Genomic DNA, 57,671 nt, shown 5'->3' with positions numbered 1-57,671 from the left:
CCGAAAATACGCATCCCTTCGATCGTATTTAATCCAGCGGTCGCATATCGCAAAAGCTCATCCTCATAAGCAGCTATATTCTCTATACCGATCCGGTCTACATACCGCAAGGCTTCCGCCAACGCCGTGCTACCAATATAATCCGGAGTTCCCGCCTCAAACTTAAAGGGAAGCTCATTAAAAGTTGTCTTCTCGAACGAGACCGTAGCGATCATCTCGCCTCCTCCCTGATACGGAGGAAGTTTATCCAACCACTCCTCTTTACCATACAAGACCCCGATACCCGTCGGTCCGTAAATCTTATGACCAGAGAAAACATAGAACTCCGCATCCAAGTCCTGCACATCCACCTTCATATGCGGAACGGCTTGAGCCCCGTCTACCAACACCGGTACGCCTTGTTCATGAGCGATCTCGATCATCGCCTTTACCGGATTCACCGTACCCAAGACATTAGACACATGAGTCACGGAAACCAAACGAGTCTTATCCGAGAATAATTTACGATACTCATCCAGATTCAACTCCCCTTTCTCATTCATCGGGATCACCTTCAACGTAATACCTTTCCGGGCCGCTTGTATCTGCCAAGGAACGATATTGGAATGATGCTCCATCACGGACACGATCACCTCATCCCCTGCCGACATACATTCATCCGTAAAGCTGGAAGCGATCAAATTAATGGATTCCGTAGTTCCCCGGGTAAAAATAATCTCATTCGAGGAACGGGCATTCAAGAAATGCTGTACCGTTTTGCGAGCCTCCTCATGCGCCTCTGTCGCCGCTTGGCTCAAGAAATGTACGCCTCGGTGGATATTGGCGTTTACGTTATAATATCCATTCTCTATCTTTTCTACCACTTGACGAGGTTTCTGGGTAGTAGCGCCATTATCGAAATATATCAGCGGTTTATCGTATATCTTATGATCCAAGATCGGAAAGTCTTTTCGGATCGCTTGAACGTCTAACATAGTCTTACTTCTTTTTGTCTTAAAATTACGAGAGCCAAAGATACAAAAAAAAGGCTTTCTCGCTGAAAGAAAGCCTTTTTTATCATTACCTAACAGATATTACGCCTACACTTTATTCTCTTCTCGCACGTTTACTTTTCTCTTCCAAAGTTAAAGTACGGAGACTCTGTGCGGGCGTTGTCCATTAAGGATACTAGTTCTTTTACCTTATCGGGATACTTCTCCGCTAGATTCGTATCCTCATGTATATCATTACTTAAATCATACAGTTCCAATATAGTTTCACCCACGATCGGTTGCCGGATTAGTTTCCATTTACCGGAGCGCAATGCTTCCCGGCCATTCAACTCGTGAAATTCCCAATATAAATAATCATGGGCCTGTTGATTTTTCTTTGATAACAAGGTTGGTAAGAAAGAGATTCCATCCGTCTGCTCGGGCAAGACCGTACCTGTAAGTTCTGCCAATGTCGGCATGACATCCCAGAATGCGCTTATATGATCCGATTGAGCTCCGGCCTTGATCGTACCCGGGCACCATGCCACCATAGGTATACGGATACCTCCTTCATATACATCCCGTTTGATCCCCCTGAAAGGTCCGTAGCTCTTGAAAAAATCGGGATCAGCTCCACCTTCATGATGTGGGCCGTTATCGCTGGTAAAAATCACGATCGTATTCTTATCCAAACCCAACTCTTTCAATTCAGCCATTACATCCCCCACGTATTTATCCAACCGGGAGACCATGGCGGCAAAGGAGGCCAAGGGCTTCTCCGAGGTGTTATAACCGCCATACACTTTATCAAACTTACCAATATAAGGAGTCTCCTCGAATGAGTTCTCGTACATCTTATAAATAGAATCATGCGGAAGATTCAATTCCGCATGAGGCAGCGTATAAGTAAGCATCGCAAAGAACGGTTGCTCCTTATGATCCCGGATGAACTTCAATGCTTGCTCATGAATCAAATCTTGTGAATATGTCTTGCAAGCATTGTTCTCGTTTTCAGGAAAAAGAACCTTCTCCTCATTATGCCATAAATGATCCGGATAGAAGGAATGCGACTGCCGTTGGCAATTATATCCATAAAACTCATCGAAACCCATCTTATTAGGAATGGAGACAGAGCCCGGATTTCCCAACCCCCATTTACCAAAGATGCCGGTCGTATAACCGGCCGATTTCATTAATTTACCCAACGTATAGGTATCCTCCCGCATCGGCTGTTGGCCTTCGGGCGTGATCTCCCGGTTTCCCCGGACTTGCGTATGTCCCGTATGCAATCCGGTCATCAAGGAACAACGGGAAGGGGCACTCACCGTACATCCGGCATAATGCTGCGTAAACAACATTCCCTCCTTCGCCATCCGGTCTATATTGGGAGTCTTGATAATCTGTTGGCCATAACAGCCAACATCTCCATATCCTAAATCATCCGCTAAGATATACACAACATTCATAGGACGCTCCGGAGTTTTTTCGCAACCGGACATTCCGATAAGCGTCAATGTCCCGGATATACATAAAGTCAATTGTGTTTTCATATACCTTTAAAATAAATAGAAGTGTTAGAAACCAATTACAATCTTCTGATCTTGATTCGTAGACAAGCGGTTCATCCGTACCTTAACCCTTCCCATACGGTCCGAGGCATCGAAGTACCAGCCTTCTTGTCCGGCATTGAACGCTTCGGGGGAGATGGCAGATAGCGGCTTCCCGGCTACGGTTACGTTTGACGGGCTGGACTCCGAGCGGACATCCAATAGGTAAGTACGCTCTTGGTAACGTCCTTTATAATCTCCTTTCGCTTTCGCAATATCCACGGTGATCGTGCCTTTCTCTCCTTTTGGGGAGGAAACAGAGATCAAGGTACAGGCAAACTCGCCTTTCTTATAATCACGGGTGAGACCGTCGTCTTCATATAAATTGAAAGAGGTGTTTCCGTAGGGATATAAGTCCAAGGTCAAGACATCCGCAGGTTTCTCGCCGACATAATTCATATCCGGGTACATCGGGATAATGGCGCCTTGACGGATAAATACCGGGCAAATATCCAATTTAGCCTCATATTTATCCAACCACTTGCCACCCTCGTATGTCTTTCCGGTCCAATAGTCGTACCATTCTCCGGCAGGGAAGTAGATACTGTCGCGTACATTCTTACGGGTATATACAGGGGCAACCATCATCCACTCGCCACTCATAAATTGATATTGGGTGGTCGTATCACGGGTAACCACGTCATCCGGGAATTCCAGTACCATCGCACGAGCCATCGGTACACCGGTCGTATGCGCCTCATGGCAATAGGTATAGGCGTACGGGTTCAGACGCATCTTCAGCTTTAAGAATTTACGGTTGATATCCGTGTACGGATGCCCATATACCCAAGGCTGACGGTCGGCATCCGCCCAGCCGCTCATGGTCATAAAGATCGGGGTGAAAACCTTCCATTGCAAGTCGCGGGTATAGGTTTTCGGGGAACCGCCGAAGATACCGTCCACATCGCTAGTAGCGGCGTTCATGGCGGAAAGGCCGGCACCCGTGATCGTCGGGATATGGTAACGGATATAATCCCAATTGCTCACTTGGTCACCGCTCCATACCGTAGAATACCGTTGGGTTCCGGCCCAACCGCAAACAGCCCATACGAAACCCCGTTCATTCGTATTGTTCTCGATCCCCTCGAATGCGGATTTACAGCCGTTCAAGGCAAACTCATAGCCTTCTCCAACCCAAGCCACATCCAATTTACACAGGCGGGTACCACATTTACCAACCTCGTAGGCGATCTTATCCACACCATTCTCTGTCCACAAGCCCGTATGGAAGCCTCGTTTACCTAATTCCGTCACAACAGAATCCAATTTCACATAGCCGCAACCATAGCCATCGTTCGGCAAGATCCAGCCACGGGGCATATCATATTCCACATATTTATCGGCAACTTGGCTGATTACGTCCGGGGTGGATTGAGGCCATCCGGTGCGCTGTTCCCCTTTGTTATAGCAGTCGGCGTCTCCCATCGTAAGCATCCACATCGCCGGCATAAAAGGTTTTCCGGTGATATCCGTATAGTCGTTCAATAGGTCTTTCAAGGAAGGGCCGTAGAAGTAGAATGCGTCAAAGCGATTCTCGTTATGCGTCAACTGACTGGTGAAGCCCATCAGCTTAAAGCCATCATCATAGTTCTTGTCCAGCATTTCCGTGCCGTTGAAGGCATAATGTCCCGGGGCAAACGTATTGCGGAATACGCCATATCCTTTCGTGGACATATAGAAGGGAGCCGGGTTAGAGGATTGATCTTCATCCCAACCGGTCACCTCGATATCCGCTTCCTTCCCAGCGTATGAGAAATTACCTTGTTGCATACCGCAACCGTAGAAATCCTCATCACCGCTACGGCGCATCGTTTGGGTCGTTTTTAGTCCGAAGGCAAGTGGTTCGGCCTCCTCGTAGATCACGGCACGGTTATTCTTGTCATACATGGCGAAACGAATAGGGTTCTTATAGACACGTACGACACATTGGGGAGTCGTGAACTTATAATAGCTGCCGTTGTCGGCCATGGAGACTCTCGGGTTCTTTACCCCATAATCCACAACGATCGAGTTTGCCGCCGGATTGGTATATTCCCCATCCGGTGCCAACCAGATACGGAAGATATCATCCCGGTAAAACATCAACTTAACCTTAGCGTACCCGGAGACGAACTCATATTCCGTGTTGCTGATCTTATTGAACTTCATCAACTTACCCAAGTTCATACGGGCGGCGAACAGGTTCGCTTTTAATACGTTGTTTGACGAACGCTCATCCTTCGGGTATTGGATAGCGAACTCTATTTTATAGGAGCCCATCTGGGTTAGGTCGGTAGCGGGGAAAGCTACCTCATATTCCTCTTGTTTAGCGATCGGATGCCCGGAGGCGGTTACCGTGGCGGTTAGTTTCTGACCGTTGTTCAAGGAGGCGGTTACCGTGAAATCCTCGTCTACGGGCTGGGAGCCAACGTTCTTCAGCTTCACTTTCAACACGTCTTCCTTCGTGAACGTATTCCCGGTTTCTTGGTGTGAGGTCACTTTCTCCAAAGCCAAATCATGTGCGAAAGGCTCTGTCAGCTCAATATCATCGACCATCCAGTACCAAGAGAAGATATCCCGCCAGAAGAAACGCAAGTAGACAGTTTTCTGGTTCGCGGCTACCTCGCTGATGTTAATCTCCTCATTCACCGGGGCATGAAGCTGGGTAGCGGCGGGGATCTTATCCATCACGTTATACTCTTTCCAATTCAACCCGTCGTTGCTGACGCCAACCCAAAGGCCGGCACGTTTTCCGGTGAACCAATTATTCCAACGAAACAAGTGCTGGAATTTCAATACCACATCGTTCTTTCCCGCACAATCGATAGCGCTGGTCTGGAAATAGCCGTTCGGGTATTCCTCCCGTTGATTCCACTTCGTGATCTCCTCCCCGGTGACTACGCCCGGCCGGAATTGCATATGATAGCCACGACTCGTAGAGGCGATGGGAGGCGCTTGTTGCTCAAACTGGAAAGAACCGGGATAAGGCTGATCGGTAACAATCCATTCACACTTTGCCGATTTCGTCGAATCGACAATCATCCAGCCGTCGGGTAATTTCCCGGCGGAGAAATCTTCTTTCCAAAAACTTTGTTGTGCGGACAGGGAGGAAACGCAACCTGTCAGAAGCATGGATACAATTAGACTTTTTATCATTTGAATTAGTTGATTAGATTTAGGCAGTAAAGATAGTCTTAATTTACGAGGGTTCGCAAACGTTCGCGTGATTTTTATTCTCTTTTCGCTGGGCGGAAACGTGTTATTATCAATGGAATCCTTCTATCTTCGCGTATGTACAACCTTGTCATATAAATCAATAAACATATATCATGAACAGACATTTATTCTTGAGCCTTTTACTGGCCCTTTTCGCTTCCAGTACGCTTTCAGCCGATAACCTTAAAATCGAGCCGGCCTTCTGGTGGAGCGGTATGAAGAACCCGGAACTCCAGCTGATGGTGTATGGTAAGGATATCGCTGGATATCTCCCTAGCGTGAAATATCCCGGCGTACAGTTGAAAAGCTCGGTAGCGTTGGAAAGCCCGAATTACCTATTGATCTATCTGGACGTGGAAAAGGCCAAGCCCGGCAGGTTTGATATCACGTTCACGAAGGACAAAAAGAGTTTCAATTACTCGTATGAGTTGAAGGCCCGTAAACCGAACGCTGATCGGATCAAGGGGTTTGACTCTTCCGACGTGCTTTATCTCATCATGCCGGATCGTTTCGCAAACGGAGATCCCTCGAATGATCAAATCCCGATGCGTACCGCTTATAAGGTAGACCGTAACAGCCCGAACGCCCGTCACGGAGGCGACTTGGCCGGTATCGAACAGCATTTGGATTATATCGAGGATCTGGGCGTTACCGCTATCTGGCTGAACCCGGTATTGGAGAATGACATGGAGGGAGGCTCTTATCACGGATATGCCACGACGGATTATTATCGGGTAGACCCACGCTTCGGCACGAACGAGGATTACGTCCGCTTGATCGAGAAGACACACGAGCGGGGCATGCGTGTCGTAATGGATATGATCTTCAACCATTGTGGAAGCGATCATCCTTGGATGAAAGATATCCCTAACCACGACTGGTTTAATAATCTCGATAACTACGTGCAGACCAACCACGATAAAGAGGCTTATTTCGATCCTTACGTCTCGGATTATGATAAGGAGACGATGCTGAACGGCTGGTTTGTCCCGAGCATGCCGGACTTGAACCAAAAGAACCCACATGTAGCCAAATACCTTATCCAGAACTCGATCTGGTGGATCGAGTATTGCGGCGTGGATGGTATCCGTCAAGATACGTATCCGTATGCCGACGTGGACATGATGCGGAATTGGTGTACGGAGGTCATGAACGAGTATCCGGAGTATAACATCGTAGGCGAGGCGTGGATGAACTACACGATCGGTTCCGCTTATTGGCAGAAAGGCAGCCGGTTGAACTTCGGGCAGGATACCGAGCTGAAATCGGTAATGGATTTCCGCTTGATGGGTATCGCAAGTAAGGCGTTCCATGAGGAGACTGGGTATTCCGGAGGCTTGCATACGATCTTCGAGCATATGTGTTATGATTATGTATATCCCGATATCTATAATGTATTGCGTTTCTTGGAGAACCATGATACGGATCGTTTTCTTCCCTCCATGCCTAAGTCTGTCGATGATTTGTACGCGTTCAAGCAAGGGGTGACATTCTTGTTGACGATCCCCGGTATTCCCCAGCTCTATTACGGGCAGGAGTTGCTGATGAATGGCACCAAGGAGAAGGGAGACGGATATATCCGCTTGGATGTTCCCGGTGGCTGGCCCGGCGACAAGGTGAATCAATTCGAGGCATCCGGTCGCAGCGAGGTGCAAAATGACGCATGGAATTTCCTCCGTACTTTATTGAAATGGCGCAAGGGCAACGATATCATCGCTAAGGGTAAGATGAAACATTTCATGGTGAACCAAGGTGTCTACGTGTACGAGCGCAGTCTGGATGGCCGGAGCGTATTGGTCTTGATGAATGGCAGCGATAAGGAGGTGAACCTCCCGTTGGCCCGCTATGCGGAAGTATTGCGAGGTAAAACCTCCGGAAAAGAGATATTAACCGGAAAGGAGATTCCATTGGGAGACGAATTATCCTTGGCACCAAAAGGGATCTTCGTGCTGGAAATGTGATACCATTAGCCCCGATGATTTTTCATTCGGGGACCTATTTATAGATTACTAATAATTAAATCGGGAGGCCTCTTAAACCTCCCGATTTTCTTTTCATATATACTATTTTAATCTCTTTTCAAGAATCAATTGATGCCTGCATTGAATGCCGTTCTCCCAGATAGGTTCGGCATAGTTCCGCACGAAATAATCGCGATCTACGGCAACCAAGTCGAAGCCTTCCTGTTGATAAAGCATCATCGGGCCGGCGGCTGAGGTTCCGGTGCAAATACGCAAAAGCTCGACATCTTGAGCCGGAGCCCATTTATTAGATACATGCCGTAATAGTTTCCGGGCGATTCCTCGCCGACGGAAGATATCCGCCACGGCAAGGTTCATAATCTCCGCCTTGCCACCCTCCTCCTTGCGAACCACGATCACGCCGGCAACGGAATTTCGTACCGTAGCGATAAAGCAATCCGAATCCTTTAGGTAAGCCTCTACTTTCTCCCGATCCGGATCGGCTTCCAGCAGTAACTCATAAGGAGGGAATAAAGCTACTTGTATCTCCGGCTCCCCGTTAGCGACGATCTCTATTATATTTCCGTCAGGATCTCGGATTACACCCTCATAGTAACCATCCCCGGAAGTGCGGGTCTCACCGGCGATCGTGTATCCATCCATCCGGAAACGTTCGATCATTTGATCCACTTGCTCCTTCTTATCCGCATGAAAGGCCAGATGAGCCAAGCCGATATGATCCTTGTCGTAAGCCTCAGTAATATCTTGCCGTTGCATGATCTCCAAAGCGGGGCCACTCTCGAAAGAGACGAAATAAGAGGCGAACCCTTTCTTTGGATTCACATATTTCTCATTACTCTTACCGTTGAAATACTTTACATAGAAATCCCGTAAACGTTCCAGATGATTCGTCCATAGGGCGATGTGTGTTAACTGCATAAGTTGGAGGTTTTAATTTGTCACTGCCAAAGATACGAAAAATCAGACATGGTTCCCTACATTATCGTCGGGATAATCCATGCCTGATTATAGTTTTCCTCTTATTCGCAATTATTTACAAATCCGGCAACCGGCGCATTTAGCCAGTTCACCGCGGAAACGTTTCTCTACCAGTTTATGCAAACGGTCTTTCAACGCCTCCAAGCGTACATGGTCGATCACGTCGGAAGTGAAAGCCACGCTCAATAACATACGGGCCTCGTCACGCGGGATACCGCGACTTTGCATATAGAACAAAGCGTTCTCATCTAACTGACCGGTCGTCATACCGTGCGAGCATTTTACGTCGTCTGCGTAAATCTCCAGTTGCGGCTTGCTGTACATACGGGCCTCACGGGTAGCGCACAGATTACGGTTCGTCTGGTAAGCGGCAGTCTTCTGGGCATCCTCTTTCACCAAGATACGTCCACTGAAGACACCTACGGCATGATCATTCAGTACGTTCTTGAACAACTCGTTGCTGGTACAATTCGGGACCGCATGGGTGATATGGCTATAGGTATCCATCTGTTGCTCCTTGTCCAGAACGGACATACCGCATAAGGTAGACTCGGCATACTCGCCATTCAGTTCCACATAATAATTGTTGCGAGTCAAGCCATTCGTCAACGTAATACCGTTTACCAAGACATTGGTCGAAGCCGCCTGCTTTACGTGTACGGAAGAGAAACGGGTCGTAGACTCGCTGCTTTCTTCCAAATCATAATAATCAAAGCGAGCACCTTCCTCCGCAAAAATCTCAACCACTTGAGTCGCCAAGAATTTCACGTCATCGATACTATGATCGCAAACCAATAGCTTCGCTTCCGAATGAGGTTCCATAATCACCAGAACACGACGGTTCGCCATCGTATCCACATCGCTACGGAAAATATTCACCAATTGGATAGGACGCTCAACCACGACATTTTTCGGTACATACACCACGAAACCATCTTGGGCTAACATCGTATTCAACGCAATAATACCATCCTTGCTACTCGGCGCCGCCTTTCCGTAATACTTGGAAGCGATCTCCGGATATTGCTCCGTAAAAGCCTTCAACCCTCCAGCATACACGCCTTCCGGCAAATGCGTTTTTGGCAATTCCTTATCGTAAAACGTATCGTTCACGACAAAGTATAACGATGTGCTCAGGTTCGGCACGTCACAACGGAACACGTCATAAGGATTCACTGGGATAGCGACCCGGTTGATATTCAAACCGTAATCCGGAGCGAACGCTTGGGCTACATCCGTATATTTATAATCCTCGCTTCTCGTGGAGGGGAATCCGAGTCGCTCAAAGTTCGCCAAGGCATCAGCCCTAAGGGCATTCATCACCGGCGTACTATGACGACATACCAGATCCTCACATTGGGCGAAAAGATCGATATATTGTTGCTCGGCCTTCATATTACTCATCTCCCATCTCTTTCTTGATCCAGTCGTAACCTTTCTCTTCCAGTTCCAAGGCCAATTCCGGACCGGCGGTCTTCACGATACGGCCTTTGTAAAGCACATGAACCACATCCGGCTTGATGTAATCCAGCAGACGCTGATAGTGCGTGATTACGATAGCGGCATTCTCCGGAGTCCTCAACTGGTTCACGCCATGCGCTACGATACGCAAGGCATCGATATCCAAACCACTATCCGTCTCATCCAAGATCGCCAATTTCGGCTCCAGCATCGCCATCTGGAAGATCTCGTTCCGCTTTTTCTCTCCACCGGAGAAACCTTCGTTCACGCTACGGCTGGCTAGTTTATTATCCAGCTCGACGATCGCACGCTTCTCACGCATCAATTTCAAGAAGTCCGTAGCCGAAACCGGTTCCAGACCGTTATATTTACGGTGCTCGTTCAACGCCGCACGCATAAAGTTCACCATACTAACTCCCGGGATCTCGACCGGATATTGGAAGCTCAAGAAAATACCCTCACGGCTACGGTCCTCAGGAGAAAGATCCAACAGATTCTTACCGTTGAAGATAACCTCTCCTTCCGTTACCTCAAAAGCGGGATTACCTACCAATACACTACTTAACGTACTTTTTCCGGAACCGTTCGGTCCCATGATAGCATGTACCTCACCCGCTTTCACCGACAGGTTGATACCTTTCAATATCTCTTTGCCATTTACGTTGGCATGTAAATTCTTAACCTCTAACATCTTTTCTAATTGAAAATTGAAAGTTGAAAATTGAAAATTATTCTATCCTACGCTGCCTTCCAGCGAGATCGTTAGTAATTTCTGAGCCTCGACGGCGAACTCCATCGGTAACTTATTCATTACCTCACGGGCATATCCATTCACGATCAAACCGACAGCCTCTTCTACCGAGATACCCCGTTGCTGGCAGTAGAACAATTGCTCCTCGCTGATCTTACTCGTCGTAGCCTCATGCTCCACGATCGCCGTCTCATTCTGAATATCAGCGTAAGGGAACGTATGAGCTCCACAAGTAGAGCTTAGTAACAAACTATCGCATTGGCTATGGTTACGGGCGCCTTCCGCACGGGCGGACACCTTTACCAATCCCCGATAGCTATTCTGGCTATGACCGGCAGAGATACCCTTGGATACGATCGTACTTTTCGTATTCTTACCCAGATGGATCATCTTCGTACCCGTATCGGCCTGTTGGTAATTATTGGTCACGGCAACCGAGTAAAACTCACCTACCGAGTTATCACCCGCCAAGATACAGCTCGGATATTTCCAAGTGATCGCCGAACCGGTCTCTACTTGCGTCCAAGAGATCTTGCTACCCTCACCTTTGCACAAACCTCGTTTCGTCACGAAGTTATAGATACCGCCTTTACCTTCCTTATCACCCGGATACCAGTTCTGTACGGTAGAATACTTCACCTCAGCACGCTCGTTCGCCACGATCTCCACGATAGCGGCATGCAATTGGTTCTCGTCACGCATCGGCGCCGTACATCCTTCCAGATAACTTACATACGCCTCATCGTCAGCGACAATCAAGGTACGCTCGAACTGTCCGGTATTAGCGGCATTGATACGGAAATACGTACTCAGCTCCATCGGGCAACGTACGCCCTTCGGTATATAAACAAACGAACCGTCCGAGAACACGGCCGAATTCAAGGCGGCGAAGAAATTATCACGATAACCAACCACGCTGCCCAAATACTTCTGCACCAAGTCAGGATGATGTTGTACAGCCTCGCTGAACGAACAGAAAATAATCCCCTTCTCCGCAAGATTCTCCTTGAAAGTAGTCTTCACTGAAACACTATCCATCACGGCGTCTACCGCCATTCCGCTTAAATGCTTCTGTTCTTCCAAAGGAATACCCAGTTTATCGAATGTTTTCAACAACTCAGGATCTACCTCATCCAAGCTCTTTGGTCCCTCTTTTTTCTTAGGGGCGGCATAATAGATAATGTCCTGATAATCGATCGGCGGGATATTCAAGTGAGGCCATGTAGGCATCTCCAACGTCTGCCAATGGCGAAAAGCCTTCAAACGGAACTCGAGTAACCATTCCGGCTCGTTCTTCTTGGCAGAGATAATACGGACCGTCTCCTCGTCTAATCCACGATGGATCACCTCCGTATCAATATCGGTAACGAAGCCATATTTATAATCTCCGCTCGTTACCTCATTAATTATATGATTTGAATCCTGCATAATTAAAAATTAACCATTGATAAAAGCCCTTCATTCTCCTAATGAAAACAAATTATGTGGGAAAATTGTTGGTACTATTTGCTTCACGCTATAATAAAAACGAGATTCTATCTTTGATTGGCGATGAATCAAGACCGATCCACGATCCACGAACTCCAGCGCGTTCAACAGCAAACTGGTAAAGACCAAAACGACCAGCAACCCGAAAAAACCACCAAACAAATGGTTGATAACGCTCAACGGTGTCGCCCCTACCACCTTGGTAACCAGTTCACCCGCTAGGATAAATACCCCCATAATCAAGATAAAACCCGCTATATAACTCAAGATCGTAACCCCTTCTTCCGGAAACCAACCCAACGCCAAGATATATCCTTTCAGCCAAGCCGCCGCTTTTCCGCAGAAAAAGATCGCAATCACTAGGGCTATAAGCGAAACAACCTGTTTGATGATTCCATCAAACAGGCCTTTCACAAATCCTATCCCTGCCAGACATAGCAATGTAATGTCCAACCAGTTCATCGTTATAACGTCTTCTTAATTTCTGTCTCTTCGTAAGCCTCGATCATATCGCCCACTTGGATATCGTTGAAGTTCGTAATATTCAAACCGCAATCCAAGCCAGCCACGACCTCTTTCGCATCGTCCTTGAAACGTTTCAAAGAGCCTAGCTCGCCGGCATAGATAACGATACCGTCACGTATCAAGCGGATCTTGTTCGTACGTTTGATCTTGCCTTCCTTAACCATACATCCGGCAACCGTACCGACCTTGGTGATCTTGAATACCTGCTGAACTTCCACATAAGCGGTAATCTCCTCCTTGATCTCCGGAGAAAGCATGCCTTCCATAGCGCTCTTCACCTCCTCGATCGCATCATAGATGATAGAGTACAAACGGATCTCTACACCTTCCTTCTCGGCGTTTCTACGTGCTTGCAAAGACGGACGAACTTGGAATCCGATAATGATAGCGTTCGAAGCCGCTGCCAAAACCACATCCGACTCGGAAATCTGGCCAACCGCCTTATGAATTACATTCACCTGAATCTCCTCGGTAGACAAACGGATCAAGGAGTCGGACAAAGCCTCTACGGAGCCATCCACATCACCCTTCACGATCACGTTCAACTCTTGGAAGTTACCCACGGCGATACGACGTCCGATATCATCCAAGGTAAGCATCTTCTGCGTACGAAGACCTAACTCACGCTGCAATTGCTCACGACGGTTAGCGATCTCACGCGCCTCTTGCTCAGTCTCCAATACATTAAATGTATCACCGGCCTGAGGAGCACCGTTCAGACCGAGGATCAATACCGGCTCGGAAGGACCAGCCTTCTCCACCCGTTGATTACGCTCGTTGAACATCGCTTTGATACGTCCTTGATGAGTTCCCGCCAAAACGATATCTCCCATCTTCAACGTACCGTTCTCCACCAATATGGTAGATACATAGCCACGTCCCTTGTCCAAAGAAGACTCGATGATAGAACCAACCGCACGTTTTTTCGGATTCGCTTTCAAATCCAACAGGTCGGCCTCCAACAGTACCTTCTCCAACAACTCCTCGACACCGATACCTTTCTTAGCGGAGATCTCTTGACTCTGGTACTTACCCCCCCAGTCTTCCACCAAGTAATTCATATTCGCCAACTCCTCCTTGATCTTCTCAGGATTAGCATGTGGCTTATCGATTTTATTAATAGCGAAAACAATAGGAACACCGGCAGCCGAAGCGTGATTAATCGCCTCGATCGTCTGAGGCATCACGTTATCATCAGCGGCCACGATAATAATAGCGATATCCGTCACCTTCGCGCCACGGGCACGCATAGCGGTAAACGCCTCGTGACCCGGAGTATCCAAGAACGTGATACGGCGGCCATTCTGCAACTTCACGTTGTAGGCTCCGATATGCTGCGTGATACCACCAGCCTCACCGGCGATTACGTTCGCGCTACGGATATTATCCAATAAAGAAGTCTTACCATGGTCAACGTGTCCCATCACCGTTACGATAGGCGGACGGGCTACCCAATCCTCCTCGTTATCATCTTCCTCATCAGCGTTGATCGCCTCGACAACATCCGCGCTTACATATTCAGTCTTATAACCGAACTCCTCAGCCACGATATTGATCGTCTCCGCATCCAGGCGCTGATTGATCGAAACCATAAGGCCGATGCTCATGCAAGTACCGATAACCTCCGTTACAGATACGTCCATCATGTTCGCCAAGTCGTTGGCCGTAACGAACTCGGTCAGCTTCAATACCTTGCTTTCCAGTTCTTCCTGTTCCATCAACTCGTGCTCACGTTTCACAGCGGCGTCACGTTTATCACGACGGTATTTAGCCCCCTTATTATTCTTATTATTCTTGTTGGTCAAGCGAGCCAAAGTCTCCTTGATCTGCTTTTGAACATCCTCTTCGCTAACTTCCGCTTTCACCGGCTTCTTCAAGCGAGGCTTACGGTCGTTATTCGGACGATCGTCACGATTCGGGCGCGGATAATTCGTACCCGGCGTATTATTCACGTCTACTCGATCTTTCTTGATACGTTTACGCTTCTTCTTAGCGTCACCTTCCTCACCCGGTTTGGTGGGAGCGTTCGGTTTAATCAAAGTAGGCGAATTCGGACTCTTATGAGGAGCGCCCGGACCGTTGCTATTATTACCCGGCCGATTGTTATTAAACTTTTGCTTCTCATCACGCTCTTTCCGCTTCTCCTCCTTCGTTTTCTTCTTCGGACGAGTCGATTGGTTAAGCGCATCCAAGTCAATCTTACCGGTTACCTTGATCTTTGATTCCAATTTAACCGAGTTCAAACGGAAAAGATTATCGTCTTTTTCCTCGGTCTTCTCTACTTCCTGTTCCGGTTTCACACTTTCCACCTTAGGTTCCGCAACAACCGGTTGCTTCTCTACGGTTTTTTCTTTTTCCACTTCCACTACTATAACTTTTTCTTCTTTTTTCTCCGTGGGAGCCTGCGCAGGCTGCGCGGGTTTAACAGGAGCTTGAGCAGCGGGAGCGGCAGGCGCTTCCTTCACTTTCGGCTCTTCCTTTACCTTAGGCTCTTCTTTCACCTTCGGCTCCTCTTTAGCCTTCGGCTCTTCCTGCTGTTTTTTATGTTGTCCACCATCCAAATCGATATGACCCTTCATTACGATCTTAGGCCTGAATTCTTCCGGTATCACTGTCTTTATTTCCGCAGTCTTCTCTTCTTTCACAGAAGGAGCCTCTTTCTGCGCACGATCCGCCGCAAAATTACGATCTTTCTCAGGCAGATCCTTTCCAAACTCTTTTACGAGCAAAGCATACTGTTCATCACTGATCCTCGTGTTGGGATTATCCTCAACCGAGAACCCATTCCGGTGCAGGAACTCAACCACCGTGTTGATTCCCACGTTCAATTTTCTCTGTACTTGAATTAATTTTATAGGCATATCTAACTTTGTCGTAATACTTATTCGTTACCTTCATCTTCAAATTCCGCGGATAAGATAGCTAAAAGATCGTCCACGGTCTGCTCTTCCAGATCGGCACGTTCAATAATCTCATTGCGGTTCATAGCAAGGACGCTCTTCGCCGTATAGCATCCTATATTCTTCAGTGCGTCGATCACCCAGCTGTCGATCTCGTCGGAGAACTCATCCAAGTAGATATCCTCCTCGTCCGCTCCTTCGATATCACGGAATACGTCAATCGTATACTCAGTCAACATACAAGCCAACTTAATATTCAGACCACCCTTACCGATCGCTAAAGAAACCTCCTCCGGACGTAGATAAACCTCAGCTTTCTTTTCTTCCTCATTTACACGGATAGAAGAGATCTTAGCCGGGCTTAAAGCACGCTGGATAAACAAAGAGAGATTTGAGGTGTAATTAATCACATCAATGTTCTCGTTTCTCAACTCGCGAACGATTCCGTGAATACGAGAGCCTTTCATACCTACGCAAGCACCCACCGGGTCAATACGGTCATCGTATGACTCGACAGCCACTTTGGCACGCTCTCCCGGGATACGGGCGATCGCCTTGATCGTAATCAAGCCGTCATTAATCTCCGGAACCTCCAACTCGAACAACCGCTGCAAGAAGACCTTATCCGTACGGGAAAGAAGGATCTTCGGGTTGTTATTATAGTTATCCACACGTTGAACGATCGCACGTACGGTCTCTCCCTTACGATAGAAATCGGTCGGGATTTGCTCGGATTTCGGCAGTAGCAACTCATTACCATCGTCATCCAGCAACAGGATTTCTTTCTTCCACACCTGATAAACCTCAGCGGCGATGATGTGGCCGATTTTATCCTTATACTTAGCGTACAAGCTGTCTTTCTGCAATTCAAGTATCTTTGAAGCCAAAGTCTGGCGCAAGTTTAAGATCGCACGACGTCCGAAGTCCGCGAAATGCACCTCGTCGGTCACTTCCTCGCCCACCTCACAGTCGGCGTCGATTTTACGGGCCTCCGTCAACGTAAGCTGCAAGTTCTCATCCTCCAATTCATCATCAGCCACAACCGTACGGTTTCTCCAGATCTCGAAATCACCTTTCTCAGGATTGATAATCACGTCATAGTTCTCATCCGTGCCAAACATCTTGGCGATCACGTTGCGGAACGAATCTTCCAAAACGCTAATCATCGTATCTTTATCGATATTCTTCAACTCCTTGAACTCCGCAAGGGTGTCAATCATACTGATTGTTTCCTCTTTCTTGGCCATAATCTTACTTGAATCTTATTAAGTATTTTGTATATTTTATTTCATCAAATGTATACGACTCATCCTCTATCACGGTTACCTTCCGCTTAGCGCCCTCCGGTTTCACCTTCTTCTCGACAGAGACAACCACACCGTTCTCGTCGGCAGATTTCAACACACCTGTCAGCTTCGAGCCGTTTTTCAACAGCATCTCCACCTCGTTTCCGATGTTCTTGACGTATTGGCGAAGTACCTTAAAAGGAGAAGTAATGCCGGCGGAGCCAACCTCCAGCTCATAGTCCTCGACGTCACGATCCAGATGCTCCTCCAAATACCGGCTCAACTCAGCGCAATCATCAATGCTTACCGCTTCATCGTTATCAATTTCAACGACTATCAGGTTCCCCGGTTTAATCACTACGTCTACTAAATAATTGCTTGAAGAGGCTAGTTTTTCCTCTACTAATTGGCTTACCACTTTCTTTTCTATCATACACATATCTGTTAAGAACAAAAGAAGGGGACTACCCGCCCCCTCCTCAACTTCACTTAATCGCCCGCAAATATACAAAAAATCAATGAGTTCTCAAAATATCCTCATCTTTTTGCAGAAAAAATTAATACGACACAAACCGGATTACGATCGATAGTAATCAGAATTAATATCTATAGAAATCCGATTTACTATTGATAGTAATATTTATTAACACTTTTATGCCTATCTTTGCTGCCGAATACGAAGGGGTGCTCGCGGAATCCTTCACGAAAGGAGCGGGCTGAGATCATACCCATAGAACCTGTACAGGTAATGCTGTCGTAGGGATTCATGCTTCTCCCATCCTTTCTATTCATCTATTTAGTTTTAAAGCAAAAAGATGAAAAGATGAAAAATGTATTGGTTATCTTGGCCGGCTCCTTACTGGCTACAACCGCCAAGGCACAAATGCCCAGTCCGGTCGACTCCTTGAAAATCTCAAAAGACGTATCTTTAGATGAAGTGGTTATTACCGCTACCAAAGTCGGGAAAGAGACCCCGGTAGCTTATAGCGACATCTCCAAACAAGAACTAAGCAGCCGGAACAACGGGCAAGGTATCCCATTCCTTATCTCCCAATCCCCGTCTGTTATCATGACCTCGGATGCCGGAACGGGTATCGGTTACTCCGGTTTTCGTATCCGGGGTACAGATGCGAACCGTATCAATATCACGATCAATGGCGTACCGGTTAATGACTCCGAGTCTCATACCGTATTCTGGGCTAATATGGCCGATATAGCTTCCTCGGTAGAATCGATCCAGATCCAACGAGGCGCCGGAACCTCTACGAACGGAGCTGCGGCTTTTGGCGCTACGGTCGCCATGCAGACCGAGAAACCGTCCTTAAAGCCTTACGGCGAATATTCCGTATCAGCAGGTTCTTTCGGTACGCTGAAACATACGGTAAAAGGCGGCACCGGATTACTTTACGATCATTTCGCTTTCGACGCCCGCTACTCCAATATCCGTAGCGACGGCTTTATCGATCGTGCCTCCGCCCGTATGAGTTCTTACTATGCCTCCGCCGCTTTCTATGCCGATAATACATTGATTAAATTCCAAGCCTTCGGGAACAGCGAGAAGACCTATCAAGCATGGAACGGTGTTCCGTCTTATTTACTTGACACAGATCGTAGCTATAATCCATGCGGAGAATATGAGGAAGATGGAGTGAAGAAGTTTTATAACAATCAGACGGATAATTATTGGCAACACAACTACCATTTAATGGCCAGCCAGCGTATCGGAGATTTCTGGAATATGAACCTGACCCTTCATTACACCGATGGTAACGGATATTACGAGGATTATAAATCGAAAGCCAAATTCAGCAGTTATAAACTACCGGAATATATCGATCCGGAGGGTAATACCGTAAAAAAGACGGACCTTGTGCGCCGTAAATGGCTCGACAATTATTTCTATGGAGCCGTTTATAGCGCAAACTATCAACGTGACAATACCCGCCTTACGCTGGGAACCGCCGTCAACAACTATGTAGGCGATCATTTTGGCCGGGTAATGTGGACCAAAAGCGCAAACGTCTTGCCACAACCGGATTACGAATATTATCGCAATACCGGTAAGAAATTAGACTACAACGCATACGCTAAATTGACTCAACGTCTTTCCCCTCTTTTCACCGGCTATCTGGACTTACAATACCGTGGGATCCATTACACCATTAAGGGAAACGATGACAAAGCCGGGGAAGGACTGGACATTCGTAAGAACTGGAACTTCTTCAACCCGAAAGCCGGAATAAACTTCCATAACAATGGCCATAACGCCTTCGTCTCTTTCTCCGTCGCTAACCGGGAACCGAACCGTGACAATTTCACGGAGGCAGGCCCCGAGGAACGTCCTACCCACGAGACCTTATATGATTACGAGGCCGGTTATAGTTTTGGTAACGACCGTTTCCGGTTTGGAGCCAATCTCTATTTCATGGATTACAACAACCAATTGATCCTAACCGGCAAGATCAGCGAGATCGGCGAGGCCCTCACTTCCAATATAAAGGATAGTTACCGAATGGGTATCGAGCTTACCGGAGGTGTACAAATCACCTCTTGGCTGAATTGGAGCGCGAACGTAACCCTCAGCCAAAATAAAATCAAGCATTTCGTGGAATACGTGGATAATTGGGATACCGGAGGACAAGAGATCAATGATCTAGGCACAACGAATATAGCTTTCTCACCCAATCTAATAGCGAACAGCATGTTCGATTTCGTTTACAAAGGGTTTATCGCGAGTTTCAACTCACAAATAGTAGGCCGCCAATACATAGACAATTCAAGCAGCAAGGATCGTTCCATCGATCCCTACTTTATCAATAGCCTACGTATCGGTTACGCCTTCCAGCCTAAGTTCATGAAAGAAATAACCCTAGACGTGACTATCAACAACCTCTTCAACGAGAAGTACGAGACCAACGCATGGGTATACTCGTATATCGAAAACGGCACACGTAAAAAGGATGACGGTTATTTCACCCAAGCCGGCACGAACGCCATGGCCAGGATCACCTTCAAATTCTAACTTAATTTTCAATTATCAATTATCAATTACTAAAATGGTTTGGCTAGAATACTTCGGAGTAATAACCGGTCTGCTCTATCTCTTTCTAGAGATTAAACAACATAAGGGCATGTGGGTGGTGGGATTCCTCACCTCCCTCGTGTATGTCTTTGTCTTCCTGTCCGCTAAGATTTATGCGGACATGGGATTGCAAACCTATTACGTAGGAATCAGCATATACGGTTTCTATCAATGGACCCGGAAGAAACATGAGATACACACGGAAAACGACAGTCTTCCCTCCGACCGTATCCTATACACCCATCTGAGCCTTCCGCTTTTCGTGGGGATTATCGGAACATTGGCCGTTGTATTCGCCATCTTATGGTATCTCCTTCATCAATTCACGGACTCTCCCATCCCCGTAGGCGATGCGTTCACCACGTCGGTAGGCATTGTCGCTACTTGGATGCTGGCAAGGCGAATTATCGAGCATTGGATTTTTTGGGTAATCGTAAACCTCGTTTCCGTATATCTTTATTACCTTCGGGGCTTGTATCCGACGATGCTACTCTATTTTTGCTATGCGACACTAGCCATTGTGGGCTATTACAATTGGCGGAAGAAAGGGGAAGAGTTTTAATTTATAATTTATGAATTATGGGAGATAATACGGAAGTGAAGGAAAGAGGATGTGTGATCGTAGCGAATGGGAGATTTCCTTCCGCTGAGTTACCCTTGAGATTATTAAAGGAAGCGAAAACGATTATCGCTTGTGATGGAGCCGTAAAGACACTTTATGAAAAGGGTATTCATCCGGACGCTATCGTAGGAGACTTGGACAGTATACCCGCCGACCTGCGCAAACGCTACGCAGACCAAATCCACCATGTAGAGGACCAAGAGATCAACGACCTCTCCAAATCCATCCGCTTCGCCCATGCCCAAGGCTATCGAGAAGTTCTCATATTAGGAGCTACCGGATTGCGTGAGGATCATACATTGGGAAATATATCCCTTCTTATGGAGTATGCCCCCTTATTCAAGCGGGTGGAGATGTTATCCGACTATGGTCTTTTCACACCTATCTTAGAAACAACGACTTTCGCTTCTTATCCGGGGCAACAAATCTCCATTTTCGTTCTTTATCCCGAAGGGGAGATTAGTACAGAAGGACTCCGCTGGCCCATTTGCCAACGAAAGCTCACCTCATGGTGGCAAGGAACTCTCAACGAGGCTTTAGGAAATCAATTTACCGTCACCCTCTCCCCAGATTGCCGGGTGATCATTTACAGGGAAGCTCCCCATACAAAAAAATAGTCCTGAAAAGTATCACTACTTTTCAGGACCGTTACACCCCTCAACTTTACATGCTTAAATAAGAAGCGTTCGCTTCCTTATCAAGCAGATAATTTTTTTAACTCATTCTCTTTCCATTCGGAAAAACCTTCTACCCTATCCCTTATCTGGAACTGTAGCTTATCGTCGGCAACCAACTTCAGCACAGCCGTAGGAGAAAGGGGCAAATACATATCATTCACGGCGAAAAAAGCTTTCAGTAAAACCACGTCATAGTCATCGTGGATTACTTCTTTCTTTAATACAACCGAAACCTCCATCTGAGTCAGATAGTAGGCTGAACGTTCGTATGCGCACCAAGCATCTCCTTCCAGATACAGATAGACATTGTTTGGATTATCTACCTCATGAGGCAGAACCAACTCTACTACATCTGATGCTTGTTCCATATAAAAGAAATTATTATTAATATTTGTCTTCATGACATTTACAAATTAAGTGCCTTCTACCCTATACATAGGGAGGAATAGCTATCATTTTACAGCGTTGAAACTATCAAATACCGCATTATCCTCTATTTTCTTGCGCAATTCCTCTAAATTTATCGCCGCGGCCTTTACTCCCATATCCTGAGCCTGCTTCAATAGAGATTCCGCTTCCGTCAAATCACCGGTCAACATACTTAACACTCCTTTCGCATGAACCGCCTCCGGGGCGTTCCCCGCTTTCGCCAAATAGTTCTTAGCGGAAGCATAATCACCCTTGCCCATAGCGATATTCGCGGCGTTAAGATTCGCTACCGGATCATTCGGAAACATACGGACAGCGATATCAAATACATTATTATATTCGTCACTACCGATCTCATAGCTGTTAGCCACCGCGAACATCTCCCCTAAACTTAGCTGTTGCGGACGAGTCTTGATAATCTCACGCCCCTCATCCACCGTAAACTCACGTACCGTATAATCAATCTTATATTCCGAGCGACGTAACGAAGGGAAAATATCTTTCAGCACATAACGGAAAGCGGCGCCACCACCCAAGGCACGTAACTTAGCCTCCTTGCGATCCGGATCATCCGAGCTATCGATAATCGCCAATACCTCGCTACGATTCGGCACATTCGGATCGGCCTCTACCTTTTCCTTAAAACCGACCCAATCTTCCGGTTCCGAGCTCATCGTGAAGAAATCAGCCTTGAAGTCATTCTTCTGGCGGATATAGTCACGTAACGCTTTGACACGATTATCCGCCAATTTCTTATTACTAGCGTAAGAGCCTTCCGGTGAGGCATATCCTTTCAGTACGATACCTGTCGGTTTCACGTTCTTATCCTCTGTAACGGTACGGATCGTATTATTGATCTTCGCCAACTCCACCGCATTATTACGGAAATCAGGAAGAATCTGATATTTACCCACTTGGAAGTCCAAGAAAGCCGTACCGACTTCCGCACGATGCTTCTCCGTCTCTGCCATCGGCGTGATATAAGAGAATGTAGGCTGAACCTCATAGCGCTTATCCGGACGACGACGAATCTTGTCCGCGATCAATAACGGACTACCGGCCTCTTCCTTACCGCAACCGCATAGATTCGGGTCTAACACGACACGTGCGTCTTTCATCCAATCCTCAAAAGGCACGGCGGTTTTATAACTTACCACTTGATCTTCCTTCCCGGCTTTCAAGATAGTATAATGAGGTACGTCGTTCAAATTATCCAAGGCGACCTCACGGTTATATACTTTCTGGCGGATACGTCCGTTCACCAAAATAGAAGGAAGCCCCTCTTTTTGCGAAGCCGATTCCAAGACGGGGGTCAGTTCCAAATAGCTACGGGATTTCACCGCATCGCTACTTACCGTCACCACGGCATCGATATATACCGAGTCACCCTTCTGTACCACGTCGTTACAAATCACTTTAACCCCATCCGAGGCAGTCTGTCCCATGATTGCCGGAGACACGACGGCCATCATAGCCGCCATCATATATGCATTTATCTTCTTGTTCATCGCTTGGGTCATTTAATAAAGTAAATAATAGAAATAGCGGCTTTCGTAACCCCGAAATAATCTTTCGTATCGCTTTTCAATACGGTTCCGCAAGTGGCACAAGGATATTTATCATAATCCAGATGCGCCCAACCAATACCCAACACGGCTTCCATGCTCCACCGATCGCTTAACAACCAGTGATAACCATAAGAGAGTCCGGCGCCATACAAATTACCTTGATAACGGTGATTCTCCATATTCTTGCTCAAGAACTTTAGGCCTCCAACATTGTAATCCGCATAATGCGCATGCAAGCCGAAGAAATGTCCATTAAACTTCTCACACAACCAATAACGAGCTTCTGGTTGTACCAGCCAATGTTTCATACGAGCCTCATCACCAAACTTCCATCCATTATAGTTGCCGGATAGATCCAGCGACCACTTTTTCGCCAAGCCAACCTCTACACCCAAGTTGATCGTAGCAGTCGCATCATAGAGTAAGTTCGACTTCACCGCGAACTTCTGGCCGTAAACGCCTGTCGTAGCTACCAAGAGCAGGACTAGGAAAAGAATTCTCTTCATATCGAATATTTTTTCGTTTTTATTATACATACGTGAATGCCTTCACTTCGACGAGCTCGCATTCAACTGTTTAAGTAATAATTTACCGGGCTTAAACTTCACGCTTTTACGAGCTCTTATCATATAAGCCACCCCATTCTTAGGATTTCTGCCGATCCGTTCGGTTTGTTCCCAAGCGGAGAGCGTTCCAAAGCCCAATAGCATCAAAGAACCATCACTTTCCAAAGCCTCTGTCGTAGTCTCTTCCCAAGCTTGAACAAAGCGCATCGCCTCCGCTTGCGTAACCGACAATTTATCAGCCAATGTTTTCACGAGTTCTCTCCTATTCATCCCTTTCACTTTTAATTTGCATCACAAAAATAGATTATAACATTTCTTAGCACGATAGGTGTGAGTTTCAACTTTAAAGGGTAAACCTACCAACTATCCTTGATTGATAAGAACACCTATTCATTTCAAAGAAGGAGATAGGAACACCGACACTTTATAAAGACAGCAAGGGGCAGACTTGTGTAAGCCTGCCCCTTATCAGTCATACCATATCATCCACATCTAACACTTAATCTCTTCCTTGCGAATGAGGTTTTCCAGATCGTTTATCTCCTCCAAGGAAAGCCCCGTACATTGAGCGATCACAGAAGGCTCCAAGCCGATCCTCTTTAAGTTCCAAGCGGTACGTAAAGCGGTCAATCGGCTACCTCTCGCCTCACCCCTTGCCTCACCTCTCGCCTCAGCATTCTCCACCGCATACTCCATCGTAGCCTTCCAATCCCGGTAGATCTTCAGGTTCTCGTCGTAGATGGCACGCTCCTGCGGGGTGAGGGCACCCAAGTTCGCCACGTCCAGCAAACGGCGGAAGTGAGCCTCTTTCTCCTTTAAGGGAGACATATCAAACAGGTTCATATTCTTCAGTACATAAATTGTTTTTTCTAACGGAGTAACGCACTCCTCGTAACGCAAATCGAATCATTCGAAAGAGATATAGATCTGTTTCAGCCGGATCCGCCCAAAAGTCTTACCTGTTTGCTCGTTTGCCAGAACCACGTCCGTTCGCCATGAAGGGAACTCGGGAAGGCTGAAGTTCAACAGGTAGATTCCATATACCGGGAGCAGGTCGTATTTCCACTCCGGGCCCTTCTCTCCTTGACGGGAGATCATACGACAAATATAGTAAAAACCGCGGTTGAAGAAGTAATTCTGAGGGCAATTCTGCATTTCTACGATGAATTTAGCACCGTCCGTATCCTCGCAAAGTAGGTCGAAGATCACGGTACGACCGTCCGACAACTCCGGGGAGATCTCCTTGTCCATGTAATTGAGGTCGGCCACCTCACGCTCGTCGTACAAGGCGGCGTTGATGAAATCCATCATCACTTGCTTGTCTCCAAAGACGGCCTTGAAGCCGCTATCCAACATGATATTCACGTAATGTTCCATAGTTTGTATGGGTTTTGATTGATTAATACTTGAAAACGTATCTATGCCGTAAAGGTAAGGACTATTTTCCGAATAAAAAATCTCGTCTAGATAAAATAAGCCATTCATATCACTTTAGTATCAAAGATCAACCTGTTAGCCAAACGAACATTATCTGATCCTTTTGATCAATATAAGACGCATATCGTGGCATTCCCTTTTAATGAAAGCCACGTAATAAAGGCGTGGAGCGCCGCTTTATTCATGTTTTAGGATAAAAAAGGACGGTTTTCAACGCACATTAGGAGGCAAAAGCCTACACATACGGTGGCGTTGGGCAACACCTACCGTGCCGTTGGGCATCGTAAGCGGTCGCTAATAGGGTTATAAGCGGTTGCGAATGGGCATTCTTGTACCGTTACACCCCAGTCGTAAGCCTGTTTTTCCCCTTTTCACCCTACTTGATATGAATTACGATGAACTAATTTAGCTAGAATGAATGGGCGTTTTTCAGCATCTACGTATATGCTAAGCAATTACTGTTTTTTTCTTGCGTATTTGGAGGCAAGCCGTAGGTCGGGACGGAAAAAGGGATTCTCCGGGAGTTAAGAATACAAAGTGTCAGATTGATTTCTGTTAAATAGAGAGAGACGCAGCATGCTGCGTCTCTACAACTAGATATATCAATTTATTTTTCACTCCTCACACAACGAACAAACATGCCGTTATTCGTATTTAATGTTCCGACATTAATAGGAACATTGGTATTCAGAGAATACCAAAAATCTATAAAAAGCATATTCGTATCAGCATTAGAGTCACCAGATCCAGACCAATAAAAAGCCCCATATCGATGGGCTGTATTATAGAGAAGTCGACCTCCACCCAAATACCCAATACCAATCTCATCAATCCCTGTATCCTCTGCAGCACTCCCATGCTCAGTCATAACAGCCTTTCCATAAGAGAAGAACAAATTGACAGGTTCTCCAGTAGAACGAACCATTAATGTCCCTTTAGCCGGATTGCAATCTATAGTTTCATCTATAACCGCATTGCCTTCTGAATCCCACTGCCAACCAAAAGGAGTATTCTCAACCGGACAACTATCATCATACACATATCCTCCATATGTAAATAATGTATTTTTCTCCGTAGCACTCTTAATAGCACTGTAATGGCTAGCCGCAGGAACTTTATAACCACTCGGACATGGACCTTGTCCATACTCCCATTTGTATTTTTCATTGCGCATGTCCTCCGATGTTTTTTCTTTCCAATTCAAATGCTTATTACCATAAGTCACATCCCATGGTGTATAATAGGAATCTGAAGCCCCTCCTTGATAAAAATATCCAGATTGGGTCGGAGCGTTGGTGATAGAGCCTTTTGTCGTACAATTGAATAAAGACCAAGTTGCCCCACCATCCAACAATTGCGTATCCGCATAACCTTGACGCAAATAAATCATATGCTCGCAACGGTTATTATGATAGGTTACCTTGATAGCGCCATAACGATTGGTGGAAGAACTTCCTGTGCTCGAATTCGGTTTATAATTAAAAACAATATCACCTCCAGTACCTGTAACAGACTTCGATGTTCCGACGACAGACTGTCCGTCATCTGTAGATAGCGTAAACCAATCCCCAGCGGTAATAGTAGCTGTCCAAGGGCCAATAGAATTCAATATCTCATACTTTCTCTTCTCCTTATTAAATTCTCGCACCTTAACTTTGACAAGCTCCCTGTTGTCCCATTTCTTATAGAAAGCTATCGGATCGACCAAACGGATAACTTGATTGACAGTTACAGTTTTAGAGATTGATTTTCCGTCCTTCCCTGTAGCCGTAATCGTCACGGTATTAGTTATGTGATCCTTACTACTAATATTCGTTTTCTTCGTGATAACTCGAATCGTATTCGTATTTTTATCATACGCACCAATCTGGAAATCCTCACGATTTGAACCTTCCACACTCCATGTACAATTATCAAACCAACCATGGTCTGTCGGCAACTTCACTTGGATATCACTTATAGAGCCTATCCGATACCCGATATAAATATCATCCACCGTAAAATCCCAGTTAAAATCTTTCGTCACACGCCAAGAAGCCTCGTCAACCCCGCCCTTACCGGTAAGATTAAGCGTCACGTTATAGTGGGCGTTTCGCTCTACCGCAAAATTGGTAAAAGCGTCATCTCCTAAGAAAAAGCGATAAACAATCTTCCCACTAGCACCCATTTCTGAATACTCCGCTTCCACACGAATATAAGAACAAGTCTTATCCGCTTCCACAGTGGCAACATCCTTTATTGGGGTGTTACCTAAACTGGCCGGGGTTTTATATGCCTCTACATACTTTCCGTCTTTCAGTAAGCAGACACCATCCGGTTGCTTATTCTCATACATAAAGAAAACACTGTTATCTTTCATTGAACTAACATTCTCTACCGGATTGGAAAATTCGATCATATCAGCCTCCGTTATATAATCTGAAGGTGACGGATTTGCCGGGATTAAGTTGTTCATAAACAATTTACCAGTAGCCGGTACTTGATGCAAAGATACTTTTAGGGGCTTGATCGTACGATCTTTCAATCCAGAAGTATTCACAGATACGGATATCATAGCGTAAATACGCTTTAACGAAAGGATGGCAAAACCTTTTCCTCCGCTAACTGATACATCATCAGCGGATGCGCTCATTACCATCTTTGGCAAATTATCTAACGTTCCATACGATAGATTATCTATCTTATCGAACGGCTCCGCACTCAAATCAGATTCTGCGTTCGCAATTACTCGTACACGATAAGAACCATTCTGTAAAGCTATATCGTAATTAACCGCCTTATTCTCTTCGTTATTATTTACGGTAAGGCCATTCAAGGCTGCACCGGTCAAATACAATCCTTTAACTAAGCGATTATTATCCTTATTATACACAAGGATATTCAAATCGCTAATAGCATTAGCATCAGTAGCTGAGGCTTTCGTGAGCGGAGAGATCACGTCGCTAGCGGAAACGCTCAAGGACAGTCGTAATCCATCAACATTCTGCTCTCCTCCATTCACTTCCGTCTCTTCCATGCAGGAACCTAGTCCTAGCATTAACAGGCCCAAGAACAAGGCATATATATTTTTTATCGCTTTCATAATATTCTATTTACTGTTTAATTAAAGTTTGCGCTAACATCTTTCCCAACCCAAGGAGCTACCCATATATTAAACTCACCTGTTGATTGTTTCAACATTCCTGTCACATGATAATAGTTACCGTGGATCAAACCGTCCGTGCATTCATCCGCTTTATATTCAGGGTTGATTGGGATGGAGTATTGATAGTCCGTACTCTCTCCGGTAGAAGTTATATCTATTTTAGATACGGTTCCACCCATTTCCAATTCTTCCGTATTGATAATAAACTTAGTGTTTGAACCTTCTCCCCAGCCCCCATCTTCATCCCATGTGGGATGAAAACCTGTAGACTTCAACTTATAAGTTGCTATTTCCTTTTTATCACCCTTAACGTATTCCCCAACTATCTTCACAGACAAGGCTTTTGTTAGATCACTGACCTTGTCTCTTTCATACGTGTAAAAAGATAAATTGACCTTAGTATCTGCCATTCCTCCTAGGATAGATCCATCTCTCAAACCAATCGCATCATTCAATTGATTTGTGGGGATAATCAGTTTCGATTGTGTATTCACATTCAATACTTGAACACTTATCAAATTAAACAACCATGTTGGAGTTGTAGTAGTTATCGCCATTGTAATAGGGTTTCCCGAAGAAAAACTTTCTATATGCGCATATTTATTACTAGTATTAGGTTGATTAGCACAGTCTTTATCCGCAGAGTTATTCCATGCCCGCGCTAACGCCTTAGCACCAGCTGGAACTTTTTCTCCCGATCCTGTTGCCTTCAATGCACCAGACTGATCCACATATACAATAACAGGTTTATTTTTGTTAGATGCGCTACTCATTCTTTTAGATAACTTATTGATAATGTCATCCATAGAATAACCATCCAACGTCCACTTACTCGTAGTCGTAGAGCCTTCCATCTTCGGCAACTCCACATCCAAGTCCAACTCTACTTTCGCCGCCAATTGCTTCAAATGGACATCCTTGCCGCCAGAAATCACACCGCTAGTAGCGGTAAATTTCATATCCTGCTCGCCTGCCTTTATCAAGGTTTTCGGATCGAATGTATAATAACCCTCTCCACCCAACGTACCAGTATAAGTTACCGTCTCGGCACTTAACCCATTATAATCCATTTCCGCATAAGACGCAACCTTGTCCTCCAATGGATTCACGATAGCTACCACCTTCAGTTCCGTGTTAAGCGGTAAGGTTAAACCGGTCAATTTAAAAGAGCCGGAACTTTGTGTCCCGACAAAACTGCCATCACCTAAGGTTCCAGTCTTAGAAATCAAGTATTTCCACTCGTTATCCACCTTCTTGAAGATGGAGACGAAAATATTGTTTATGTTAAGCTCATCCGCCGTAGCGTACTGATAAGTACCACCGGCATTTATCGCTTTCGTCTCCACGCCCTCAGTAGAGAAAGAGATCGAAACCGTACCTGTTTCCATCGGTCGCTCATCTATCAGCTTCTCTTCCGTACATGCGGTAAAGGCCAAGAGCGCCAAAAATCCTGTCAATACTATATCTTTTAACTGCTTCATGTTATGTTTATTTTACCCTGTTTACTTAACTGGTTCTCCAAAAATATCACCGACACTCAAGGTATTCGGTATCCAATCTTCAATTACAAAATCAATATCCTCGCTGGCATTACCTATTGTCACAGATAACTTATAGAGATTCCCCCCAACAACCTTCACCGCATCTCCCGGCTTTGTCTTGATCGGATAGGTACGATCCATTACCGCACCATCGACCTTATAGGTTATTTTCATGGAAGTCTGACGATCCACATCCGTATTATCATAGCCATAAAAACGGATCTTATCGTAAGTACCGTAAATGTCTTTCTTCGGATCACTCTGGTTCACATCGGTTGGCTTCAGAATATTATCATCTACTCCGGAAAAAGAGCTACCATACTCACCTACCACTTTAGCGCTTAGCTTAATGTTCAGCATCTGTACGGAAACGACCTCTACATTCGGTACTACCGGATACTCACCATCCACCTTTTCTTTACTCGTGTCTACCACCTTGAAGGAAGCCAGTTCAAACGCCGCAACTCTCTGCGATACGGGAATTGTTATTTTGTTACAATTCACGTCATCGTGAGTAGCCAATTGAGTAGTTGTTTTATAAGATCCAATGGGTTGTTCTCCTACTTTTACTAGAAAATTAGGTTCTGCCAACTCTACATCTCGAATACCCGCTATGGTTGTACAAGCCAATAACTTATCGGCAGTCGTCTGTGTCAGGTTCGCCACCGCATAAGCCGTAAGTGCCGGCTTATCACTTGGCACTTTCACGATCATGTGGCGCTTGATATCCGTAGTAAAGGACTCGCTACTCGTCTGCAAATCGCTTGTTGCGTACCAATAAGAAGACAATACATTGTCATCTTTAATAATAGCTACAAAACAATTACTGATAGAAGATTCCGTAGAAGTAACATCATTGGGATTTTCCGTTATTTCACCAGCCTTGGTCATAGAGCTATTGCCGGAAAGAGAGAAGGCAAAAACGGCCTCGGTGTTTGCGATATTCGTCCCAACGCCTCCCATATCCACGTTATTCAAAATATCGTCTTCCATGGAGCAGGACACTCCGATGCAAAGGAAGCATAACAATGCTAGTATATTCTTTATTTTCATAATGGATTGAATTTTTCTCTTGTTTTTACGCTAGCAAAATTAGAGGAATCCATTATTCGGCACGATAGGCGTAACTTTCAACTTTAAGGGGTAAAACTAGCATATTGAATATAGGCATTTGAGGGTGTGGTTAAAGCTATCTTTGGAGATAGGGATACCTATGCAGAGTGCAAATCCATTCATCATAGGACAAAAAAAACGGAGTCCGGAAATTCCGAACCCCGTTCTCGCTATTAATCGTTATGAAAGAGTTTAATCAATTCACGTCTGTCTCAGTTTGCGTGATGACCGTCCAAGGCTCGACCTTAATACTGAAACTGATACAAGCGTTCAACTCGCTTGTGTCGGGATCCTTAGAGCCTTCACCGGTTATCGTAGCGTATATCTTATAGATGGTATTACGTTGTACACCAATAATGCCACTAGTCGCATCTTGCTTAATTGGTATACGGTAGTAGCGATCTTTTTTAACCACATCATTACTTTGTCCATTCGTTTTTCCATTCGTTTTTCCATTTGGATACCAATTGCCCCGAAGAATTAACATGGTCTGTATATTTCCAGATGGAGAAGCACCTTTATTCAGATCATCTGCAAGCATCGGTTTATCCCCCTTCATTTCAAACACATAAAATTGAGGCATCTCTTTACGTCCATATCCATCACCACTAATCGTTTGGTCATCAAAAGAGAACCAACTGCTACCATTATAATTTATGGAACCATCGCCGTTCAAATTAGAAGAATGACTATGACCCGTCATTTTGATGTCTACCCCTGCATCCATTGTCCAAGCTAAAGAAGCTATATTTTTAGTACCATTCACTAAGAAATAGTCATCTCGCTCATAGCTACAACCATGAGAATAAGCAGTAGCATTATCCAAACTATACGGTTTTGTTGCGTCAGCATAGATAAGGGAAGTATTGCTAGCGTTAGCGATATATACATGTGTCAACTCAAATGACGCGTCTGCATAATTGTTCTTGAAGTCGCAATCAATAGCTTGAAGTTGGACACGGGCTACATGGCGGGTTAATGGGATTTTATCATCATCTGGAATATTTGCCGGATCATAAGAGGAATTTTTTTCAGTCCATCCTTCCGCTTCACTTTTTTTCTCAATCTCCTTATGTGCTGCACCTACTACCGCATTGTTTGTATATGTAATAGAAGGGGTTGTAGATCCTTTCACCCAATTATCATATGTTGTTCCTGCCAGAAGCTTAGAACTACCTCCACCGATCGTAACTATCTGGCTAAACATCGGTACATACGTTTGCGTACCACTGGGCACTGGATGCACTTGCATAAAATCAACAAGACTTTCAAGTTTGGCTGCTTTCACATCCCCCAAATTAGAAGGAGGCGTAGCAAGTTTCGTATTCGCTAAAAAGACCACCGCCAATTGCGTATCAGAAAGTTCGCCGGCCGCCGTAGCTTTTACCTTGACAACGATACCCTCAATAGTCTTTACGGAATGACCATCAGCAGCAGAGGATACCGTCTTCATTGCGGCGAATTTATATGCCTCCTCGTTCACCCCATTGTCTACATAAAACAAATAGGCGGTTAGTTCATTAATAAATTGCTCGTTATTACTGCCAGATTCTAGCACAGCATCACCGCCCTCTTCCGTTGCACCTTTTGTCTGTATCCCATCCAAAGCCGTAGCGGTAAGAGAGACGTTCGCATCTATCATCTGATAGTTCTCTTCCGGTATCTCGATGCCATTCGAGCTATCGTCCGAGCAGGAGGCAAAAGTGCATGCGGCGAAGGAGGCTAATAATAAATGTCTTAGTTTCATATCCTTTTGTTTTTTCTTGTTTATACTAAATTTCATTCCCTATGATTCCATTACTTAGTCTATTACCGGATGCTGCATTACCGGGCCCCAGCCTACTACCTGCACGGCTATATTCAAGTTGGTATCTACCTCGGGTTCCGGATCCGGACCTGGGCCCGGGTCTGGCGTTACGGGAATATTGTCGAAACTTTCGCCGTCAAAATAAATACGGAGACGGTAAACGTAGTTGCGACGGATGAAATTATGATCATAGCCGTTCTGCAAGCCACCCGCATTGATCACCGCCGTGAAGATTTTCGTATGGTCCTGATAACTGGAATTTCCCCGTAAGGTAGCTTTTACGGCGATCATCGTGTGATCGTCGCTTTTCATATTTTCCATTACATAATGAACGAATGGCGTATTGGATATCGAAGTGCCATCATTTACCAACAGATCCTCGAACGAGGTATCTTCCGAATTTCGCACGGCATCGGGAGCCTCTGTCTCTCCCCAATCCGCCTCACTGAAATAGTAAGACTTTGTCTTCATATTGTAGATGCCTACCGCATCGATTCGCACCTCACGTCCGGCGAACGGCGTTCCGGCAAAACGAGTGGATATATTCACCAAATCAATACGTGCGGCTACACGGGTCAAAAGGATCGGGTCGGAGATGCCATCCACATTCTGATCGCCAAGATCCGTATATCCTAAATAGTTATCTTCCTCAGATAAAGTGGATTTTGTAACGATCACTTGACTACTCATCGTTAGGTTCGTTTGCGATTGCGAGGAGAGGTCTACCAAGCGAGTCTGGAACTCATCATATGTAGAAACGGTAGATAATAAATCTCTCGGTACGTTCGCCAAGACAATGATCCGTGCCCGGACAGCCTTCGTTGTCGGCACATCGGCTATTATGGCGGAATGTTCCGCCCCGGAAAGAGCCTCCCATTTATAACCGAGCAGTTCCGTGCCGGTCTCATTAAATACTACCACTGCCAAATTATTGATATAAGCCTCACCCTCCAACTCATTCACGTCATTGGGATTATAGGCTTTCGTAGCCGTACCGGACGCCTTGACAGCGACGGACAGCTTAGCGCCTTCTAAGGGAAGAACCGGATCCTCATCTTTAGAACAACTCACACAAGCGAGAATCGCCAAACCGGATAAAAATATGTTCGCTAATAATTTCATGTTCGTATCGTATTTCTTAATTATATATGATGAGGTACCCTTTAATGCATCGGAATATCTTCTTCCACTACTCCCCAAGGACGAACGGTTGCCCGGACGGATAAGGTTCCGCCCTCACCCCATTCAAGGATCAGATGGGTATTCTCTCCCGCGCTCGTATAAATAGGATCACCGTTCTCGTCTACCTTGGCCGAGCCTAACGAGACTCCATTGGCGCTTATCGACACAGCCATATCCTGTCCCGGACAAGCGGTTTGCATAGTAGGGGTTATCCATTCAACCCCGGACTCGTTCCACGCACCTTCCGGATTATAATATACGCTATCGCCAATCTGCGTACCACGGTAATCAAAACCACTTAATGTATTATTCAAGTAGAAGTCGCAATCCACGGAACTTCTCAACCCCATCCTGCCGAGTTGCTCTTGCAACCCTCGGGTCTCGATCGTGACCGTACCCACTTTCGGACGAATCACGATCTCAGTCTCCTTCGCTACGCCTCCGGCTTTTGTAAACACTTGTTCGCTACCATAATAAAGGCTGTCCGGGGTAACCGCCAAACCATCTTGGCTTTTCAACATCACTTTCAAGTCTTCTATGGTCTGTGCCTCCGATACGGATTGCTTTTCACCCAAGGCATTCACGTTGCCCCATGCCACGATACGTAGACTACGATCGGCGGTATAGCCATCCAAAACGATCTCATTGCGGGAACGGATAAAGTTCTTATCCAAGCTACGTTTCTCCAAGTAATTCAGATTCTCGTCGAAAATATATAAGTCGGTAGATTCCATCCATCCGTATTCCGTTATATCGTCTCCCTTGATATTCTCGACCTTCAGTTTGAGCGTATAGCATTGATCCAAATCCTCCCTGATACAGCTAGTCGCAATAATAGCGAATAAAGCCACAGCCGAGAGAAGCAATTCCTTTGTAAACAGTATGTGTTTCATAATCCTAATTTTTTCTTATCAATTATTTTACCCTATATTGCTTTATTCTACTTCCTCATGGATAGTCTTCACGTTCCATGGCTCCACTTTCACGGATGCGCTCACATTGGCGGAGATCATCGGATCGTATGGGATCTCGGAACCGGGGCCGATGATGGTTAAGGAGATCGCGTATTTGTAGTTACGCCTAACATAGAAACTTTCTTCTTTTTTCCCGTCAATCGTAACTTCCGCTCCTACAGGTATCGCATAATAACAATTTTCTTTTTTCACATAATTAGTTTCAGTATCAGCCAAACCATTCGGCAGATAGGTATAATCTCCTTTTACGATCAATAAGGTGTGGTTGGCGTAATCCCGGTTCGCGGAAGCTTTGTCCGCTTCAGCGATCTCTCCCAATTTATTTTCATAGACATAGAATTCATGATTCAAGGCTGTATTGTCTTTTGTATGAGCCTTTGCTAATTCATCTCTTTTTGTCTGAGTTCCTTTTTTATAAGAACCCTCGTCGATATTCGGAGATCCTGAGAATTCTTTACCTACCATATAATTTGAATATCCAAAACCTGTGTTTGTAAAGTCAAATGTTTTCTCTATTCCCCCCCAATTGGATGCGGAAGCTACGCAGGAAACACCCTTCGCACTGGCGATAAAGACTTCTTTTAAAACAAAGTCTTTACTTATATAATTCGCATTATTAAGATTGTCGATCTCTGCAGAAGCCAAAGCGATCGAAGCGACATCGCGGACTAATCGAACCGGGCCTGCTCCATAAATTTCTTTACCGGCTTGACCCCCTACGGTTATATCATCGCCTTGCTTCGTACTATAACCAATACAATTAGTCGTATTCGCAACCAAAGTTACTGTAAGCACCTCGCTGCTCATAGTCAAACCTTTTTTCAGAGTTTCCTCCTCCAGCTTAATCACCGTAGCAAGAAACGCGTCTTTCGTACCGGCATTGGCCAACGCTGCCTGAACATTTGCCGAAGCATTGGCCACGACAACAACTTCCGCCGCACCCGCATATACCTCTTTCGGACCGATTTCTTGCGTGGTCACATCTGTACTTGTAGAGGTCGTTATGTCCTCACCGCTCACCGTATATACCATACTCCAACCCGTACCGAACACCCCGACCGTAAGCGTATTCACGTCTGCGTCCGTAGGAGTAGCCTCCTCTCCCGCCTTCGTCATCGCACCCTTCTCGCTCTTGATCGCCAAGGCCAGTTGCGCTTTCTCCAGTACCGGCGCTTCCGGAATCTCTATCGTGTTATCGTCCGAACAAGCGACCAGACCACATAACACCAACGATAAAAGAATATATCTCTTGAATCTCATAGTATAATATTTTTTTATTTCCACATTTAATATGTGGCAAAAATAGGAAGGATATATCGTGGCGCTGATAGGCAGAACTCTCTATAATAAGAGACAAATGTATCAATTTCATAAAAGTGATAGGTTTCCCTACCTTTTGCAACTTTCACCTATAGAAAAAGGCTCAATCCGTGTATTTTATGCTACCGGGGTGGTACTCGGATCATCCTAGTAACAAATATACATAATCACTTAAATTCAGCAAAATCATGGCAAGAAAAAAGCAAGACCCATTTCCATGCAGGGATCACCTTGATCTCCTTGCCTTCTCTATTGAATGTATTTTCCTCGTCTTTCGTGACAATGATAAGATTCTCGCATCCGGTCACCGAGGCGGCTTCCAGCAAGCCTTTGATTTCCCTTTCTCTCGTACTCGCATCCACCATATCCCAAGTAACCTGTATGAGTTGTATCACGTTATCCTCCCGTTGAAGCACAAAATCGCACTCACAATTTCCTTGATAGTAGGTAATCTTGTCCGAAGGGAGCCGCATCCGGTTCAGTTGCATAAACACGGTGTTTTCCAGATTTTTCCCATTGTCGTTGCTCTGCGGCATAAGCACGGCACCACGCATACCGTTATCTATACAGTAGTATTTATCAAGCGATTTCTGTTCCTTTACCAGCGAACGGTCGTATTTGGAGATTCGTGCGAACATGAAGATGTTACAGATATAATCAGCCCAAAGATACAGGTCATCCTTACTGACTTTAAGCCCTTGGGACTTGATGTCCTTGTAGATGGCATTGATGGAGGTAGGCTTGGTGAGATTGGCCATGACACGCTTGACGAAATACCGTACCACACCCGTATTGGATATCTTGTAATGTTCGGCCAAGTCCTTCAATATCATCGTGTCGAAATAGCCGTGAAGCAGTTTCAACTGCTCCGACCGGGATGACGTCAATACGATTTCGGGAAAAGCGCTTGCCTGATTGTATGCCTCGAAAGCCATCTTCAATCTTGCCCTGTCCTGTTCCAAATAGCTATTAGTGGCGATTCCCTTGAAACGGCAATATTCATTGAACGAAAGCGGATAGGTCTCGTATTCCAAGGGATATCCGCGCAGAGCCGAACTTAACTCTGTGGACAGCATGGTAGCATTGCTTCCGCACACATAAATGTTCTTACAATAAGATTTATAGACACGCAAGACGAAGTATTCCCAATCCTTAATCAATTGAATCTCGTCGAAAAACATATACACATCTTTTATGGGTATATCCGGAAACATCTCCATGTATGAAACTATCACATCATCCAAATCATCGGATGACATATTTTTCAAACGCTCATCATCAAACCCTAGCCATAATATATTTCTAGGGGAAACCCCTTCACGGACAAGCCCATTGATAGCGATCTCCATTAATGTGGACTTACCGCAACGACGCACACCCGGAACCGTAATGATCTTGTTTCGGTTGATCGGTAACTTTATGTCTCGCTCAATCACATCAAACGGAATTTCGCTTTGCTTGATGGCAATAAGAGATTTGATGACATCTTTCCTCATGATTTTCTTTTTTTATAGGACAAAGATAGGATTTATTTCCTAAATTACAGGAAACAAACATATTGATATTTCCTTGAAATTAGGAAATACTATACTGAAAAACTTACATAATCACTTAAATTCAGCAAAATCATGGCAAGAAAAAAGAATGAGGTGAAAGCGAAAGAGCCCGTAAAGCTCCGGTTCAAGAAACTGTCGAACGCGAACCAGTCCATATATCTGGACATCTATTACAAAGGAAAGAGGTATTATGAGTTCCTCAAGCTCTACCTCACCCCGGAACGTTTCCCTGAAGACCGTGATAAGAACCGGATCACTTTGCGCTTGGCCAATAGTATCAAGGCACAACGGATCATTGATCTTCAGAACGAGATTTATGGTGTCCGTATGATAAACGGGCTCGGGAAAAAAACACTTTTAGAATTCCTCTCGGAATTGTACACCGATAAATCTGCGCATGGCGACAAAGCCTATTCCCTACGATTAAGAAGTCTGGCCAATCATCTTAGAGACTATATGCCGCAATGCTTGCTTAAAGACATAGATACCGGTTTCGTGAAAGGTTTCATCGCTCACTTGCGTAAACAACCCTACCTCAAAAGCGACTTCACGATTCACGGTTATTACCGGCTCCTGAATGTCACACTCAATAAGGCGGTCAAAAAAGGGCTGATCCTCTCGAATCCTTGTGGTTCGCTGGATACAGACGAAAAACCTCACAAACCTACCAGCCTGCGTACTTATTTGACCCTAGAGGAACTAAAGAGGTTAATCCGGACAGATTGCGCATGCCCAGAGGTAAAAAAGGCTTTTCTGTTCTGCTGTTTCTGCGGACTCCGGATCAGCGACTTGACCGCTCTTAGATGGGAAGATATGCAAAAAGAAGGAAATGATAAATTCCGTTTACAGATCATACAAAGAAAGACGAAAGAGGCTATTTATCTCCCATTGTCCGAGGAAGCGATAAAATACCTTCCCGCAAGGGAGAATGACAATGACAGGGTCGGCTTGATATTCCATCTACCTAGCCTCACGATTATATGTCAGGTATTAAAAGGCTGGGCCTTAGCCGCCAGCATCAAGAACAAGAAAGTGACCTTTCACGTAAGGAAACACAATGCTTTTGCTATCTAACTGAAAATTAAATAGTTCTCTTGTTATTTTTATTTAATAGGTAACTATTTAGAAACGAGCGAAATTCAGCGGCTTGTTTCATCTTGCATACATTCAAAGGACGTTTTTGTTATGCAAAAATAAGGTTTTCAAGTGAGAAAAACAAAATATCCTTAGGCTTTATCTCCTAAAAACTACCAGTAATGGGGGGCTGGAAAACAATCCTCCTTTTGAAGATATTTCTCTTCTTTTATGTACATATCCGCGTATGCTTTGCGGAACAAATGTCTTTTTCTATTATTAATATTCATCATTTCCTTTTTTGCCAAACGCATCTTACTATCAGGTCTGTCCTTTTTTCTATAGTTGTGTCCCTGGCATAAGACTGTCCTGCCGGGTTACGGGTATGGAAGTGTTCCTCTTCCCCTTTGTCTGGCGGTTGCATCTCAAAGGTTCATCCCGGGCAAGGCAGCCGGTAACACAAGCAGGGCGGTCCGTCGGAGTCCACGTAATAATTTCACATTTTCTGTGTTTCTTTCTGTAAGGCTTCCTTCAGCGTCTGCTTGTCCAGTGTTTTCTGTTTCGACATGAGCAGCTGCAGGGCGCAACGGCGCACCACGTTGGTTATGGAAGGAAAGGTAAAAATAATAAAAGAATTGATTCGCTTCAATAAAAATCCAGTTTTTTTCATATCGGACATTATACCTTTGTTGTTTCGGGTATATTAAAAGGCGTGCCATAAGAAACTTTACAAAAGTATTAGGACACAAAATCAATCTTTTCTATGCAGATATATGCTGAACTGATTAACCCAAAGGTCGGAGAAGATACGGACAAAATTTTCGATAAGATTAGTTTCATATATCGCTTAGCTAATTAGAAATGTATTCTACATAGAGATACACTTGGCACAAAAAACATCGTAAGATATATAACTTGATGCAATCCTTTCCGCACAGCCATGCAAGCGTCGGAACAAACAGGCGGGATATTTGACGTAACTTGTGCACCGCTTATCAACCTGTGGGGATTTGGCTTTACAAAGTTTGACAGCATCACTCCGCAACTCGTAGACAGTATCCGCCACTTTGTAGGCTTCCGAAAAGTGCGTTTACAGGGCAACCGTGTGATGAAAGACGATCCCCGCATCCTGCTCAATTTCTCGGTGCTCGGCGGCGGTACTATCTGTAACATAATCGCGTGTTTGTTCGACCGCAAAGGCATATCGAACTATATGATAGACATCGGCGGCGAAATGATAGCGAAAGGAAAGAACCCGCAAGGGTGGAATTGGTGCATTGGCATTGTCAGACCGAAGGATGACAGTACCGGAACAAACTCCGAGCTTGAACAAATTGTGCAACTGTCGGAACGGCTGGGACTCGCAACTTCCGGCAACTACCGTAATTTCTATCTGAAAGATGGAAGGAAATACGCTCATGCCATCAATCCGATAACAGGATATCCGGTTCAAAAGGATATATTGAGTGCTACAATTATTGCCCATCAGTGCATGCTTGCTGATGCCTATGCAACGGCCTTTATGACGTTGGGGAGCCGCAAAGCCCGTCAGTTGTAGAAAGAGCATCCGGAAATTGACAATTTCATTATCTATACGGACAGTTGCGGAAACTACCGGACAGAGTACTCGCCGCGAATGAAAAGGTATCTGGCAGATTAATGTTTTCTATATTCCTGCGGAGTAGAGCCGGTGAACCGTTTAAAGAATTGGGTGAAGAACGCCGTATTTTCAAATCCCAGCGAATGGGCTATCTCCTTTACGAACATATACGCAATTACTTCGGCGTGAAAGTGACAAAGGGAGTCGCTTTCCAGTTTATGGTGAACAACCTGTTGAGCAAGGAGTGCGGCTATCGTTCGATAACATTCATGGTGAAATTGGATATTACTTTTTAACAGTAGAAGGATAATAACCAGGAGCCGTAATGGAGAGATTACTTTCGTTACGACTCCTTTCGCATGCCGTCTGCATGATTTTAACGTCTCAACTCTCTTATTCACAGTCGTTAGACCATGTGTAGCCATGTGTATCGCATTCCACATCATTGTAGAAAAAATGCCCATCAGACATTTGCATTATGCAATATGAATAATTCATAAGGGTCTGTTTTACAGCAATATGATAAATATCCATTTATTTGGCACGGTGATTGTCTATTCTTTAGCGTAAGACGATAAGATGTTTAACAATTTAATAATTAGCATTATGAAAAAGGTATTGTTTGCAGTAGCACTGGTAATGGGATTAGGTAGTTCAGTAGCATTCGCTAACAACATGGCATCAGATGTTGAAATCGTTGCAATGGTGAACGAGTTTAAACCGATTGATATAAAGGAACTCCCGCAGGCAGTTCAGGACGCCATCAAGAAAGACTATGCTGAATCCACCATTAAGGAAGCAGCCGTAGAAGTGGCAGAAGATGGCGTAAAGACTTATAAAGTAACTTTGGTTGATGCCGTCGGAACCGAAAGCGTTGTGTTTTTCAACGAAAAAGGTGAAATGCTGAAATAATTCTGAATGGTTATTTAGGATAACAGTTACATTTGCACATAAAATAAACAAGGCTGTCTCAAATAAACTTTGGGATGGCCTTTTTTGTGTCTGCAAAAAATCGGGTAAGCCCTAACTTCGCTCAGCCAGAACTTGCCCATCTCCCTAATTTTTTGTATCTTAGGGCATCAAGTAAGATATCCCAAAGATAATGTTTAAAAGTTACACATCCAACGATAATCTGCTTTTACCTCCATGTTTAGGCGATTTTATTCCCCGGAACGATCCGGTCCGGGTTGTTCACCGCATCATTGAACAGATAAACCTTGAAGCACTTTACCGTAAGTATTCCCCTAAAGGCTGTTCTGCGTACCACCCACGCATGATGCTTCAGATTCTTGTCTATGCATTTGCGTAATATCTATTCCAGCCGTCGCATAGAAGAATTCTGTCGTAATGACATACGCTTCATGTGGCTTACCGGCAATGTAACTCCTGACCATAATACCATCAACCGTTTCCGCAGCAGCCGGCTAAAGGATGTGCTGAAGACGATATTTGCAACCATTGTAAAGTTTCTCGTGGCGGAAGGTTTTGTAAGTCTGGATGTGGCCTGTACTGACGGGACGAAGATGGAGGTGAACGCCAACCGTTATACGTTCGTCTGGGGGGCAAATCTATACATACCCGCATATCCAGAATCGCGGAACAGCTTGAGGAGATATGGCAATACGCCGAGTCCCTCACCAAGCAGGAACTGCGTGATTCCGCTCCGGTTGCCTATCAGGATATCACCCCGGAGAAAGTGGAAAAGGCACTCGGGCAGATAGATGATGCCCTGAATGGAGTGGATGCTGACAAGAAGATGAAAGCGAAGGTAAGACGTGTAAGGAAGTCATGGCCTGAACAGCTCAAGAAATATGAATCGCAGGGAAAGATACTTGACGGACGTAACAGCTACTCAAAGACAGACAATGATGCTACTTTCATGCGCATGAAAGATGACCATATGAAGAACAGACAACTCAAACCCGGATACAATCCCCAGTTCAGTACCAATAAACAGTTCATTCTGAACTATACCATCCATCAGTGTTGGGCGATACCTCCACCTATCCTCTGCATATGGATGATTTCCATTCCCTCTACGGCAGATACCCTGACGTGTCTGTCTGTGATGCCGGATACGGAAGTGAAGAGAACTATCTGTATGCTTTCAGACATGGCATTGAAACCTTTATAAAGTACAATTATTTTCATAACGAAGAAACCGACGGCATGTATTGTCCTACGGGACAGAGAATGGAAAGACTCTCCGATGCAAGGCGGGTAACAAACAACGGTTTTGTGCAGACCATATCAAGATACAAGGCACGTAACTATAAGGACTGCCCGTTAAGATGCCGGTGCTACAGAAGCCGCTCGGAAAGGATTGTACAGGTAAATCACCGTCTGAGGAAAATCAAGGAAAGAGAACGTGAAAAGCTACTCTCTGATGAAGGTCTGAAATATCGCAGTCAGCGACCACAGGATGTGGAAGCCGTATTTGGAAACCTCAAGAACAACAAGCACTTCAAGAGGTTCCATCTTCGTGGATTTAAGAAGGTTGAAATTGAGTTCGCCCTGCTAGCCATAGCATATAATCTTGCAAAAGTAGCCTCTTAGGAGGCTTATGGCAACGAAAAAGCAGTTTGAAAGGATGAAATCTTCAAAAGTAAGTTTGTAAACACCTCTTTTGAGACAGCCTCTCCTTTTTTAGTAAATTTGTATCTGTCTAATTTTTAAGCCCCTATATCCATACTCAATCTAACCAAACATCGCATGAAGTGGTACTGCTTCATCCAAATGCAACTGATAGGCACGTTCGTACATTATTTTGTGCTTGATTGTATCGTTATATCCATTGCAGCCATTATCTGTAGTCCATTTGTATCCATGACCCATTACAGACAGGCGTTGTTCAGTATGACTTATTTTTCCTCCCTGGTGTTTTTTATGGAGTATACATTGTGCATTTTGCGGCACCGGCCAAATATCCGGATAGAGGCATAAACCGTGCACGATGGAAATATATTTTTTCATTCTACGGTTTGTGGGCTCCGTGACCATTTTCCCTTATATGTTAACCTATATGTATTGGGATACGAATATTGTCCATGCCATTATCCTCCTTTACATTTTTATTATTGTCAAATAGATAAGATACTCACAGAAGAGTGGGTTATGGCCTATACTGCCTGCGGCATCATGGTCTGTTTTTCTGCTTGTACTATATAGAGCTTAATGTACAGCTTGAGGATTTCAAAAAAATTGTGACGGGCTTTGGCAGGCAGTAATTCTAAGACTTTTAATGAAGAAAAATTAAGCCACCCCTTAAAAAAGGAGATATTTCCTTTGAAAGAATTCATTTCTTTTATTACATTTGTATTAGTCTTTTAAAAATAGAAGATTTATAGTAAAGCGTTAAGGCATTATCCAAGTTCAGGAAATCCCCAATTTCGAAACAACAATTGGATAATACATTGGACGCTCCACGTACTATTTATATAGATTTTTGTTATATATAGGCGTGGGGCTTTGTGTATTATATGTTGTTGAGTATGGGGATACTTCTGAACGGTAATACCAAAGTTCCCACGCTTAACTTTATATAAACACAACTCCAGGGAACAGGGTTGGCTTATTATAAACATTATGAAAGCAACTTGTTTTAAAAGCGAGACAACTGTCTCCAACGACTTCCCCCCCTTCGTTTGTTACTGTCTTTTGTGGAATATTCTATCCTTTCATTTCCATCCTGTCTCTTTCGGGACATACCGTTCATTATCATAATCATACAAATTACATGCCAAGACACTTTTCTGCCTTCTCCTTCTATGGTACTAGATAATAGTAACTCCCCCTGTCACACAGAGGAAGAACTTTGGTTGCAGGTACTTTCTCTATCAAGAGAGTTGCAGGACTGTAAAGCTAGTCTGCACCATAATACTTTGGACTGTATTTCCGATAAGATTGAAGGAATAGAAAGAGAACTGGATATCTTATTGGATATTCTGCAAGGAAGACAAGACAAAAAGACACCATAGCACTATTTTTTGTGACAATTTGTCTATGCGGATAAGTATCCTATTATTTAAGCCTCGTTTAAGAATTCCGTTTTATGGGTTACCCACAATCGAATGGAATTTTTATATACAGGGAATAACACATAATATTAGTAATGGATTTTCAATATTCAGAGTGATAATGGATAAACGAATAGAAAACGCCATGAATGAGTTGATCAATACAGAAATATGGTCAACCGGTTTATACCTGTCATTGCAGGTCTATTTTGAAGATGAACGGCTTCCAATACTTAGCTCCTGGCTAAACTCCCAAGCACAGGACAATATGAACAAGGTTTATCAGATGATGAATCGGATATGCCATGATGGAGGATGTGTTGCAATCAATGAAATGAAACGGGATACACATGAATGGACAACGCCATTGAATGCCCTGAATGAATTGCTTGAACACGAGCAGTACATATCATGTCAGGTAAACACATTTCTCATATTATGCCGGAATGTGAACATGTCCTTCCATTCTTTCATCAGCGGGCTGTATGCAGACCGTATATATGTAAGTACGGTATTTATGGAATTATTACGTATCCTCGCCAAGGAAAACGAACGGAGACTACCTTATTTTTGACGGTATGGATTTAAGATTGATATTCTGCAAAATTTAATATTGCAGAATGCTATCTGGTATGTTTTTTGCAATATAATAATCGACAATAAAATATATGTCATCATGGATATATTTGTATATATAACATTGTGTTTCACTTCGCTATTCACCTTGATGGACCCGCTTGGAGTGATGCCGGTATTCCTGCAAATGACTGATGGAATGGATACGAAAGAACGCAGATGTATCGCCTTGAAAGCATGTACCATTGCATTTATCATATTAGTCCTTTTTACATTATCGGGCAGGTTCCTGTTTCATTTTTTCGGCATCTCAACAGACGGATTCCGGATTGTGGGAGGTATCATCATCTTTAAAATCGGATATGATATGTTGCAGGCACATTTCACCCATGTGAAACTGAATGAAACTGAACGAAAAGAATATTCCAAAGATATAACCATCACACCTCTTGCCATTCCGATGTTATGCGGTCCGGGAGCGATTTCCAGTGGAATAACATTGATGGAAGATGCTTCGGAATATACTTTCAAAATAGTATTGCTTGGCGTAATCGCTTTGGTCTGCATTCTTTCATTCTTTATTCTGTGCGCGTCCACCCAGCTTTTAAAAATCTTGGGAGAGACGGGAAACAATGTAATGATGAGACTGATGGGACTTATTCTGATGGTGATCGCCGTGGAATGTTTTATCAGCGGGATACGTCCGGTATTAATTGAAATTTTGAAACAAGCCCATGCTTGTTCTTAAAGAAGAGAGATAATTTGGATTTATTATTAACATTAAAAGTTTGATTCGTCATGACTGAAAAATTGCAAAATGCCCTGAATGAGCAAATCACAGCAGAATTATGGTCTGCCAACCTGTATTTATCGATGTCTTTTTATCTGGAAAGAGAGGGCTTTTCCGGAATGGCTCGCTGGATGCAGAAACAATCTGCAGAAGAGATCGGGCATGCATATGCCATTGCTGAGTACATGATTAAGCGTGAGGCAACCCCGAAAGTGGACAAGGTCGATGTGGTTCCACAAGGTTGGGGTAACCCTGTTGAAGTATTCGAACATGCTTTGGAGCATGAAAAACATGTTTCCAAACTGATTGATGAATTGGTACAGGTAGCATCCGAAGAGAAAGACAATGCCACTCAGAACTTCTTGTGGCAATTTGTTCGTGAGCAGGTAGAAGAAGAAGCGAATGTACTCAATATTGTTAGTCGGCTAAGGAAAGCCGGAGACAGTGCTATCCTTTTTATGGATGCAAAACTGGGTGAACGGGAGTCATAAACCAGAATAATCAATAAAAATAAATAAGATGAAAATAGTAGATTTATTGGGAGGACAGGCTGAGTACTACCTGAACCATACATGTAAGACGATAGACAAACAACTTATCCATATTCCGGGACCGGATATGATAGATAAGGTATGGATGAATTCCGACAGGAATATACGCACCTTGGAGAGCCTACAAGCCCTGTACGGGCACGGGCGTTTGGCCAATACCGGGTATGTCTCCATCCTGCCGGTGGATCAGGGGATAGAACATTCTGCAGGAGCGTCTTTCGCCCCCAATCCGCTTTATTTCGATCCCGAAAACATCATAAAGCTGGCCATTGAAGGAGGATGCAACGCCGTGGCATCCACATTCGGAGTTCTGGGAGCTGTGGCACGTAAGTACGCCCATAAGATTCCTTTCATCGTGAAGTTGAACCATAACGAGCTGTTGACTTATCCGAACAGCTACGACCAGGTAATGTTCGGTACGGTAAAAGAGGCATGGAACATGGGTGCTGTAGCTGTCGGCGCTACCATTTATTTCGGTTCGGAACAAAGCCGCCGCCAGATAGTAGAAGTGTCACAGGCTTTTGAATATGCCCACGAACTGGGAATGGCTACTATTTTATGGTGCTATTTGAGAAACAGCAGCTTCAAAAAGGATGAAACCGACTATCATGCCGCTGCCGATTTAACAGGACAAGCCAACCATATCGGGGTTACCATCAAAGCCGATATCGTGAAGCAGAAGCTCCCATCCAATAACGGCGGTTTCAAGGCTATCGGATTCGGAAAGACAAACGAGCGTATGTATTCGGAACTGACCACTGACCATCCGATAGACCTTTGTCGTTATCAGGTGGCGAATGGCTATATGGGACGTGTCGGATTGATCAACTCGGGCGGGGAATCCCATGGGGAATCCGACCTGCATGATGCCGTCGTAACGGCAGTAGTAAACAAGCGTGCAGGTGGTATGGGGCTGATCAGCGGTCGTAAGGCTTTCCAGAAACCGATGAAAGACGGAGTTCAACTTCTGAACACCATTCAGGACGTATATCTGGATTCTTCAATAACCATTGCATAAAGGAGAAGTATCCATGAAAAGAATAGTGTTATTACGTCATGGCGAAAGCCTATGGAACAAAGAAAACCGTTTTACCGGATGGACGGACGTGGATTTAAGCGAGAAAGGAGTCGAAGAAGCCTGCAAGGCAGGCGATGCATTACGGGAGGCCGGATTTTCTTTTGAGGCAGCTTACACTTCTTACTTGAAACGTGCCGTAAAAACGTTGAACTGTGTCCTGGACCGGCTGGATGAAGACTGGATTCCGGTTGAAAAGACCTGGCGGCTGAACGAGAAGCATTACGGCATGCTTCAAGGACTGAATAAGAGTGAGACGACGGTCCAATATGGTGAAGAACAAGTACACATCTGGCGAAGAAGCTATGACGTGGCTCCCGCTCCGGTAGGCAAAGATGATCCCCGTAATCCGGGCATGGATATCCGCTATGCCGGTGTGCCAGATAGGGAACTTCCCCGTACGGAATCCCTGAAAGATGCTATTGGGCGTGTCATGCCTTACTGGGAATGCATCATCTTTCCCGCATTGATGTATAAGGACAGCCTGCTGGTAGTCGCCCATGGCAACAGCCTGCGCGGAATCATCAAGCATCTCAAAGGGATTTCCGATACGGATATTTCCAACCTGAACCTGCCTACGGCGGTTCCTTATGTCTTTGAATTTGACGACAGACTGGTTCTTGTCAAGGACTACTACCTTGGAAACCCGGAAGAGATACGGAAACGGACAAAGGCTGTAGCCGAACAAGGTATGATCAGACGATAAAAGTCAGTCAATCAGACTGGATTGTATTGTCTTTTTGAATATTTTATTTATTAACAATTAAAAAAGGAGGTAAAAATGGTACCTGTAAAAACAAACTCAAACTGGTTGCCGAGTATTTTTAACGATTTCTTCGAGAATGAGTGGCTGGCAAAAACGGGAGTTACGGCTCCTGCCATCAATGTCATTGAGAATGACAAGGACTACAAGGTTGAAATGGCGGCTCCCGGAATGACAAAGGATGATTTCAAGGTGAATGTTGACGAGAACAACAACCTGACAATCTGCATGGAAAAGAAAGAAGAGAAGAAGGAGGAGAAGAAAGACAAGAAGTATCTCCGCCGCGAATTCTCATATTCCAAGTTCCAGCAGACCATCCTGCTGCCTGAAAATGTGGAGAAGGATAAGATCTCCGCAAAAGTCGAACACGGGATTCTGTCCATTGAAATCCCGAAAATGAAGGAGGAAGAAAAACAAAAAACTTTCAAGGCTATCGAGGTTAAATAATTCCAGATCTGGAATGTCGTAAGGTCGGACAGGCTTTTCTTGTTCGGAAAAGCCGTCCGACCTTTAACAGACACTTCCGGAACAGGGAACCGGCACAACCGATGAAGGAATTCAATTTTGAAAAAGAACTACTTGGCGTACAGGACGAACTGTTCCGTTTTGCGTACAAACTGACAGCTAACAGGGAGAAGGCGGAAGACCTGTTGCAGGATACCCTGCTCAAGGCAATGCTTCACAAAGAAAGTTACAACAAGAACACGAATTTCAAAGGGTGGCTGTTTATCATCATGCGCAACACGTTTATCAACGGTTACCGGGCGGAGGTCGGTCATACCCGCCTGTACATATCCTCCGATCCTGCATATTATTCGCGGATCATGGACGAGTCCCGTACAGAGGAGGTGGACAAGAACTATGACCTGGAAAAGATACGTAATGCCATCAAAAGTGTACCGGAGTCACATTTCATACCTTTTGAGATGTACCTGTCAGGATTCAAATACCGTGAGATAGCGGAAAGAACCGGCGTGAGTTTGGGAACTATAAAGAGCCGTATTTTTCACTGCCGGAAAAAACTGAAAGCTATATTGGCAGAATGAAACAAAACAAGAACTGAGATAGATGAAAAAAGATGAATATATAGGAATTCTGACTTCCGGAGGGGACGCTTCCGGAATGAACGCGGCTATCCGTGCCGTGACCCGCGCCGCTATTTTTAACGGATTTAAAGTGAAAGGAATTTATAGAGGTTACGAGGGGCTGATTGCCGGTGAAGTGAAAGAACTCACTACGGAAGACGTAAGCAGCATTATCCAGAGGGGAGGTACCATACTGAAAACAGCCCGCTCCGAGACTTTCATCACTCCCGAAGGACGCAAGAAAGCTTATGAGATCATACAGAAAGAGAACATCAATGCATTGATAATTATCGGTGGAGACGGTTCCCTGACGGGAGCCCGGATCTTTGCGGAGGAGTATGATGTGACGTGCATAGGATTGCCCGGCACCATTGACAATGATCTGTACGGCACCGATTTTACCATAGGATATGATACGGCCCTGAACACCATCGTGGAGTGTGTGGACAAAATCCGGGATACGGCCACCTCGCACGACCGCATTTTCTTTGTCGAGGTGATGGGGCGTGATGCGGGCTTCCTGGCACAAAACAGCGCAATAGCTTCCGGTGCTGAAGCGGCCATCATTCCGGAAGACCGGACGGACGTGGACCAGTTGGAAACATTCATCGGACGTGGATTCAGAAAGACGAAAAACAGCAGCATCGTAATTGTGACCGAAAGTCCTGAAAACAAGAATGGAGGTGCCATGTATTACGCCGACCGGGTAAAGAAGGAATATCCCGGATATGATGTCAGGGTTTCTATCCTGGGCCATCTGCAACGGGGTGGCGCTCCGAGTGCCAATGACCGCATACTGGCAAGCCGGCTGGGTGAAGCCGCAATCCAGGCCTTAATGGAAGGCCAGCGAAATGTTATGATAGGCATACGGAACAACGAGATTGTTTATGTTCCTTTTGTCCAGGCAATCAAAAAGGACAAGCCTATTGACAAAAGCCTGATCCGGGTCCTTAACGAATTATCGATCTAAAATAACCGTTAATATGTCAGAAGTTGCTCCTTTAATATCGGATCTTGCCATAATTCTGATTATTGCCGGTATTGTAACCGTCATTTTCAAGTGGCTGAAGCAACCGGTCATATTGGGCTACATTGTAGCCGGTATTATGGCGGGTCCTTCCGTTTCCCTGGTCCCGACTGTTTCCGATCCTGCCAATATCAAAATATGGGCGGACATCGGTGTCATTTTTCTGCTGTTCGCGATGGGACTGGACTTTTCGTTCAAGAAATTGATAAATGTGGGCATTACGGCTATCGTTGCCACTGTCACTATTGTATGTGGCATGATGTTCATAGGCTATACAGCGGGGAATGCAATGGGGTTCTCCCACATGAGCAGTATTTTTCTGGGTGGAATGTTGTCCATGTCGTCCACGGCCATCGTATTCAAGGCCTTCAATGACATGGGACTTCTCCAACAGAAATTCACCGGCATTGTCTTGGGGATTCTTGTCATCGAAGATCTGGTGGCGGTAGTGATGATGGTTATTCTTTCCACGTTGGCGGTAGGCAAACATTTTGAAGGGAAGGAGATGCTGGAAAGTATATTGAAGCTGGCCGCTTTCCTGATTTTCTGGTCGGCATTGGGTATCTATCTGATACCTACCCTGCTGAAGAAGATACGCCGTTTCACCAGCAACGAGATTTTATTGATAACCTCTCTGGGACTTTGCCTGGGAATGGTGATGATTGCGACAAAAGCGGGATTTTCTGCCGCATTGGGAGCCTTTGTCATGGGGTCCCTGCTGGCAGAGACCGTTGAAGCGGAAAAAATCGCACATATCGTACAGCCGGTAAAAGACCTGTTCGCTTCCATATTTTTCGTGTCGGTGGGAATGATGATCGATCCTGCCATGATGTGGGAATATGCCGTCCCTATTCTTATCCTGACATTGCTGGTACTGTCCGGTCAGGTCCTGTTCGGGAGCTTTGGTGTCCTGCTTTCCGGCCAGCCGTTGAAAATTGCCATACAGTCCGGCTTTTCACTGACACAGGTCGGTGAGTTCGCATTCATCATCGCATCTTTAGGCGTCAGTCTGAATGTCACGGACAAGTATCTCTATCCGGTCATAGTGGCCGTATCTGTCATAACGACTTTTCTTACCCCCTATATGATACGGCTTTCGGAACCGGCATACCGGTTTATAGACATCCACATGCCTGGATTCCTGAAAGATTATCTCGTACACTATACGTCCGGGGCAATGACTGTAAAACACCAGGGCACTTGGCATAAACTGATCCGGTCTATGCTGGTGTCTGTCACACTCTATCTGGTCGTATGCGTTTTTTTCATCACTTTATATTTTTCCTATGTGCATCCTTTGATTAGGAAAAGTCTGCCGGGAATGGAAGGGAACTTGTTGGGCTTCATCATCATCTTTCTTGTCATATCCCCGTTTCTATGGGCCATCATCATGAAAAAGAACAATTCAGCCGAGTTCCGTAAACTCTGGACGGACAACAAGTTCAACAGAGGGCCTTTGGTATCAATCGTACTTGTCAAAATACTGATTTGCACGATTATCATGATGAGTATCATTACCCATCTTTTCAATGTTGCCTTGGGAGCCGGGCTGGTAGTTTCTTCCCTTATCATTGCCGTCATTTATTTCTCCAAGCGGATCAAGAAACGGTCGCTGACTATAGAGAGACAATTTATGGCAAACTTTCAAGGGACGGATGGGAATGGACTTTCTACAGAAAGTGATACAGGCTCCACCCTTGGCAGCAATATCCCGTTCAAGGAATTACATTTGGCGGATTTCACAGTATCCCCTGATTCCATATATGTGGGCAGAACATTAAAAGAAAGCAGCCTGCGCACCTTGTTTCAGATAAATGTGATTTCAATCACCCGTGGAGAAAAACGCCTGGATATACCACAAGGGGAAGAGCATCTCTATCCATATGACAAGGTTACGGTCGTAGGTACGGACCGGCAGTTGGAAAGCTTCCGGACATCCATGGAGCAAAAGAAGGTAGAAAGGAACGGGAACGGAACATCCTCGCAGGATGAGATGGAAATAGGGCAATTTCCTGTCGAAGGAGGTTCACCATTGATCGGAAAGACGATCCGGGAGGCAGACATATCGGATAGCATCATTATCGGAATAGAGAGAAGTACCGTGAATATTATGAATCCAGACCCTGATACAATTTTCAAGGAGAATGATACGGTATGGATTGTCGGTAAACGAAAAATAATAAAAGGATTGAATAAAGATTAGAACTTATTTAATTTAATATAAAATGTCATGGAATATTCAAGTTATAATGTAAATACCCCTCAATGGAGGGAGATTACAGTAGGTTCACATCTTCCTGCAGAACTGCGGAAGCTTGCAGAAATCGCACATAATCTCTGGTGGACATGGAATGATGACGTAAAGAAACTGTATTGTGATTTGGACCCGGGACTTTGGAAAGAGGTGGAACAGAATCCGGTATTGTTTCTGGAGCGGATAAATTATGAAAAGCTGGTAGCGCTGGCACATGATGAGAACTTTGTCTATAAAATGGATGCCGTCTATTCCGCCTTCAAAAAATACATCGATGTGGAACCGGACCACCAGCGCCCGTCAATAGCTTATTTCAGCATGGAATACGGCTTGGATGAAGTTCTTAAGATATATTCCGGTGGTTTGGGAATGTTGGCGGGGGATTACCTGAAAGAGGCGTCGGACAGCAATGTGGACCTTTGTGCCATAGGACTTTTGTACCGTTACGGTTATTTTGACCAGTCGCTTTCCATGGACGGCCAGCAGACAGTCAATTATAAAGCGCAGAATTTCGGGCAGCTCCCGATTGAAAAGGTAATGCAACCGGATGGGAAACAACTGGTAATCCACGTCCCCTATGCCGACAGTTTTGTGGTACATGCCAATGTTTGGAAAGCCAGTGTGGGGCGTATCCCCCTTTATCTGCTGGATACGGACAATGAACTCAACAGCGAGTTTGACCGCCCTATCACTCACCATCTGTATGGAGGTGACTGGGAGAATCGGCTAAAACAGGAAATTCTGCTTGGCATAGGCGGGATGATGACGCTGAAAGCTTTGGGTATAACGAAGGATGTATATCACTGTAATGAGGGGCATGCCGCATTGATCAATATCCAGCGGCTTTGTGATTACATAAATGGCGGCTTGAATTTTGGGCAGGCCATGGAGCTGGTACGTGCTTCCTCACTTTATACCGTACATACTCCCGTACCCGCTGGTCATGATTATTTTGACGAAGGGCTTTTCAATAAATATATGAAGGGATATCCTGGCAAGTTGGGTATAACCTGGGATAACCTGATGGATCTCGGGCGTCACAATCCGGGAGACAAGGAGGAACGTTTCTGCATGTCTGTCTTCGCCTGCAAGACCTGCCAGGAGGTAAACGGCGTCAGCAAGTTACATAAATCGGTATCCCAGCAAATGTTTGCGCCGATCTGGAAGGGATACTTCCCGGAAGAGAACCATGTGGGTTATGTAACCAACGGGGTACATCTGCCTACCTGGTGTGCGGCAGAATGGAAAAAGCTTTTCAAGGACAATTTTGATGAGAACTTTTTCTGTGACCAGTCCAATCAGAAAATCTGGGAGGCTGTCTATGGCATCCCAGATGAAGAGATATGGAATACCCGGTTAAAACAGAAAGCAAAATTGCTGGACTATATCAAAAGCAAATGCAGCAAGGACTGGCTCAGGAGTCAGGTTGATCCGGCATTGAGCGTTTCCATTTTTGAGAGATTCAATCCCGATGCCCTTCTAATAGGTTTCGGACGCCGTTTTGCTACATATAAGAGGGCTCATCTTCTGTTCACGGATATAGACCGACTTGCTAGGATCGTGAATAATCCGAAATATCCGGTACAGTTCATCTTTGCAGGCAAAGCCCATCCCAATGACGGTGCCGGGCAGGGACTGATCAAGCAAATCGTGGAAATATCCCGGCGCCCGGAATTTTTAGGTAAAATCATATTCTTGGAGAATTACGACATGGACCTGGCGCGCCATCTTATCTCGGGTGTGGATATCTGGATGAATACCCCTACGCGGTTGGCAGAAGCTTCGGGTACGTCGGGCGAGAAGGCATTGATGAACGGTGTGCTTAATTTCTCCGTGCTGGACGGTTGGTGGTATGAAGGATACCGCAAGGATGCCGGATGGGCACTGACCGATAAAAGTACTTATCAGAATGAACAGTACCAAAACCAGCTGGATGCCGAAGCCATCTATTATTTGTTGGAGCATGACATCCTGCCACTATATTACGAGCATGGGGGGAAGAACTATTCGGAAAACTGGGTCAAGTATATCAAGAACTCAATCGCACAAATCGCTCCCCATTTTACCATGAAAAGACAGTTGGACGACTACTATGACAGGTTCTATAACAAGCTGTCAGAGCATTTCCATATTCTGGCAGCCGACAACTTTGCGAAGGCGAAAATGATGGCTGACTGGAAAGCAAACGTCCGGAGCAGATGGGATGCCATAGAAATCAAATCCATAGAGGCTGGGAATGGGCTGAATGCCACGGTTGAAGCCGGAAAGGAATATGAGGTGACGGTTGTCGTTGATGAGAAAGGCCTGGATGACGCAATCGGAATAGAATCGGTCATTATCAGGCATGAAGGCGGTCAGGATCACATATATGAGGTAATTCCCCTTTCGTCAGTTTCCAAGAATGGGAATTTATATACCTTTAAGGCGACATCCGGCATTTTCAACGCCGGAAGCTTCAAGCAGGCCTTCCGTATGTATCCCAAGAATGCTTTGTTACCTCACCGGCAAGATTTCTGTTATGTACGATGGTTTTAATGAACAGTAAAAGGATATGCAAAAACAACGTATGAGCGGGCAAAATCAAAAAACAGATAAACGGATAGCATGGCCGATCATCATCATGAACTTCACGGGAGTGTATGACTACGAGGCGTTTGCCCGGAACAATAAGTTTATATGGCTGGACTGTCGTCATCTTTATGGTACAGAGGGCTACTGTGACAGGGATGGTACTTTGGCTTTGAAGCGGATGATTGCTGATTATCCGGCGGAGGGAGTCCATTTCATCGATTCAGGCAATTATCATTATTTGACTAAATTCTGGACAGACAAACTCGAAACTCCGTTTTCGCTGATTGTGTTCGACCACCATCCCGATATGCAGCCACCGTTGTTTGACAACATACTTTCTTGCGGAAGTTGGGTAAAGGATATATTGGACCATAACAACAACTGCAAGAAAGTAATTATCGTAGGTGCTTCAGACAAACTGATACAGGCTGTGCCGAAAGGATATGAAAGACAAGTCCGGTTTTACAGTGAAACTACGCTCATGCACGAAGAGGGTTGGCAGGACTTTTCTTCCGGACATATCAACGGGCCGGTTTACATTTCCATAGACAAGGATGTCTTGAATCCGGCTTCGGCAGCAACAAACTGGGATCAAGGTTCTCTCAGCTTATGGGAATTGGAGAAACTGCTGGCTGTTATTCTTCAGAAAGAACAGGTAGTGGGCATTGACATCTGTGGGGAATGCTCCACAACACTCAATCTTTTTGAAGAAAAACGGGAAACCATCATGGATAGCCGGGCAAACAAAGAATTGCTCAGACTTATCCGGTCATCCTCCGGCCTTCAATAGAATTAGTTTTTTCTTGTTATTATAATTTATCATATAAAAATAATTTAGCTTTATGAAAACAATTGTTCGAAGAATTGGGCTTGTTGCACACGATGCAATGAAAAAAGACATGATAGAGTGGGTTCTCTGGAACTCGGAACGTCTGATAGGACATAAATTCTATTGTACGGGTACAACCGGTACACTAATTAAAAAAGCCCTTGAAGAAAAACATCCTGAAATCAAATGGGATATCACAATCCTGAAATCTGGTCCTTTAGGAGGTGACCAGCAAATTGGTTCGCGGATCGTAGAAGGAGAAATAGACTATCTGTTCTTTTTTACAGATCCGATGACACTACAGCCGCACGATACGGATGTGAAAGCATTGACCAGACTGGCTGGAGTTGAAAATATTGTTTTCTGCTGTAACCGTTCGACTGCGGACCACATTATTACGAGTCCTTTATTCACTGACCCAACTTACGAACGTATTCATCCGGATTATACCAATTACACGCAGCGTTTTGAAAACAAGGGAATCATATCTGAAGCAGTGGAGCAAGTGAAAAAGCGGAGGAATAAAAGTGAGAATAACATTTCCAAATGAACTGTAATAAGTAGTAGCATATTTATAAGGCTATCTAAGAAACAAGTTGTTTACATCTTTCAGAACTGGTATCTACTGAATGGTAATCTGCTTCCACCAACCAGAAGGGTTGGTGGAAAGAAACCACTTATAAAATATTTCGCTTCCTTTATGCATCCCAGTCGAAAAAGGACAAGGGCATTGCGGGTGTACATCACTCCTTTCACCTTCTTGTTTAGTCCTTCCAGCAAAGTCTTGCTACCAGTTTTTTCTGGAACTACCTTGTGAAAAATTATGCGAAAATCGCCTTTCTGTGCCCGGATTCATCCGCAGGATCCCATGCCAAAGGGACATGGAACATGCCGGTAGCTTATCCCCCACGACTCCGGAGCATCAGGGGGTAGGGACGGTTTGGCGGCAGGTTGCCGTTAAACCGTACGATTTTCGTTTAACGAAAACACAACTTGCTGTCCGCAGGGGCGGACCATGTTTCTCCAATAATTATTGTGTATCAGACCATTGTGTGGCTATTTTCCTGTGGTTTGTGGGGCTTTTCCATCAGATATTTGCCGGCTGTTCTCCCCATTAAAGGATAGATATATCTCCATGACCATGTGACTTACGCCCATAATTCGGGGATAAGGAGGCGAATATACGGAAAATCTGCCCTTTACATGCCCTATTGTCCATTAATGGATTGCTACTTCTACACTTCTGCAAATGGAGAATGGGCATGTAGCCGTGTACGACTTATGTTTTTTCTTCATT

The 57,671-nt window shown here is 45.0% G+C and carries 46 protein-coding genes, 3 pseudogenes and 1 riboswitch (1 of these 50 only partly in view); of the genes and pseudogenes, 22 read left to right on the top strand and 27 right to left on the bottom strand.

Features of this window, described 5'->3' with window-relative positions; translation table 11 throughout:
* The 3 genes from DW205_RS10820 to DW205_RS10810 all read right to left on the bottom strand — a co-directional run.
* Nucleotides 1-974: the 5' portion of an aminotransferase class V-fold PLP-dependent enzyme gene (locus DW205_RS10820; protein ID WP_005867594.1), read on the bottom strand. 241 nt of this gene lie to the left of the window's left edge; 974 of the gene's 1,215 nt are visible here — the first part of the coding sequence; the start codon lies at nt 972-974; its stop codon lies beyond the left edge, outside the window.
* Nucleotides 975-1,105: 131 nt separating this feature from the next.
* The gene (locus DW205_RS10815) at nt 1,106-2,521 is read right to left on the bottom strand and encodes an arylsulfatase (protein WP_005867593.1); all 1,416 of its coding nucleotides are present in this window, start codon (nt 2,519-2,521) and stop codon (nt 1,106-1,108) included.
* Nucleotides 2,522-2,545: 24 nt separating this feature from the next.
* Nucleotides 2,546-5,713 (bottom strand): TIM-barrel domain-containing protein, encoded by a 3,168-nt coding sequence (locus DW205_RS10810; RefSeq protein ID WP_121963088.1) that lies wholly within the window; start codon nt 5,711-5,713, stop codon nt 2,546-2,548.
* A gap of 173 nt (nt 5,714-5,886) precedes the next feature.
* On the opposite strand from DW205_RS10810, the gene DW205_RS10805 reads away from it, so the two are divergent.
* A complete protein-coding gene (locus DW205_RS10805) occupies nt 5,887-7,734 on the top strand; it encodes a glycoside hydrolase family 13 protein (protein ID WP_121963087.1) in 1,848 nt (615 codons plus the stop codon).
* A 102-nt stretch (nt 7,735-7,836) separates the two neighbouring features.
* Here DW205_RS10805 and DW205_RS10800 read toward each other — a convergent pair whose 3' ends face one another.
* The 8 genes from DW205_RS10800 to rimP all read right to left on the bottom strand — a co-directional run bounded on the left by DW205_RS10800 (nt 7,837) and on the right by rimP (nt 17,577).
* On the bottom strand, nt 7,837-8,673 hold the full coding sequence (locus tag DW205_RS10800) for a GNAT family N-acetyltransferase (RefSeq protein WP_005867589.1): 837 nt from the start codon (nt 8,671-8,673) through the stop codon (nt 7,837-7,839).
* A 111-nt stretch (nt 8,674-8,784) separates the two neighbouring features.
* Nucleotides 8,785-10,137, bottom strand: a complete 1,353-nt coding sequence (sufD, locus tag DW205_RS10795) for a Fe-S cluster assembly protein SufD (RefSeq protein WP_005867588.1) — start codon at nt 10,135-10,137, stop codon at nt 8,785-8,787.
* The gene (sufC, locus tag DW205_RS10790; protein ID WP_005859388.1) at nt 10,130-10,885 is read right to left on the bottom strand and encodes a Fe-S cluster assembly ATPase SufC; all 756 of its coding nucleotides are present in this window, start codon (nt 10,883-10,885) and stop codon (nt 10,130-10,132) included. The genes sufD and sufC overlap by 8 nt, the downstream gene beginning before the upstream one ends.
* Nucleotides 10,886-10,927: 42 nt before the next feature.
* The gene (gene sufB, locus DW205_RS10785; protein WP_005859390.1) at nt 10,928-12,373 is read right to left on the bottom strand and encodes a Fe-S cluster assembly protein SufB; all 1,446 of its coding nucleotides are present in this window, start codon (nt 12,371-12,373) and stop codon (nt 10,928-10,930) included.
* A 30-nt stretch (nt 12,374-12,403) separates the two neighbouring features.
* Nucleotides 12,404-12,895 (bottom strand): CvpA family protein, encoded by a 492-nt coding sequence (locus DW205_RS10780; protein ID WP_005859392.1) that lies wholly within the window; start codon nt 12,893-12,895, stop codon nt 12,404-12,406.
* Between the two features lie 2 nt (nt 12,896-12,897).
* Nucleotides 12,898-15,819, bottom strand: coding sequence for a translation initiation factor IF-2 (gene infB / locus DW205_RS10775; protein ID WP_008777887.1), 2,922 nt, complete (start codon nt 15,817-15,819; stop codon nt 12,898-12,900).
* Nucleotides 15,820-15,839: 20 nt separating this feature from the next.
* Nucleotides 15,840-17,105 carry a transcription termination factor NusA gene (gene nusA, locus DW205_RS10770; protein WP_005867586.1) on the bottom strand — a complete coding sequence of 422 codons (1,266 nt, stop codon included), beginning with the start codon at nt 17,103-17,105 and terminating at the stop codon, nt 15,840-15,842.
* Nucleotides 17,106-17,109: 4 nt separating this feature from the next.
* Nucleotides 17,110-17,577, bottom strand: coding sequence for a ribosome assembly cofactor RimP (gene rimP, locus DW205_RS10765; protein ID WP_005867585.1), 468 nt, complete (start codon nt 17,575-17,577; stop codon nt 17,110-17,112).
* Nucleotides 17,578-17,814: 237 nt separating this feature from the next.
* Nucleotides 17,815-17,925: riboswitch (TPP riboswitch) on the top strand.
* A gap of 42 nt (nt 17,926-17,967) precedes the next feature.
* On the opposite strand from rimP, the gene DW205_RS10760 reads away from it, so the two are divergent.
* Genes DW205_RS10760 through DW205_RS10750 form a run of 3 tightly spaced genes read left to right on the top strand, consistent with a single transcriptional unit; the run spans nt 17,968 to nt 21,465 of the window.
* The gene (locus DW205_RS10760; protein ID WP_005867583.1) at nt 17,968-20,166 is read left to right on the top strand and encodes a TonB-dependent receptor; all 2,199 of its coding nucleotides are present in this window, start codon (nt 17,968-17,970) and stop codon (nt 20,164-20,166) included.
* Nucleotides 20,167-20,200: 34 nt separating this feature from the next.
* Nucleotides 20,201-20,788: a nicotinamide riboside transporter PnuC gene (gene pnuC, locus DW205_RS10755; RefSeq protein ID WP_008777886.1), complete on the top strand. Its 588-nt coding sequence runs from the start codon at nt 20,201-20,203 to the stop codon at nt 20,786-20,788.
* Nucleotides 20,789-20,805: 17 nt separating this feature from the next.
* Nucleotides 20,806-21,465: a thiamine diphosphokinase gene (locus DW205_RS10750; RefSeq protein ID WP_005867578.1), complete on the top strand. Its 660-nt coding sequence runs from the start codon at nt 20,806-20,808 to the stop codon at nt 21,463-21,465.
* Between the two features lie 80 nt (nt 21,466-21,545).
* Here DW205_RS10750 and DW205_RS10745 read toward each other — a convergent pair whose 3' ends face one another.
* The 13 genes and pseudogenes from DW205_RS10745 to DW205_RS10685 form a co-directional block, all read right to left on the bottom strand.
* On the bottom strand, nt 21,546-21,926 hold the full coding sequence (locus DW205_RS10745) for a hypothetical protein (RefSeq protein ID WP_005867576.1): 381 nt from the start codon (nt 21,924-21,926) through the stop codon (nt 21,546-21,548).
* Between the two features lie 51 nt (nt 21,927-21,977).
* Complete coding sequence (locus tag DW205_RS10740) at nt 21,978-23,462, bottom strand: DUF3868 domain-containing protein (RefSeq protein WP_005867573.1); 1,485 nt, start codon at nt 23,460-23,462, stop codon at nt 21,978-21,980.
* 8 nt (nt 23,463-23,470) lie between these two features.
* Entirely contained in the window at nt 23,471-24,028 is a 558-nt protein-coding gene (locus tag DW205_RS10735; RefSeq protein ID WP_005867572.1) for a DUF3575 domain-containing protein, read from the bottom strand.
* Nucleotides 24,029-24,070: 42 nt separating this feature from the next.
* The gene (locus DW205_RS10730) at nt 24,071-24,358 is read right to left on the bottom strand and encodes an HU family DNA-binding protein (RefSeq protein ID WP_005867570.1); all 288 of its coding nucleotides are present in this window, start codon (nt 24,356-24,358) and stop codon (nt 24,071-24,073) included.
* Nucleotides 24,359-24,580: 222 nt separating this feature from the next.
* Nucleotides 24,581-25,465, bottom strand: a pseudogene (locus DW205_RS10725) (Rpn family recombination-promoting nuclease/putative transposase).
* A gap of 667 nt (nt 25,466-26,132) precedes the next feature.
* Nucleotides 26,133-28,607, bottom strand: a complete 2,475-nt coding sequence (locus tag DW205_RS10720; RefSeq protein WP_057326196.1) for a DUF4906 domain-containing protein — start codon at nt 28,605-28,607, stop codon at nt 26,133-26,135.
* Nucleotides 28,608-28,624: 17 nt separating this feature from the next.
* Nucleotides 28,625-30,151, bottom strand: a complete 1,527-nt coding sequence (locus DW205_RS10715; protein ID WP_005867566.1) for a hypothetical protein — start codon at nt 30,149-30,151, stop codon at nt 28,625-28,627.
* Between the two features lie 21 nt (nt 30,152-30,172).
* Nucleotides 30,173-31,264, bottom strand: a complete 1,092-nt coding sequence (locus DW205_RS10710) for a hypothetical protein (RefSeq protein ID WP_005867565.1) — start codon at nt 31,262-31,264, stop codon at nt 30,173-30,175.
* 256 nt (nt 31,265-31,520) lie between these two features.
* Nucleotides 31,521-33,071, bottom strand: coding sequence for a fimbrial protein (locus DW205_RS10705; RefSeq protein WP_121963086.1), 1,551 nt, complete (start codon nt 33,069-33,071; stop codon nt 31,521-31,523).
* A 54-nt stretch (nt 33,072-33,125) separates the two neighbouring features.
* A complete protein-coding gene (locus DW205_RS10700) occupies nt 33,126-34,253 on the bottom strand; it encodes a fimbrial protein (protein WP_005867562.1) in 1,128 nt (375 codons plus the stop codon).
* A gap of 41 nt (nt 34,254-34,294) precedes the next feature.
* Nucleotides 34,295-35,206, bottom strand: a complete 912-nt coding sequence (locus tag DW205_RS10695) for a FimB/Mfa2 family fimbrial subunit (RefSeq protein ID WP_005867560.1) — start codon at nt 35,204-35,206, stop codon at nt 34,295-34,297.
* A 42-nt stretch (nt 35,207-35,248) separates the two neighbouring features.
* Nucleotides 35,249-36,547, bottom strand: a complete 1,299-nt coding sequence (locus DW205_RS10690; protein ID WP_005867558.1) for a fimbrial protein — start codon at nt 36,545-36,547, stop codon at nt 35,249-35,251.
* Between the two features lie 227 nt (nt 36,548-36,774).
* Nucleotides 36,775-38,103 (bottom strand): ATP-binding protein, encoded by a 1,329-nt coding sequence (locus DW205_RS10685; RefSeq protein WP_005867557.1) that lies wholly within the window; start codon nt 38,101-38,103, stop codon nt 36,775-36,777.
* Between the two features lie 132 nt (nt 38,104-38,235).
* Between DW205_RS10685 and DW205_RS10680 the strand changes: the two genes are divergently transcribed.
* Complete coding sequence (locus DW205_RS10680; RefSeq protein ID WP_005867556.1) at nt 38,236-39,237, top strand: site-specific integrase; 1,002 nt, start codon at nt 38,236-38,238, stop codon at nt 39,235-39,237.
* A gap of 496 nt (nt 39,238-39,733) precedes the next feature.
* On the opposite strand, the gene DW205_RS22840 is transcribed toward DW205_RS10680, so the two are convergent.
* Nucleotides 39,734-39,907: a hypothetical protein gene (locus tag DW205_RS22840; RefSeq protein ID WP_005859435.1), complete on the bottom strand. Its 174-nt coding sequence runs from the start codon at nt 39,905-39,907 to the stop codon at nt 39,734-39,736.
* Here DW205_RS22840 and DW205_RS22515 point away from each other — a divergent pair.
* Together DW205_RS22515 and DW205_RS10665 are read left to right on the top strand one after the other, a co-directional pair.
* Nucleotides 39,905-40,096 (top strand): annotated as a pseudogene (locus tag DW205_RS22515) (site-specific integrase); the annotation flags it as partial. The gene DW205_RS22840 and the pseudogene DW205_RS22515 sit on opposite strands and share 3 nt — an antisense overlap.
* A gap of 81 nt (nt 40,097-40,177) precedes the next feature.
* The gene (locus DW205_RS10665; protein ID WP_005825771.1) at nt 40,178-40,795 is read left to right on the top strand and encodes an FAD:protein FMN transferase; all 618 of its coding nucleotides are present in this window, start codon (nt 40,178-40,180) and stop codon (nt 40,793-40,795) included.
* A 98-nt stretch (nt 40,796-40,893) separates the two neighbouring features.
* Here the strand turns inward: DW205_RS10665 and DW205_RS22510 are convergent, their stop codons facing one another.
* Nucleotides 40,894-41,004, bottom strand: a complete 111-nt coding sequence (locus tag DW205_RS22510; protein ID WP_229031962.1) for a helix-turn-helix domain-containing protein — start codon at nt 41,002-41,004, stop codon at nt 40,894-40,896.
* A 439-nt stretch (nt 41,005-41,443) separates the two neighbouring features.
* Here DW205_RS22510 and DW205_RS10655 point away from each other — a divergent pair, with 439 nt between their 5' ends.
* Both DW205_RS10655 and DW205_RS10650 read left to right on the top strand, forming a co-directional pair.
* Nucleotides 41,444-41,749 (top strand): hypothetical protein, encoded by a 306-nt coding sequence (locus DW205_RS10655; RefSeq protein WP_005859437.1) that lies wholly within the window; start codon nt 41,444-41,446, stop codon nt 41,747-41,749.
* A 190-nt stretch (nt 41,750-41,939) separates the two neighbouring features.
* Nucleotides 41,940-43,393, top strand: a pseudogene (locus DW205_RS10650) (IS1182 family transposase).
* 141 nt (nt 43,394-43,534) lie between these two features.
* Here DW205_RS10650 and DW205_RS10645 read toward each other — a convergent pair.
* Nucleotides 43,535-43,810, bottom strand: coding sequence for a hypothetical protein (locus tag DW205_RS10645; RefSeq protein ID WP_151881457.1), 276 nt, complete (start codon nt 43,808-43,810; stop codon nt 43,535-43,537).
* Nucleotides 43,811-44,604: 794 nt separating this feature from the next.
* Here DW205_RS10645 and DW205_RS22835 point away from each other — a divergent pair.
* The 13 genes from DW205_RS22835 (at nt 44,605) to DW205_RS10570 (ending at nt 56,924) form a co-directional block, all read left to right on the top strand.
* On the top strand, nt 44,605-44,814 hold the full coding sequence (locus DW205_RS22835) for a hypothetical protein (RefSeq protein WP_005654431.1): 210 nt from the start codon (nt 44,605-44,607) through the stop codon (nt 44,812-44,814).
* A 160-nt stretch (nt 44,815-44,974) separates the two neighbouring features.
* The gene (locus DW205_RS10625) at nt 44,975-45,427 is read left to right on the top strand and encodes a ferritin-like domain-containing protein (RefSeq protein ID WP_008777875.1); all 453 of its coding nucleotides are present in this window, start codon (nt 44,975-44,977) and stop codon (nt 45,425-45,427) included.
* Nucleotides 45,428-45,529: 102 nt separating this feature from the next.
* The gene (locus DW205_RS10620; protein WP_005851956.1) at nt 45,530-46,177 is read left to right on the top strand and encodes a MarC family protein; all 648 of its coding nucleotides are present in this window, start codon (nt 45,530-45,532) and stop codon (nt 46,175-46,177) included.
* A 50-nt stretch (nt 46,178-46,227) separates the two neighbouring features.
* On the top strand, nt 46,228-46,710 hold the full coding sequence (locus tag DW205_RS10615; RefSeq protein ID WP_005859444.1) for a ferritin: 483 nt from the start codon (nt 46,228-46,230) through the stop codon (nt 46,708-46,710).
* A 28-nt stretch (nt 46,711-46,738) separates the two neighbouring features.
* The gene (locus DW205_RS10610; protein ID WP_005825795.1) at nt 46,739-47,788 is read left to right on the top strand and encodes a class I fructose-bisphosphate aldolase; all 1,050 of its coding nucleotides are present in this window, start codon (nt 46,739-46,741) and stop codon (nt 47,786-47,788) included.
* A 13-nt stretch (nt 47,789-47,801) separates the two neighbouring features.
* Complete coding sequence (gene gpmA, locus DW205_RS10605; RefSeq protein WP_005825796.1) at nt 47,802-48,551, top strand: 2,3-diphosphoglycerate-dependent phosphoglycerate mutase; 750 nt, start codon at nt 47,802-47,804, stop codon at nt 48,549-48,551.
* Nucleotides 48,552-48,626: 75 nt separating this feature from the next.
* A complete protein-coding gene (locus DW205_RS10600) occupies nt 48,627-49,055 on the top strand; it encodes an Hsp20/alpha crystallin family protein (RefSeq protein WP_005825798.1) in 429 nt (142 codons plus the stop codon).
* 101 nt (nt 49,056-49,156) lie between these two features.
* On the top strand, nt 49,157-49,654 hold the full coding sequence (locus DW205_RS10595) for an RNA polymerase sigma factor (RefSeq protein WP_005825799.1): 498 nt from the start codon (nt 49,157-49,159) through the stop codon (nt 49,652-49,654).
* A 22-nt stretch (nt 49,655-49,676) separates the two neighbouring features.
* Entirely contained in the window at nt 49,677-50,663 is a 987-nt protein-coding gene (gene pfkA / locus DW205_RS10590) for a 6-phosphofructokinase (RefSeq protein ID WP_005825800.1), read from the top strand.
* Between the two features lie 13 nt (nt 50,664-50,676).
* On the top strand, nt 50,677-52,923 hold the full coding sequence (locus tag DW205_RS10585; RefSeq protein ID WP_005825801.1) for a cation:proton antiporter: 2,247 nt from the start codon (nt 50,677-50,679) through the stop codon (nt 52,921-52,923).
* A 27-nt stretch (nt 52,924-52,950) separates the two neighbouring features.
* Entirely contained in the window at nt 52,951-55,509 is a 2,559-nt protein-coding gene (gene glgP, locus DW205_RS10580) for an alpha-glucan family phosphorylase (protein WP_005654457.1), read from the top strand.
* Between the two features lie 16 nt (nt 55,510-55,525).
* Entirely contained in the window at nt 55,526-56,335 is an 810-nt protein-coding gene (locus DW205_RS10575) for an arginase family protein (RefSeq protein ID WP_005825802.1), read from the top strand.
* 52 nt (nt 56,336-56,387) lie between these two features.
* Nucleotides 56,388-56,924: a methylglyoxal synthase gene (locus DW205_RS10570; protein ID WP_005654459.1), complete on the top strand. Its 537-nt coding sequence runs from the start codon at nt 56,388-56,390 to the stop codon at nt 56,922-56,924.
* The last annotated feature ends 747 nt before the right edge of the window (nt 56,925-57,671 follow it).

Origin of the sequence: Parabacteroides sp. AM17-47 (genome assembly GCF_003434625.1) — a bacterium.
In the GTDB taxonomy this organism is placed as follows: domain Bacteria; phylum Bacteroidota; class Bacteroidia; order Bacteroidales; family Tannerellaceae; genus Parabacteroides; species Parabacteroides distasonis.
Note: the sequence above shows the minus strand (reverse complement) of the source record. Positions and strands in the feature narration are given on the sequence as shown.

Coding starts and splice junctions, on each gene's coding strand:
- DW205_RS10815 (WP_005867593.1), bottom strand. CDS start 2,521: ATGAAAACACAATTGACTTTATGTATATCCGGGACATTGACGCTTATC.
- DW205_RS10810 (WP_121963088.1), bottom strand. CDS start 5,713: ATGATAAAAAGTCTAATTGTATCCATGCTTCTGACAGGTTGCGTTTCC.
- DW205_RS10805 (WP_121963087.1), top strand. CDS start 5,887: ATGAACAGACATTTATTCTTGAGCCTTTTACTGGCCCTTTTCGCTTCC.
- DW205_RS10800 (WP_005867589.1), bottom strand. CDS start 8,673: ATGCAGTTAACACACATCGCCCTATGGACGAATCATCTGGAACGTTTA.
- sufD (WP_005867588.1), bottom strand. CDS start 10,137: ATGAGTAATATGAAGGCCGAGCAACAATATATCGATCTTTTCGCCCAA.
- sufC (WP_005859388.1), bottom strand. CDS start 10,885: ATGTTAGAGGTTAAGAATTTACATGCCAACGTAAATGGCAAAGAGATA.
- sufB (WP_005859390.1), bottom strand. CDS start 12,373: ATGCAGGATTCAAATCATATAATTAATGAGGTAACGAGCGGAGATTAT.
- DW205_RS10780 (WP_005859392.1), bottom strand. CDS start 12,895: ATGAACTGGTTGGACATTACATTGCTATGTCTGGCAGGGATAGGATTT.
- infB (WP_008777887.1), bottom strand. CDS start 15,819: ATGCCTATAAAATTAATTCAAGTACAGAGAAAATTGAACGTGGGAATC.
- nusA (WP_005867586.1), bottom strand. CDS start 17,105: ATGGCCAAGAAAGAGGAAACAATCAGTATGATTGACACCCTTGCGGAG.
- rimP (WP_005867585.1), bottom strand. CDS start 17,577: ATGATAGAAAAGAAAGTGGTAAGCCAATTAGTAGAGGAAAAACTAGCC.
- DW205_RS10760 (WP_005867583.1), top strand. CDS start 17,968: ATGAAAAATGTATTGGTTATCTTGGCCGGCTCCTTACTGGCTACAACC.
- pnuC (WP_008777886.1), top strand. CDS start 20,201: ATGGTTTGGCTAGAATACTTCGGAGTAATAACCGGTCTGCTCTATCTC.
- DW205_RS10750 (WP_005867578.1), top strand. CDS start 20,806: ATGGGAGATAATACGGAAGTGAAGGAAAGAGGATGTGTGATCGTAGCG.
- DW205_RS10745 (WP_005867576.1), bottom strand. CDS start 21,926: ATGAAGACAAATATTAATAATAATTTCTTTTATATGGAACAAGCATCA.
- DW205_RS10740 (WP_005867573.1), bottom strand. CDS start 23,462: ATGAACAAGAAGATAAATGCATATATGATGGCGGCTATGATGGCCGTC.
- DW205_RS10735 (WP_005867572.1), bottom strand. CDS start 24,028: ATGAAGAGAATTCTTTTCCTAGTCCTGCTCTTGGTAGCTACGACAGGC.
- DW205_RS10730 (WP_005867570.1), bottom strand. CDS start 24,358: ATGAATAGGAGAGAACTCGTGAAAACATTGGCTGATAAATTGTCGGTT.
- DW205_RS10720 (WP_057326196.1), bottom strand. CDS start 28,607: ATGAAAGCGATAAAAAATATATATGCCTTGTTCTTGGGCCTGTTAATG.
- DW205_RS10715 (WP_005867566.1), bottom strand. CDS start 30,151: ATGAAGCAGTTAAAAGATATAGTATTGACAGGATTTTTGGCGCTCTTG.
- DW205_RS10710 (WP_005867565.1), bottom strand. CDS start 31,264: ATGAAAATAAAGAATATACTAGCATTGTTATGCTTCCTTTGCATCGGA.
- DW205_RS10705 (WP_121963086.1), bottom strand. CDS start 33,071: ATGAAACTAAGACATTTATTATTAGCCTCCTTCGCCGCATGCACTTTT.
- DW205_RS10700 (WP_005867562.1), bottom strand. CDS start 34,253: ATGAAATTATTAGCGAACATATTTTTATCCGGTTTGGCGATTCTCGCT.
- DW205_RS10695 (WP_005867560.1), bottom strand. CDS start 35,206: ATGAAACACATACTGTTTACAAAGGAATTGCTTCTCTCGGCTGTGGCT.
- DW205_RS10690 (WP_005867558.1), bottom strand. CDS start 36,547: ATGAGATTCAAGAGATATATTCTTTTATCGTTGGTGTTATGTGGTCTG.
- DW205_RS10685 (WP_005867557.1), bottom strand. CDS start 38,103: ATGAGGAAAGATGTCATCAAATCTCTTATTGCCATCAAGCAAAGCGAA.
- DW205_RS10680 (WP_005867556.1), top strand. CDS start 38,236: ATGGCAAGAAAAAAGAATGAGGTGAAAGCGAAAGAGCCCGTAAAGCTC.
- DW205_RS22840 (WP_005859435.1), bottom strand. CDS start 39,907: ATGAAAAAAACTGGATTTTTATTGAAGCGAATCAATTCTTTTATTATT.
- DW205_RS10665 (WP_005825771.1), top strand. CDS start 40,178: ATGCAAGCGTCGGAACAAACAGGCGGGATATTTGACGTAACTTGTGCA.
- DW205_RS22510 (WP_229031962.1), bottom strand. CDS start 41,004: ATGTTCGTAAAGGAGATAGCCCATTCGCTGGGATTTGAAAATACGGCG.
- DW205_RS10655 (WP_005859437.1), top strand. CDS start 41,444: ATGAAAAAGGTATTGTTTGCAGTAGCACTGGTAATGGGATTAGGTAGT.
- DW205_RS10645 (WP_151881457.1), bottom strand. CDS start 43,810: ATGAAAAAATATATTTCCATCGTGCACGGTTTATGCCTCTATCCGGAT.
- DW205_RS22835 (WP_005654431.1), top strand. CDS start 44,605: ATGGTACTAGATAATAGTAACTCCCCCTGTCACACAGAGGAAGAACTT.
- DW205_RS10625 (WP_008777875.1), top strand. CDS start 44,975: ATGGATAAACGAATAGAAAACGCCATGAATGAGTTGATCAATACAGAA.
- DW205_RS10620 (WP_005851956.1), top strand. CDS start 45,530: ATGGATATATTTGTATATATAACATTGTGTTTCACTTCGCTATTCACC.
- DW205_RS10615 (WP_005859444.1), top strand. CDS start 46,228: ATGACTGAAAAATTGCAAAATGCCCTGAATGAGCAAATCACAGCAGAA.
- DW205_RS10610 (WP_005825795.1), top strand. CDS start 46,739: ATGAAAATAGTAGATTTATTGGGAGGACAGGCTGAGTACTACCTGAAC.
- gpmA (WP_005825796.1), top strand. CDS start 47,802: ATGAAAAGAATAGTGTTATTACGTCATGGCGAAAGCCTATGGAACAAA.
- DW205_RS10600 (WP_005825798.1), top strand. CDS start 48,627: ATGGTACCTGTAAAAACAAACTCAAACTGGTTGCCGAGTATTTTTAAC.
- DW205_RS10595 (WP_005825799.1), top strand. CDS start 49,157: ATGAAGGAATTCAATTTTGAAAAAGAACTACTTGGCGTACAGGACGAA.
- pfkA (WP_005825800.1), top strand. CDS start 49,677: ATGAAAAAAGATGAATATATAGGAATTCTGACTTCCGGAGGGGACGCT.
- DW205_RS10585 (WP_005825801.1), top strand. CDS start 50,677: ATGTCAGAAGTTGCTCCTTTAATATCGGATCTTGCCATAATTCTGATT.
- glgP (WP_005654457.1), top strand. CDS start 52,951: ATGGAATATTCAAGTTATAATGTAAATACCCCTCAATGGAGGGAGATT.
- DW205_RS10575 (WP_005825802.1), top strand. CDS start 55,526: ATGCAAAAACAACGTATGAGCGGGCAAAATCAAAAAACAGATAAACGG.
- DW205_RS10570 (WP_005654459.1), top strand. CDS start 56,388: ATGAAAACAATTGTTCGAAGAATTGGGCTTGTTGCACACGATGCAATG.